Origin of the sequence: Streptomyces sp. NPDC002054 (assembly GCF_040296685.1) — a bacterium.
Taxonomy (GTDB): domain Bacteria; phylum Actinomycetota; class Actinomycetes; order Streptomycetales; family Streptomycetaceae; genus Streptomyces.
The window spans coordinates 170,106-227,609 of sequence record NZ_JBEOXT010000007.1 but is presented as its reverse complement, the minus strand read 5'-3'; the positions used below and the strand labels follow the sequence as shown (position 1 = coordinate 227,609).

47 protein-coding genes, 10 tRNA genes and 1 other RNA gene (2 of these 58 running past the window's edge) are annotated in these 57,504 nt (G+C 71.8%); 27 read left to right on the top strand and 31 right to left on the bottom strand.

The window, feature by feature from the left end:
* Together trmB and ABT123_RS09190 are read left to right on the top strand one after the other, a co-directional pair.
* On the top strand, positions 1-743 hold the 3' portion of the coding sequence (gene trmB, locus ABT123_RS09195; RefSeq protein ID WP_351311356.1) for a tRNA (guanosine(46)-N7)-methyltransferase TrmB. Its footprint begins 88 nt before the window's first position; only the last 743 of its 831 coding nucleotides appear in the window; its start codon lies off the left edge, out of view; the stop codon is at positions 741-743.
* Positions 744-821: 78 nt separating this feature from the next.
* Complete coding sequence (locus ABT123_RS09190; RefSeq protein ID WP_502970908.1) at positions 822-2,195, top strand: PrsW family intramembrane metalloprotease; 1,374 nt, start codon at positions 822-824, stop codon at positions 2,193-2,195.
* On the opposite strand, the gene ABT123_RS09185 is transcribed toward ABT123_RS09190, so the two are convergent.
* The 4 genes from ABT123_RS09185 to ABT123_RS09170 all read right to left on the bottom strand — a co-directional run bounded on the left by ABT123_RS09185 (position 2,101) and on the right by ABT123_RS09170 (position 5,391).
* Complete coding sequence (locus tag ABT123_RS09185) at positions 2,101-3,186, bottom strand: M23 family metallopeptidase (protein WP_502970907.1); 1,086 nt, start codon at positions 3,184-3,186, stop codon at positions 2,101-2,103. The genes ABT123_RS09190 and ABT123_RS09185 overlap by 95 nt on opposite strands.
* A 280-nt stretch (positions 3,187-3,466) precedes the next feature.
* The gene (locus ABT123_RS09180) at positions 3,467-4,639 is read right to left on the bottom strand and encodes a PP2C family protein-serine/threonine phosphatase (protein ID WP_351311350.1); all 1,173 of its coding nucleotides are present in this window, start codon (positions 4,637-4,639) and stop codon (positions 3,467-3,469) included.
* A gap of 131 nt (positions 4,640-4,770) precedes the next feature.
* A tRNA-Met gene (locus ABT123_RS09175) sits at positions 4,771-4,844 on the bottom strand.
* 58 nt (positions 4,845-4,902) lie between these two features.
* Complete coding sequence (locus tag ABT123_RS09170) at positions 4,903-5,391, bottom strand: FBP domain-containing protein (RefSeq protein ID WP_351311317.1); 489 nt, start codon at positions 5,389-5,391, stop codon at positions 4,903-4,905.
* A gap of 77 nt (positions 5,392-5,468) precedes the next feature.
* On the opposite strand from ABT123_RS09170, the gene ABT123_RS09165 reads away from it, so the two are divergent.
* Positions 5,469-6,044: a TetR/AcrR family transcriptional regulator gene (locus ABT123_RS09165; protein ID WP_351311315.1), complete on the top strand. Its 576-nt coding sequence runs from the start codon at positions 5,469-5,471 to the stop codon at positions 6,042-6,044.
* 61 nt (positions 6,045-6,105) lie between these two features.
* On the opposite strand, the gene ABT123_RS09160 is transcribed toward ABT123_RS09165, so the two are convergent.
* The 7 genes from ABT123_RS09160 to ABT123_RS09130 all read right to left on the bottom strand — a co-directional run bounded on the left by ABT123_RS09160 (position 6,106) and on the right by ABT123_RS09130 (position 13,849).
* A tRNA-Lys gene (locus tag ABT123_RS09160) sits at positions 6,106-6,178 on the bottom strand.
* Between the two features lie 99 nt (positions 6,179-6,277).
* On the bottom strand, positions 6,278-9,265 hold the full coding sequence (locus tag ABT123_RS09155) for an FG-GAP-like repeat-containing protein (protein WP_351311313.1): 2,988 nt from the start codon (positions 9,263-9,265) through the stop codon (positions 6,278-6,280).
* Positions 9,266-9,500: 235 nt separating this feature from the next.
* On the bottom strand, positions 9,501-11,852 hold the full coding sequence (locus tag ABT123_RS09150) for a DEAD/DEAH box helicase (protein ID WP_351311311.1): 2,352 nt from the start codon (positions 11,850-11,852) through the stop codon (positions 9,501-9,503).
* Positions 11,853-12,064: 212 nt separating this feature from the next.
* Positions 12,065-12,634, bottom strand: coding sequence for a hypothetical protein (locus ABT123_RS09145; RefSeq protein ID WP_351311309.1), 570 nt, complete (start codon positions 12,632-12,634; stop codon positions 12,065-12,067).
* A 137-nt stretch (positions 12,635-12,771) separates the two neighbouring features.
* Positions 12,772-13,128, bottom strand: coding sequence for a fluoride efflux transporter FluC (locus ABT123_RS09140; protein ID WP_351311307.1), 357 nt, complete (start codon positions 13,126-13,128; stop codon positions 12,772-12,774).
* Complete coding sequence (locus tag ABT123_RS09135; protein ID WP_351311305.1) at positions 13,125-13,502, bottom strand: fluoride efflux transporter FluC; 378 nt, start codon at positions 13,500-13,502, stop codon at positions 13,125-13,127. The genes ABT123_RS09140 and ABT123_RS09135 overlap by 4 nt, the downstream gene beginning before the upstream one ends.
* A complete protein-coding gene (locus ABT123_RS09130) occupies positions 13,499-13,849 on the bottom strand; it encodes a metallopeptidase family protein (protein ID WP_190344511.1) in 351 nt (116 codons plus the stop codon). The genes ABT123_RS09135 and ABT123_RS09130 overlap by 4 nt, the downstream gene beginning before the upstream one ends.
* Before the next feature lie 104 nt (positions 13,850-13,953).
* Here ABT123_RS09130 and ABT123_RS09125 point away from each other — a divergent pair.
* From ABT123_RS09125 to ABT123_RS09115, 3 genes are all read left to right on the top strand, one after another.
* A tRNA-Glu gene (locus ABT123_RS09125) sits at positions 13,954-14,026 on the top strand.
* A 40-nt stretch (positions 14,027-14,066) separates the two neighbouring features.
* Positions 14,067-14,140, top strand: a tRNA-Asp gene (locus tag ABT123_RS09120).
* Positions 14,141-14,163: 23 nt separating this feature from the next.
* A tRNA-Phe gene (locus ABT123_RS09115) sits at positions 14,164-14,237 on the top strand.
* A 46-nt stretch (positions 14,238-14,283) separates the two neighbouring features.
* On the opposite strand, the gene ABT123_RS09110 is transcribed toward ABT123_RS09115, so the two are convergent.
* Both ABT123_RS09110 and ABT123_RS09105 read right to left on the bottom strand, forming a co-directional pair.
* Complete coding sequence (locus tag ABT123_RS09110; RefSeq protein ID WP_351311349.1) at positions 14,284-15,183, bottom strand: cytochrome c biogenesis CcdA family protein; 900 nt, start codon at positions 15,181-15,183, stop codon at positions 14,284-14,286.
* A gap of 5 nt (positions 15,184-15,188) precedes the next feature.
* The gene (locus ABT123_RS09105; RefSeq protein WP_351311303.1) at positions 15,189-15,938 is read right to left on the bottom strand and encodes a DsbA family protein; all 750 of its coding nucleotides are present in this window, start codon (positions 15,936-15,938) and stop codon (positions 15,189-15,191) included.
* Positions 15,939-16,056: 118 nt separating this feature from the next.
* On the opposite strand from ABT123_RS09105, the gene hrpA reads away from it, so the two are divergent.
* Both hrpA and ABT123_RS09095 read left to right on the top strand, forming a co-directional pair.
* A complete protein-coding gene (gene hrpA, locus ABT123_RS09100; RefSeq protein ID WP_351311301.1) occupies positions 16,057-19,980 on the top strand; it encodes an ATP-dependent RNA helicase HrpA in 3,924 nt (1,307 codons plus the stop codon).
* Between the two features lie 61 nt (positions 19,981-20,041).
* Positions 20,042-20,115: transfer RNA gene (locus ABT123_RS09095), tRNA-Asp, on the top strand.
* Between the two features lie 441 nt (positions 20,116-20,556).
* Here the strand turns inward: ABT123_RS09095 and bldC are convergent.
* The gene (gene bldC, locus ABT123_RS09090; RefSeq protein WP_003949541.1) at positions 20,557-20,763 is read right to left on the bottom strand and encodes a developmental transcriptional regulator BldC; all 207 of its coding nucleotides are present in this window, start codon (positions 20,761-20,763) and stop codon (positions 20,557-20,559) included.
* Between the two features lie 573 nt (positions 20,764-21,336).
* Positions 21,337-22,167: a DUF8083 family protein gene (locus tag ABT123_RS09085; RefSeq protein ID WP_351311347.1), complete on the bottom strand. Its 831-nt coding sequence runs from the start codon at positions 22,165-22,167 to the stop codon at positions 21,337-21,339.
* 202 nt (positions 22,168-22,369) lie between these two features.
* Between ABT123_RS09085 and ABT123_RS09080 the strand changes: the two genes are divergently transcribed.
* Positions 22,370-23,464 (top strand): Leu/Phe/Val dehydrogenase, encoded by a 1,095-nt coding sequence (locus ABT123_RS09080; protein ID WP_351311299.1) that lies wholly within the window; start codon positions 22,370-22,372, stop codon positions 23,462-23,464.
* Between the two features lie 277 nt (positions 23,465-23,741).
* Entirely contained in the window at positions 23,742-24,008 is a 267-nt protein-coding gene (locus tag ABT123_RS09075; RefSeq protein WP_351311297.1) for a DUF3073 domain-containing protein, read from the top strand.
* Positions 24,009-24,106: 98 nt separating this feature from the next.
* On the opposite strand, the gene purM is transcribed toward ABT123_RS09075, so the two are convergent.
* The 7 genes from purM to purS form a co-directional block, all read right to left on the bottom strand.
* Positions 24,107-25,174 carry a phosphoribosylformylglycinamidine cyclo-ligase gene (purM, locus tag ABT123_RS09070; RefSeq protein WP_351311295.1) on the bottom strand — a complete coding sequence of 356 codons (1,068 nt, stop codon included), beginning with the start codon at positions 25,172-25,174 and terminating at the stop codon, positions 24,107-24,109.
* Between the two features lie 51 nt (positions 25,175-25,225).
* The gene (gene purF, locus ABT123_RS09065) at positions 25,226-26,743 is read right to left on the bottom strand and encodes an amidophosphoribosyltransferase (protein ID WP_351311293.1); all 1,518 of its coding nucleotides are present in this window, start codon (positions 26,741-26,743) and stop codon (positions 25,226-25,228) included.
* A 171-nt stretch (positions 26,744-26,914) separates the two neighbouring features.
* Positions 26,915-27,697 carry an META domain-containing protein gene (locus ABT123_RS09060; protein WP_351311291.1) on the bottom strand — a complete coding sequence of 261 codons (783 nt, stop codon included), beginning with the start codon at positions 27,695-27,697 and terminating at the stop codon, positions 26,915-26,917.
* Positions 27,698-27,786: 89 nt separating this feature from the next.
* A complete protein-coding gene (locus ABT123_RS09055; protein ID WP_351311289.1) occupies positions 27,787-28,578 on the bottom strand; it encodes a maleylpyruvate isomerase family mycothiol-dependent enzyme in 792 nt (263 codons plus the stop codon).
* A gap of 82 nt (positions 28,579-28,660) precedes the next feature.
* Entirely contained in the window at positions 28,661-30,910 is a 2,250-nt protein-coding gene (gene purL, locus ABT123_RS09050; RefSeq protein WP_351311287.1) for a phosphoribosylformylglycinamidine synthase subunit PurL, read from the bottom strand.
* The gene (purQ, locus tag ABT123_RS09045; RefSeq protein ID WP_351311285.1) at positions 30,907-31,587 is read right to left on the bottom strand and encodes a phosphoribosylformylglycinamidine synthase subunit PurQ; all 681 of its coding nucleotides are present in this window, start codon (positions 31,585-31,587) and stop codon (positions 30,907-30,909) included. The genes purL and purQ overlap by 4 nt, the downstream gene beginning before the upstream one ends.
* A complete protein-coding gene (gene purS, locus ABT123_RS09040) occupies positions 31,584-31,835 on the bottom strand; it encodes a phosphoribosylformylglycinamidine synthase subunit PurS (RefSeq protein WP_150208614.1) in 252 nt (83 codons plus the stop codon). Before purS ends, purQ begins: the two co-directional genes overlap by 4 nt.
* A gap of 302 nt (positions 31,836-32,137) precedes the next feature.
* Between purS and ABT123_RS09035 the strand changes: the two genes are divergently transcribed.
* From ABT123_RS09035 to ABT123_RS09000, 8 genes are all read left to right on the top strand, one after another.
* The gene (locus tag ABT123_RS09035) at positions 32,138-32,455 is read left to right on the top strand and encodes a histone-like nucleoid-structuring protein Lsr2 (RefSeq protein WP_351311283.1); all 318 of its coding nucleotides are present in this window, start codon (positions 32,138-32,140) and stop codon (positions 32,453-32,455) included.
* A gap of 87 nt (positions 32,456-32,542) precedes the next feature.
* A tRNA-Gly gene (locus ABT123_RS09030) sits at positions 32,543-32,614 on the top strand.
* Between the two features lie 95 nt (positions 32,615-32,709).
* Positions 32,710-32,782 (top strand) — tRNA-Gly (locus tag ABT123_RS09025).
* A gap of 148 nt (positions 32,783-32,930) precedes the next feature.
* Positions 32,931-33,926 (top strand): ABC transporter ATP-binding protein, encoded by a 996-nt coding sequence (locus ABT123_RS09020; RefSeq protein ID WP_351311281.1) that lies wholly within the window; start codon positions 32,931-32,933, stop codon positions 33,924-33,926.
* Positions 33,923-34,714 carry an ABC transporter permease gene (locus ABT123_RS09015; RefSeq protein WP_351311279.1) on the top strand — a complete coding sequence of 264 codons (792 nt, stop codon included), beginning with the start codon at positions 33,923-33,925 and terminating at the stop codon, positions 34,712-34,714. Before ABT123_RS09020 ends, ABT123_RS09015 begins: the two co-directional genes overlap by 4 nt.
* 19 nt (positions 34,715-34,733) lie before the next feature.
* On the top strand, positions 34,734-35,993 hold the full coding sequence (locus ABT123_RS09010; RefSeq protein WP_351311277.1) for a sensor histidine kinase: 1,260 nt from the start codon (positions 34,734-34,736) through the stop codon (positions 35,991-35,993).
* Positions 35,994-35,995: 2 nt separating this feature from the next.
* Positions 35,996-36,607 carry a response regulator gene (locus ABT123_RS09005; RefSeq protein WP_351311275.1) on the top strand — a complete coding sequence of 204 codons (612 nt, stop codon included), beginning with the start codon at positions 35,996-35,998 and terminating at the stop codon, positions 36,605-36,607.
* A 22-nt stretch (positions 36,608-36,629) separates the two neighbouring features.
* Positions 36,630-36,702: transfer RNA gene (locus tag ABT123_RS09000), tRNA-Gly, on the top strand.
* Between the two features lie 46 nt (positions 36,703-36,748).
* Here ABT123_RS09000 and ABT123_RS08995 read toward each other — a convergent pair.
* From ABT123_RS08995 to ffs, 6 genes are all read right to left on the bottom strand, one after another.
* Positions 36,749-37,675 (bottom strand): phosphoribosylaminoimidazolesuccinocarboxamide synthase, encoded by a 927-nt coding sequence (locus tag ABT123_RS08995; RefSeq protein WP_351311273.1) that lies wholly within the window; start codon positions 37,673-37,675, stop codon positions 36,749-36,751.
* Between the two features lie 80 nt (positions 37,676-37,755).
* A complete protein-coding gene (locus ABT123_RS08990; RefSeq protein WP_351311271.1) occupies positions 37,756-39,264 on the bottom strand; it encodes a N,N-dimethylformamidase beta subunit family domain-containing protein in 1,509 nt (502 codons plus the stop codon).
* 302 nt (positions 39,265-39,566) lie between these two features.
* Entirely contained in the window at positions 39,567-41,258 is a 1,692-nt protein-coding gene (locus ABT123_RS08985) for a M48 family metalloprotease (protein ID WP_351311269.1), read from the bottom strand.
* 317 nt (positions 41,259-41,575) lie between these two features.
* Positions 41,576-42,871 carry a phosphoribosylamine--glycine ligase gene (gene purD, locus ABT123_RS08980; RefSeq protein ID WP_351311267.1) on the bottom strand — a complete coding sequence of 432 codons (1,296 nt, stop codon included), beginning with the start codon at positions 42,869-42,871 and terminating at the stop codon, positions 41,576-41,578.
* Between the two features lie 61 nt (positions 42,872-42,932).
* Complete coding sequence (locus ABT123_RS08975) at positions 42,933-45,182, bottom strand: DNA polymerase III subunit gamma and tau (protein ID WP_351311265.1); 2,250 nt, start codon at positions 45,180-45,182, stop codon at positions 42,933-42,935.
* Between the two features lie 52 nt (positions 45,183-45,234).
* An RNA gene (ffs, locus tag ABT123_RS08970) (signal recognition particle sRNA small type) lies at positions 45,235-45,333 on the bottom strand.
* A 118-nt stretch (positions 45,334-45,451) separates the two neighbouring features.
* Between ffs and ABT123_RS08965 the strand changes: the two genes are divergently transcribed.
* The 7 genes from ABT123_RS08965 to ABT123_RS08935 all read left to right on the top strand — a co-directional run bounded on the left by ABT123_RS08965 (position 45,452) and on the right by ABT123_RS08935 (position 51,327).
* Positions 45,452-45,539, top strand: a tRNA-Ser gene (locus ABT123_RS08965).
* Between the two features lie 620 nt (positions 45,540-46,159).
* Positions 46,160-46,375 (top strand): type II toxin-antitoxin system VapB family antitoxin, encoded by a 216-nt coding sequence (locus ABT123_RS08960; RefSeq protein WP_023548893.1) that lies wholly within the window; start codon positions 46,160-46,162, stop codon positions 46,373-46,375.
* Positions 46,372-46,794 carry a PIN domain nuclease gene (locus ABT123_RS08955; protein ID WP_351311263.1) on the top strand — a complete coding sequence of 141 codons (423 nt, stop codon included), beginning with the start codon at positions 46,372-46,374 and terminating at the stop codon, positions 46,792-46,794. The genes ABT123_RS08960 and ABT123_RS08955 overlap by 4 nt, the downstream gene beginning before the upstream one ends.
* 100 nt (positions 46,795-46,894) lie before the next feature.
* Positions 46,895-47,242, top strand: coding sequence for a GntR family transcriptional regulator (locus ABT123_RS08950; protein WP_351311261.1), 348 nt, complete (start codon positions 46,895-46,897; stop codon positions 47,240-47,242).
* Positions 47,239-48,237, top strand: a complete 999-nt coding sequence (locus tag ABT123_RS08945; protein ID WP_351311259.1) for a DUF1648 domain-containing protein — start codon at positions 47,239-47,241, stop codon at positions 48,235-48,237. The genes ABT123_RS08950 and ABT123_RS08945 overlap by 4 nt, the downstream gene beginning before the upstream one ends.
* 134 nt (positions 48,238-48,371) lie before the next feature.
* Entirely contained in the window at positions 48,372-50,807 is a 2,436-nt protein-coding gene (locus ABT123_RS08940; protein WP_351311257.1) for a helicase-associated domain-containing protein, read from the top strand.
* Between the two features lie 172 nt (positions 50,808-50,979).
* Positions 50,980-51,327: a DoxX family protein gene (locus ABT123_RS08935; RefSeq protein ID WP_351311255.1), complete on the top strand. Its 348-nt coding sequence runs from the start codon at positions 50,980-50,982 to the stop codon at positions 51,325-51,327.
* Between the two features lie 97 nt (positions 51,328-51,424).
* Here the strand turns inward: ABT123_RS08935 and ABT123_RS08930 are convergent, their stop codons facing one another.
* Positions 51,425-51,820: an SHOCT domain-containing protein gene (locus tag ABT123_RS08930; protein ID WP_351311253.1), complete on the bottom strand. Its 396-nt coding sequence runs from the start codon at positions 51,818-51,820 to the stop codon at positions 51,425-51,427.
* 122 nt (positions 51,821-51,942) lie between these two features.
* Positions 51,943-52,629 carry an MBL fold metallo-hydrolase gene (locus ABT123_RS08925; RefSeq protein ID WP_351311252.1) on the bottom strand — a complete coding sequence of 229 codons (687 nt, stop codon included), beginning with the start codon at positions 52,627-52,629 and terminating at the stop codon, positions 51,943-51,945.
* 103 nt (positions 52,630-52,732) lie between these two features.
* Here ABT123_RS08925 and ABT123_RS08920 point away from each other — a divergent pair, with 103 nt between their 5' ends.
* The gene (locus tag ABT123_RS08920; RefSeq protein WP_351311250.1) at positions 52,733-53,674 is read left to right on the top strand and encodes a GlxA family transcriptional regulator; all 942 of its coding nucleotides are present in this window, start codon (positions 52,733-52,735) and stop codon (positions 53,672-53,674) included.
* Between the two features lie 45 nt (positions 53,675-53,719).
* Here ABT123_RS08920 and ABT123_RS08915 read toward each other — a convergent pair whose 3' ends face one another.
* The gene (locus ABT123_RS08915) at positions 53,720-54,739 is read right to left on the bottom strand and encodes an NADP-dependent oxidoreductase (RefSeq protein ID WP_351311248.1); all 1,020 of its coding nucleotides are present in this window, start codon (positions 54,737-54,739) and stop codon (positions 53,720-53,722) included.
* A gap of 180 nt (positions 54,740-54,919) precedes the next feature.
* Between ABT123_RS08915 and ABT123_RS08910 the strand changes: the two genes are divergently transcribed.
* Positions 54,920-57,504: the 5' portion of an AfsR/SARP family transcriptional regulator gene (locus ABT123_RS08910; protein WP_351311247.1), read on the top strand. It continues 673 nt past the right edge of the window; the window shows 2,585 of its 3,258 coding nt (coding positions 1-2,585); it begins with the start codon at positions 54,920-54,922; its stop codon lies beyond the right edge, outside the window.

Here is a 57,504-nt window from a genome sequence, read left to right as displayed (position 1 = left end):
CGCCCCGCTGGCGCACCGAGTCGCGGTTCGGCCCCGAGGGCCCCGCGCCCGACCCGGCCGGATCCCACCACGAGCGGCGGATCCGCAGCTTCCAGCCGCGCCGCAGCCGGGTGACCACCGGGCAGGAGGACGCCCTCCGGCGACTCTGGGGCACCTGGGGCCTGGACATCGACGGGCACCGGGTCATCGACCTCGACGAGCTCTTCGACGGGCTGCCGGTGGTCCTGGAGATCGGTTTCGGCATGGGCGAGGCCACCGCCCAGATGGCCGCCGACAACCCGGCCACCGGGATCCTCGCGGCCGACGTGCACACCCCGGGCCAGGGAAACCTGCTCGCCCTCGCCGAGCGCAACGGACTGACCAACATCCGGGTCGCCAACGGTGACGCGATCATCCTGCTCCGCGAGATGCTGCCGCCCGCCTCGCTCGCCGGGATGCGCGTGTTCTTCCCGGACCCGTGGCCCAAGAAGCGCCACCACAAGCGCCGGCTGATCCAGCCCGAGTTCCTCACCCTGGCCGCGACCCGCCTCGCACCCGGTGCGGTCCTGCACTGCGCCACCGACTGGGAGCCGTACGCCGAGCAGATGCTCGAAGTGCTCAGCGCGCACCCCGACTTCGAGAACACGCAGGAAGACGGCGGATTCGCGGCACGCCCGGCATTCCGGCCACTGACCCGGTTCGAGGGACAGGGCCTGGACAAGGGCCACCTTGTACACGACCTGCTGTTCCGCCGCACCGGTTAGTTAAGGGAAGCCACCGGGAACGGGCGAAAACCGGGAAACGTCACCGTCTGTGTCGGACCCGCTCGCTACTGTGATGGAGTGTTCGGAGCGCTCCGCGATGCCGCTGTCCGTGCTGTGCTCTCGCGCCCGTCGGGCACGGTCCGCACGTGCGTGCTCCTCGGCGTGCTCGCGACCTCCGGGGTGGCCATCCTGGAGCTGGTGCGCGAACAGACCGGCACCCCCGGCTTCTTCGTCGGTCTCGGCCTGGCCCTGTTCCCGGTCCCGGCGCTCATGGCGGCCTTCCGGTGGCTCGGCCGGGTCTCGCCCGGCCCGTGGCCGTGCCTGCTGTACTGCTTCGGCTGGGGTGCCTGCGCGGCGGCGCTGATCGCCATACTGGCCAACAGTTTCGCCACCGAGTGGATAGCCGCGGCCACCGCCGACCCCTCCGATGCCGACCAGCTCGGCTCGGTCGCGATCGCGCCGGTGGTGGAGGAGTCCGCCAAGGCAGCCGCCCTGCTGCTGGTGTTCCTGTTCCGGAGACGGCTGTTGACCGGTTTCACCGACGGGTTCGTCCTCGCCGGGTTCACCGCCACCGGGTTCGCGTTCACCGAGAACATCCTCTACCTGGGCAATGCCTTCGGCGAGGACCTGGGCAGCGGTACCGCCGCGCTGGACTCGCTGACCGCCGCCACCTTCTTCGTCCGGATCATGCTGTCGCCGTTCGCCCACCCGCTGTTCACGGTGCTCACCGGCCTGGGCTTCGGCGCGGCAGCGCTGTGCGGACGCCGGTCGGCCCGGATCGGGCTGCCGCTGCTCGGGCTGGCCCTGGCCATGGGTGCCCACGCGCTCTGGAACAGCTCCTCCGAGCTGGGCGAGTACGGCTTCTACCTGGTCTACGGCTGCGTGATGGTCCCGGTGTTCGTGCTGCTGGCGGTGCTGGCCGTACGGCTGCGGCAGCGCCAGCTCCGGGCGGTCGGCAGCGAGCTGGCGGTGTACGCGGCGGCGGGCTGGCTGAGTCCGGTGGAGGCCCGGGCGCTCGCTTCGATGCCGGCCCGCGCGCTGGCCCGGTCGCTGGCCCGCCATGCGGGCGGGCGCCCGGCCCGGCGGGTAGTCCTCCGGTACGAGGCGGATGCGGCGGAGCTGGCGTTGCTGCGGTACCGGGCCCGGCGCGGCGGACCGGCGCGGGTGCCGGAATTCGCCGAGCGGGAGCGGGAGTTGCTGCGCCGCATCTGGCTGCGGCGGCCACAGGCCGGTCCGGCGCTGATCCGCGCGGCCATGATGGAAGAGCTGGTTCCGCCCGTGCTGCCGCCCGCCGTTGTTCCGCCCGTGGTGCCAGCCGCTGTGGTACCGCCCGTGGTGCCGCCCGCCAGGACGGGTGTCAGACGTTCAGTCCCTTGGATTCCAGCCAGGCCAGCGGATCCATCGTCGAGCCACCGGCCGTACGCACTTCCAGGTGCAGATGGGCCCCGGTGACATTGCCCGTGGCGCCGACCCGGCCGATGGTGTCGCCGGTGCCCACCGAGCCGGAGGTCACCGCCATCGAGGAGAGGTGGCAGTACCAGACCTCGGTGCCGTCCGGGAGTTCCAGCACGATCCGGTAGCCATAGGCCCCCGACCAGCCGGCCGAAGTGATCTTTCCGCCGTGCACGGCCTTGACCGGGGTGCCGGTCGGGGCGGCGAAGTCGAGGCCGGTGTGGTGCCCGGAGGACCACATCGAGCCGGAGTCGCCGTAGTGCGAGGTCAGGGTGTAGGAGGAGGTGGGCAGGGCGTAGCTGCCGGCCAGCTTGGCCCGCCGTTCGGCCTCCGCAGCGGCCTTCGCCTTGGCCTCGGCCTCGGCCCGGGCGGCTTCCTCGGCGGCCTTGGCAGCCGCCTCGGCAGCCTTGCGCGCGGCTTCCTGCTTCCCCTTCGCCTCCTGGGCGGCGGCTTCCTCCGCGGCGCGCTCGGCGGCGAGCCGTTCGGCAGCCGCGGCGGCGTCCTTCTGGGACTCGGCCTGCTGGAGGATCCGGTGGCGCAGGGCCTCGCCGGCGTCGGATCCGGTCTCCCCGGTCGACTGCCGGGGGATAAAGGCGGTGGGCGCCGACCGCTCGCCCGATCCGCGGTCCGCCCGGGCGGAGCCGGCGCGGTCCTCGGCACCGGCCGCGGCTGCGGCGGTGGCGGCGTCCCGCTGCTCGTCGCTCCCGCCCTTACCCCCGTCCTCGTCACCGACGAGGGAGCCCAGGTCGGGCATGGACGGCAGGGAAGGCATGGATATGGAGACCTGCGGGCGGTCCTGGGCGGTGGCGATGCCGCCCGCGCCGACCGCCGCGATCACACCGACACCCAGGACGGTGGAGCTGCGGGCGAGTCCGCCGCGCTGCCGGGCGACCCGGTGCCGGCCACGGACCGGACGGACGGAGTCCTCGGTGGGGTTCCACTCGCCCCAGGCGCCGGCGGAGGCCTCTTCCTGGTTCTCGATACCTTCCACCGGGATGACTCCTTCTGGCGCGCACGCGCACGGTGCCGCCTCTTGCGACGGTTGGGACGACCGCGCTGCGTTATCGAACGGTAATAGACGGAGGTGTGTGATTCCAAGCTGTTGCCGTTGATCGTTCCCATCAATCAGCCACGCCCTGACTTGCTTTGGCCTCCACATACAGCCCATACATGGCATCAAACGGGGCATTACCCCTCCCGTTTGGGTACATCGTCGGCCACCACCGCTTCCTGACGCCTCATCAGACACAGTGCGGAGTGCGCCCCTTCGGTCACTCACTGTGGCGACGGATCACGGGGACGGTCCGCCGCCGGGCCGGCTGCCGCTCACCGGGACGGCCGACCGCCAGCAGCGCCATGTCGTCGGTCGCCCCGCCGCCCGTGTGCCGGCGCACGTCCGTGGTGAGCGCGCTCAGCACCGCGTCGGGCCCCGGGAAGATCCGCCCGCGCAGCCGCACGGAAGGGTCGTAGAAGCTCCCCGCCGCATCCCGCGCCTCGGTCAGCCCGTCGGTGTAGAGGAGCAGGGTGGCCCCCGCCGGGAACGGCCACTCCTCGACCCGGTCCGGCCAGGCCGCCAGCTCCCCCATGCCCAGCGGCAGCGCCGCCTCGGCCGGCACCAGCGCCTTCAGCGCCCCGTCCGGGTACAGCAGCAGCGGTTCCGGATGGCCGCGGTTCACCACGCGCAGCACCTCCGCCCCGCTCGGGATCTCGGCCAGCACGCAGGTGGTGAACCCCTCCACCGCATCCAGGCTGTCCCGCCGGGTGCCCTCCCGGGCCAGCGCCCGCTCCAGCCGCTGGGCCACCCCCTCCAGGCTGGGCTCCCACTCGGCGGCCTCCCGGAACGCCCCGAGCACCACCGCCACCGCCTCCACCGCCCCCATGCCCTTGCCCCGTACGTCACCCACCGCCAGCCGCACCCCGTACGGGGTGTCCTGGACGGCGTACAGATCCCCGCCGATGAACGCGTCGGCCTCGGCGGCCTCGTACCGGGCCGAGATCTGCAGCCCGCCGATCCGCTCCGCCGGGACCGGCAGCACGGCCCGCTGGGCCACCTCGGCGATCCCGCGCGCGGAGGCCAGCTGCTCCCCGCTGCGCCGCACCACCCGGTTGATGAGGATGGCCAGCCCGGAGACGGTGAGCACGGTCACCAACTCGGTCAGCGCCTCCACCTTCCAGGTGGTGCCGTTGTTGATGTGCAGCCCGAGGACGGCGATCGAGGCCAGCAGGCCGGTCAGGACGGTGGGGCCGAGGGCGAACAGCGGGGCGGCGACGAGCGGGGCCGCGGAGAAGAACGGCGACCCGGTGAAGCTGGGCGGGGTCAGCACGTCGAAGATCAGCCCGAGGACGATCAGCACGGCCGGAAGCACCCGGACGAACCGCCGGGAAAGGCGGTTCCGCCCGAGACCGCCTCGCCAGCCGCCTCCGCCTCGCTGCCCCAGCCCCACCACGCTGTTCTCCTATGCCGGTCCTCGGACAAGGCTGGGGGTACGGGCTGCCCGGCGTCGAGCGGGCGGGGGCCGATCGGGTGAGCAACGACGAAGGCCCGGATCCTGAGGATCCGGGCCTTCGTACTGAGTAGCGGGGACAGGATTTGAACCTGCGACCTCTGGGTTATGAGCCCAGCGAGCTACCGAGCTGCTCCACCCCGCGTCGGTAAACACAACCTTACGCCATCCGGGAGCCGCTCATGACCAATTAGCCTCCGGACCTAGAGCCGGCCGAGAAAAGCGGCCAGGTTCCCGGTCATCCGGTCGATCTGCTGATGCACCGTCAGCGACTCCTCGAACCGCCCTCCGGGCTCCGGCTGCTTCTTCCCCCGCACATAGAGCGAGCAGTCCATGTCCGTGCACAGGTAGATCCCGACCGAGTTCCCGTCCCGCCCTTCCTTGCCCTTCTTGCGGGCGGTCATCAGCGAGACCCCGCTGCCGGGGTGGGTGGTCAGGCAGAGGGTGCACATGCTGCGGTGCAGGAACCCGCGCTTGGCCGCGGGGAAGCGGAGCGCGACGCCGACGAGCCGACCCTCGTGCTCGGTGACGAGATAGCTGCGGTCGGGCGCAGACAGGTCCCGCCAGCCCAGGAAGTCCAGATCGGCCCAGGGCCGGTCGGCCAGATCGCGGGGCACGGGCAGCCGCGCCGCCTCGCCCTTGGAGCAGTTGACGAACGCGTTGCGGATCTCGGTCTCGGTCAGTGCCTTCATGGTGAGTGACGCTAAGGTTGCCTAGACCCCCTAGGCAAATGATTAATACCCCAAGCAAACAAGGAAACGAGGGAACGTTGGCGGTACGCGCGGGACTCACCCCCGACCGGATCGTCGAGGCAGCCGCCGAACTGGCGGACTCCGCCGGCTTCGACAGGATCACCGTCTCGGCGCTCGCCCGGCACTTCGGCGTCCGGGACGCCAGCCTCTACTCGCACCTCCGCAACCTCCAGGACCTGCGGGAGCGGCTGGCGGTGCGCTGCGCCGCCGAGTTCGCCGACCTCCTGGGCGCGGCCCTGGCCGGCCGCTCCGGCCGGGACGCCCTCGCCGGCTTCGCCACCGCCTACCGCGACTACGCCGTCGCCCACCCCGGCCGGTACGCCGCCACGCAGCTGCCGCTCCCCGCCGACCGGGTCGCCGCCTCCGCCGGCCACCGCCGCATGACCGAGTACACGTACGCGCTCTTCCACGGCTACGGCCTGGAAGAGCCGGACCTGACCGACGCGGTCCGCCTGGTCCGCAGCACCCTCCACGGCTTCGCCGCACTGGAGGCCTCGGCCGCCTTCCGGGCCCCGCGCCGCCCGGACGCGTCCTGGCCGCGGATGCTGGAGGCCCTGCACACGCTCCTGACGGCCTGGCCGCGACAGCCCTGAGCGGCCCCGGACAGCACAGCGCCCCCGACCGGAATCCCGGTCGGGGGCGCTGCCCGAGCTGTAGGCCATGTCGGACTCGAACCGACAACCAATGGATTAAAAGTCCACTGCTCTGCCAATTGAGCTAATGGCCCTTGGAGTGCTCTCCCCAGAGCATAGCCGGACACCGCCCGTCAGCCGATTGGGTATCGGCTGACGGGCGGTCGGAGTGTCAGTTCGCGGCGCCGGCCCGCTTAGAGGATCGCCTTGTAGCCGGCGTAGCCGTCGGCGAAGCGGGTGCCTGCGTCCAGCAGGGCCGTGCCGGTGGGCGGCGGGCTGTGGAGGAGCTCGCCGGCCGCGTTGCGGGTGACGATGGCGGCCGGTTTGCCGCCTGCTCCGTCGATGTCCATCACCGTGAAGGCCGTACGGTTCTTCGCCCAGCCGTCGGCCGAGGCCCGGACCCGCGGCCTGACCGTGCCGGTCCGGTCCCCGTCGTAGCGGAACACCGTGCCGTTGCCGTCCACCGCGAAGATCTCGCCGATGCCGTCACCGTTGACATCGCCCGCGCCGACGACCGTCTTGTACAGCTTCCAGTTCTTCTGGATCAGGACCCGGGCCTTGAACGCGCCCTTGCCGTCCTGCGCGTAGAAGTAGATGTCCCCGGTGGCGGTCTGCCGGGCGATGAGGTCCGCCAGGCCGTCGCCGTTCAGGTCACCGGGGGAGGTCAGCACGTCGTACTGGCCCCAGCCCGGGCCGATCACCTTGGAGCGGGTGGCGACCGCCCGGCCCGGCTGTGCGAACTGAGCGTGCAGCACACCCTTGGCGTCCCGCACCAGCCGGTCGTTGACCCGGTCGTTGTCCAGGTCGCCGAACGGCACGAAGGTGGCAGCCGGGTCCCAGCCGGTGACCATCTGGGGCGTGGTGTTCGGGTACCAGCCGACGCCCTTGCTCAGTACGAATCCGAGCTTGCCGTCCTTGTCCAGGAACGGGATGTCGGACCGGGTGTCCTTGCCGATGTAGTCCCGCCAGTGGGCCTTGCCCGTCACCGCCAGGTTTCCGGAACGGGTCAGCGGCGCTCCCTGGCCGTCGGCGGGCTTCACCGTCAGCGTCCAGGTGTAGTCGCCGTTCGGGACGGCCCAGCCCGAGCCGTCCAGGCCGTCCCACACCGGCTTCACCGCGCCCGGGGCCTCGGTACCGGTCAGCGTGCGCACGACCGTACCGGTGGCCTTCCGCTTGACCTCCAGCGTCCAGGCACCGCCCGACTTCGACAGCCAGAAGCGCGGCGCCCAGGTCTTCTTCCCGCTGAGATCGGCGCTCGTCGCAGCGTCCCCGTCGATCGCGGACATTGCGGGGGCCGTCACCCCGAGCGGCACGATGTGCACGGCCTGGCCGGCATCCGCGTAGGCGACCCGGCCCGACTGCCGGTCCAGAGTCCAGCCCTGGTCCGCGACCGGGTGCGCCGGCCGGCCCAGTTCCCGGGTGACCGTGGAGCCCGTGGTGCCTGTGGAGCCCTTCAGGTCGACGGACTTCAGGATTCCGCCGGCCTCCAGCACGACCACGCCGTTGCCCAGCCGGGCCTGGCCGTGCGCGGGCAGCTTCACGTTCGTCTTCGTCCCCAGGTCGTGGACCCCGGACTCCTTCTCGCACTTCCAGTACAGCGAGCTGCCGTATGCGTCCAGCTGCCGGATGTCGCAGCCCGCCACCTTGTCGGTACGCAGCAGCGCGCCCGTCCGGACGTTCACCGCCTCGACCGTGCCCGCCGTGCCCGTCTCCCGCCACAGCGCCGACCCCGACAGGGCGAAGGTGCCGCCGCGCACGGCATGGGTGCGGATCTCCTTGCCCTGCTCCAGGTCCAGGACCGTCGCCTGGTCCACCGGGTCGGTCTTCCCGTACGCGAGGTAGCGGCCGGACGCCTGCAGGCTGCCCGCGGCGTACGGCGGGCCGGGAACGTGGGCGGACCGGTCGCTGCCGGCCCGGTACAGGCGCCGGAACTCGTGGTTGAAGGCGGCGACGGCGCCGTCCCCGGTGCCCCGGAGGTCCTCGCATCCGGGTGCCGCCGCGCCCCGGCCGCAGTTCTCCAGGTAGTCGCCGCTGTCGGGGTCGTCGCCCTCGCCGCCGTCGAGGAGCTGCCAGCTCCCGGCCTTCAACGGACCGGCGGCGGGCACCGAGTACCGGCTCACGGTGGCCTGTTGCTGCGGCCCGCCGTCGATCACGGTGAGCTGTCCGTTCTGCATGGCCATGCGCGGCATGAGGCGCGGCAGGGTCGCGGTGGGCAGGGTGGACAGCCTGGTTGCCGCAGCGGCCTTGCCGGCGGCGTCCACCCCGACGGAGTACGTGTGGGTGGTGCCGGCCGGGGACTCGGTCTGGACGACGGCCGTGTCCTTCTCGGTCTCGACCGTTGCCTTGACCCCGGTGAGGAGCTTGCGGGGCGTGGCGTTGCCCGGCCGGAACGCGTGCAGGTCCCCGGACTCGTAGTCCTGGCCGACCAGTTCCTCTCCGAAGAGGAACACGGGGGTGTTCTCGTGCACGCCGGGCGTCAGGTAGGTCCGGGTCGGGGGCTCGGTGGTCGGAGTCCCGGCGGCCCAGAGATCGAGCCGGGCGCCCCGCTCGGACCTCTTGGCGGTCCAGTCGCCGAGCTGCCGGATACCGGGGTCCGGGAGCGTGTCCACGGCTCGGGCGGCCAGGGTGGTGGCGTCCACCCAGAAATGGGTGTCCTTCCAGGTCGTCAGCGACCGGTGGGTCACGTAGAAGCCGTCGCGACGGAACCCGGCGGCCCAGACACTGGCGTCGCCCGGCGGCAGGCCGGTCACGGGGCGCTCGCGCCGGCCCTGGCCGTCGGGGGAGAGGAGGAGCAGGCGGTCGTCGTCCGGGTTGAAGACGAGCAGCTCGGTGCCGACCAGCCCGAGCACGTTGGCGGAGTCGTCGACGGTGACGCTCGCCCGGGAGCCGTCGCGGACGTTCCAGTACCGGTAGACCGACCCGCCGAAGGGCCGGTGGATGAGCGTGTCGCCCCTCAGGCCGGTGATGGTGGTGCCGCGCTCACCGAACGGCACGGGTGTACCGGTGGTTTCGCCGTACGTGAACCAGGCGTAGGAGGGGTGGCTGCCCGCTTCGCGCAGGTACCCGGTCTCGTTGGCGGCCTGAAGGCCGAAGGCGTGGTGGTCGGCCACCTGCCGGGCCGGGACAACGAGTTCGCCCGGTGGCGGAGCGGCGGCGGCGGCTGCTTCTGCAGCCAGGGGCATAGCGGTGGCGATGGCCGAAACGACGGCCAGGGCCACGGTTGTTCTGCGCAACAAGTGAGGTCCCCCCGTGGGATGTTGTGAGCGAGGCCGGTACGGGAACACCGCACGGGCCTCACGGGGTGGGACTCACGAGCGCGGCCGAAGGATGCCCTTGCAGGGGGCGGAAACCGAAGGGCCCGTACGACACCAGGTGTCGTACGGGCCCTTTCAGCAGGTCGGTTCAGCGGCCGAAGCCTCAGCCGTTGCGCTTCCAGCGCGGCTTGTCGTCGCGGCGGCCGGCACCGAAGGAACCGGAGGAGCCGGAGCCCGACGGACGGTGGTCGTCGCGGCGGCCGTACGGACGGTCGCTGGCACCGGAGCGGAAGCCACCGGCCGGGCGGTCGTCACGGCGGTCGCGGTTGAACGGACGGTCGCCGCCACCGGAGCGGAAGCCACCGGAGGGACGGTCGTCGCGGCGGAAGCCACCACGGTCGCCACCACGGTCATCGCGGTTGAAACCACCGGACGGACGGTCATCGCGGCGGAAGCCACCCGACGGACGGTCGTTGTCGCGACGGAAACCACCACGGTCGCCACCACGGTCATCACGGTTGAAACCACCGGACGGACGGTCATCGCGGCGGAAGCCACCCGACGGACGGTCGTTGTCGCGACGGAAACCACCACGGTCGCCACCACGGTCGTCACGGTTGAAACCACCGGACGGACGGTCATCGCGGCGGAAGCCACCCGACGGACGGTCGTTGTCGCGACGGAAACCACCACGGTCACCGCCACGGTCGTCACGGTTGAAACCACCGCGGTCGCCGCGGTCGTCACGGCGGAAGCCGCCACGGTCGCCACCGCGGTCACCGCGGTCGTCGCGACGGAAGCCGCCACGGTCGCCACCGCGGTTGTCACGGCGCTCGTAGTTGCCGCGGTCGTCGCGCTGGGCGCGCTCCTCGCGGCGCTCCTGCGCAGCCAGCTCGGCAGCGGCAGCGGCGGCAGCAGCCGCCACCTCGGCCTCGGCGACCTCGGCGGCCTCGGCCACCGCGGCCTCCGGGTCCTCGCCGCGCTCGCGGGCGGCGCGGGCGACGAGGCGCTCGGCCTCCTCGCGGAGCTCGCCGGCCCGGCGCTGCAGGCGCTCCAGCTGCTTGGTCAGCTCGGCGACCTCACGCTCGGCCTGCTTGGCGGCGTTGTTCGCGGAGTCGGCCTGGACCTCGGTCAGCGACCGGGCACCGGTGATCTCGGCGACCTCGGGGTCGAAGGCGCCGGCCCCGCCGACGATGTGGCGCGAGGCGTCCACGCCCGCGTCCTCCATCAGGCGGAAGATCTGGCGGCGCTGGTGCGGCAGAGCGAGAGAGACCACGACACCGGAGCGGCCGGCACGGGCGGTACGGCCCGAGCGGTGCAGGTAGTCCTTGTGGTCGCCGGCCGGGTCCACGTTGAGGACCAGGTCGATGCCGTCCACGTGGATGCCGCGAGCGGCGACGTCGGTCGCGACGAGCGCGTTGACGTAGCCGTCCTTGAAGTCGGCGAGGGTGCGGGTACGCGCGCCCTGGGTCATGCCGCCGTGCAGTGCGTCCGCCTTCACGCCCGAGTCGCGCAGCTGCTCGGCGATGCGGTCGGCGCCCAGCTGGGTGCGGACGAAGATGATGGTGCGGCCCTTGCGGGCGGCGATGGCGGCGGTGACCGGCGCCTTGTCCTTCGGCTTCACGACCAGGACGTGGTGGGTCATGGTGGTGACGGCGCCGGCGGACGGGTCGACCTCGTGCGTGACCGGGTTGACGAGGTAACGCTTCACCAGGCTGTCGATCTCGTTCTCCAGGGTGGCGGAGAACAGCAGGCGCTGGCCACCGGCCGGAACCTGGTCGAGCAGCTCGGTGACCTCGGGCAGGAAGCCCAGGTCGGCCATCTGGTCGGCCTCGTCGAGGACCGCGATCTTGACCTGCTCCAGGGAGCAGGCGCCGCGGTTGATGATGTCGCGGAGGCGGCCCGGGGTGGCGACGAGGATGTCGACACCGCGCTCCAGGGCGTAGATCTGGTTGCCCATGGAGGTACCGCCGCAGACGACCTTCATCTTCAGGCCGAGCACGTCGCCGTAGGGCTGGAGGGCGTCCGCGACCTGCATCGCGAGCTCACGGGTCGGCGTGAGGATGATGCCGCGGGGCTTCTTCTTGTCGGTGTAGCCGCCGGCCAGGGTGGCCAGGAGGGGCAGACCGAAGGAGAGGGTCTTGCCGGAGCCGGTGCGGCCACGGCCGAGGATGTCCTTGCCGGCCAGGGCGTCCGGGATGGTCGCGGCCTGGATCGGGAAGGGGGTGGTGACGCCGTTCTGCGCGAGCTTGCGGACCACGCCGTCCGGCAGACCGAGGTCGCCGAAGGTGATGGTGGGCTCGGCGTCGGCGGTGTCGTCACCGTCGGCGTCGTCGTAGTCGGCGTCGTCGGCCTCGTCGGTGAGGAGGTCGTCGGCCTGGTCGGCCGTCACGTCGGCGACATCAGCGACATCGGCCTCGAGCGCCTCGATGGTCTCGTCGACCACAAGGGTCTCGACGGCCTCGATCGAGTCGTTCTCGGGCATGACGGCACGGTCAGAACTGGAAATGGACATGCGAATGCGAAAACCTTCCGGAGTCTCGGCACGCGCCCAAACTCCGTGAATCGCAAATTCGACCGCCTCAATGCGGTCAGCCACGGCAAGGGAGAGTACGCGCCACACGGCGCTCTTCGGGTCGGCGCCGGGCAATGGGATCAAACGATCTATAACCATACGCACCCCTCCCCCACCCTGGCAAGTCCGCAGGTGAGAGCCCGGTCGAGGGCTCAGCCGCCCGGCTGGGGCTGCGGGCTCGCATCCGGGCTGGGCCCGGGGTCCACCGGCGGCTCCGGTGTGGGTTCGGTCACAGGCGGCTCCGGGTCCGGCGGGTCCACCGGCGGGTTCGACCCGGAGCCTCCGGAGCCCCCGGAATCGCCGCCTCCGGGGGCGGGCTCCTGCGGCCCCTGGCCGCCGGTCCCGCCCGGCCCCTGCCCCCCGGACCCGCCGGATCCGGATCCGCCCGCGGCGGCGCCCGTACCGGCGGAGGGGGAGGGAGCGCCGGGCGCACCCGGCGAGGCGCCCGGGCTGGGGGAGGCGCCGGGGCCCGCCTTGCCGTCCGCGCCCGGCTTGCCGTCCTTGCCCGGCGTACCGTTCTTGCCGCCATGGCCGGAGCCGTGGCCGGAGCCGCCCCGGACGGACCCGCCACCTCCGCCCGATTCGGCGTCCGCGCCCCGGTGGTCCCCGGAGGAGGACGGCGCGGGCTTGGCGGAATCGTCGCTCACGCTCATGCAGCCCGCCGCCGCCGCGACCGCGATCGCGGTGACGGCCAGTCGGACGGAAGCGGAGAACTGGCGCACGGGTAGCACCTCCGTGGAAGATCGGCGCGGCCCGCAGGGACGGGTCAAGAAGCCCAACTCCCTTTGCCCCGTTCGGGACACGCCCCTGCGGACACCTCCTGTCCGCAAATCCGCCGCGGCCCGGCTAAACAGCCCGGCTACAGCAGCTCCGCCAGCCGCAGTCCCAGCCATACGGCGCACACCCCGGCCGTCACCGACGAGCCGGCATACGCCGCGGCGAGCCCCCCGCGCCCGGTCTCCGCCAGCCGCAGGGTCTCGTACGAGAAGGTCGAGTACGTGGTGAGCGCCCCGCACAGGCCGGGGCCGAGCAGCGCCAGGGCCCCGCCCGAGAGCGCCGCCCCGGCCACCACGCCCAGCAGCAGGCTCCCCGCCACATTCACGGCGAACGTCCCCCAGGGGAACGCCGGAGCCCACCGCTCCCGCACCGCACGGTCCGTCAGATGGCGCAACGACGCCCCCACCGCCGCGCCCAGGACCACGTACAGCCAGTTCACTGCGGGATCGGCCGGGTCAGCGGGATCAGCCGGGTCAGCCGGACCGCCAGCCAGACCGCACCCAGCGCCCCGGCCAGGGTGCCGAGCGCATAGCCCAGCGCCGTGCCGAGCGCGCCGCGCTCCAACAGCCCGACCACGTCCAGCGAGTACGCCGAGAAGGTGGTGAACCCGCCGAGCACACCGGTGCCCAGCAGCGGACGCACCCAGTCCGGCCCGCGCCCCCGCTCACCCGCAAGCACCATCAGCACCCCGATGAGCGAACAGCCGGCCACATTGACCGCGAAGGTCCCCCAGACGGACGGCCACACCAGCCAGATCCCGTACCGCGCGCAGGCTCCGGCGGCTCCCCCGGCGGCGACCAGCAGCACCGTCACCCGTACCCCAGCGCGTGCAGCCGCTCGTCGTCGATCCCGAAGTGGTGGGCGATCTCGTGCACCACGGTGATCTCGGTTTCCTCGACCACGTCCTCCCGGGTCTCGCAGATCCGGAGCGTGGGGTTGCGGTAGATGGTGATCCGGTCCGGCAGCACCCCCGCGTACCACTCGCCGCGATCCGTCAGCGGAGTCCCCTCGTACAGCCCGAGGAGCTCCGGATCGTCCGCGGGCGGCTCGTCCTCCACGAACACCGCCACGTTGTCCATCAGCCGCGTCAGCTCCGGCGGAATCCGGTCCAGGGCCTCTGCGACGAGCTCTTCGAACTCCTCGCGCGTCATCTCCAGCACCGGGCCATTGTCGCTCCGGTGGAAACCGTTTTGGCGATACCTCCCCCCATCCCATATGCTTCTCACGTCCCCGACGCGCTGCAAAGCGCCCAGGTGGGCCCTTAGCCCTCATCGTCTAGTGGCCCAGGACGTCGCCCTTTCAAGGCGGTAGCACGGGTTCGAATCCCGTTGGGGGCACGCATTACCCTGTGCGAGACTTGTCTGGCACAGACACCATGGTCCTGTGGAGCAGTTGGTTAGCTCGCCACCCTGTCAAGGTGGAGGTCGCGGGTTCAAGTCCCGTCAGGATCGCTGAGGCTCGAAAGAGTCCTCGTGGCTGGGTAGCTCAGTTGGTACGAGCGATCGCCTGAAAAGCGATAGGTCGCCGGTTCGACCCCGGCCCCAGCCACAACAGTGAAGGCCCCGTCCCCCGGACGGGGCCTTTTGCGTGCCCGCTACGACCGCCCGGCCTCGGCCGGCTCCCCGGCGTCGGCTTCGGCTTCCGCCCCGGCCCCAGCGTCGGCCCCGCCCTCGGCCCGGGCCCGGCGCCGCCACTGCACCAGCCCGGCCACCGCCGCCCCCACCGCGACCAGCCCGAGCAGCGCCCAATCCGGCACCCCGTCCGCGACGGACCGCACCCACTGCTCCACCGCGAACGAGTCGTCCACGTCCAGCAGCCCGGGCAGGCCGCTCGCCCCGTCGTACGCCAGGAACAGCCCGCCCAGCGCGATGAAGAACAGGCCGGACAGCAGCGAGGTGGTGTGCAGCTCCAGGCGCCCCCACGAGAAGGCCCGGCCGCGCAGCCAGCGCCGTCGGCCCAGCTCGAACCGCTCCCACAGCAGGGCGAGCAGGAACAGCGGTACGGCCATCCCGAGCGCGTACACGGCCAGCAGCGCCCCGCCGTAGACCGGGGACCCGGACACGGCCGCCACCGTCAGGACGCTGCCCAGGATCGGGCCCGCGCAGAACCCGGCCAGGCCGTAGACGGCACCCAGCGCGTACACCGAGAGCGCGGTGGTCGGGCGGATCCGGCCGGAGAGCTCCGCCAGCCGCCGGGAGGCGAAGCCCAGCCCCAGCAGCTGCGCCAGGCCCAGCGCGATGATCAGCCAGCCGCCGGCCAGCACCAGCTGGTCCCGGTGGCCGTGGAAGAACCGCCCGGCGGTCGAGGAGGCCGCACCCAGCGGCACCAGGGTGCTCGCCAGCCCGGCGTAGAAGATCCCGGTCCGGGCGAGCAGCCGCGAGGCGGAGTCGATCGAGTACGCGAAGAAGGCCGGCAGCAGCAGGGCGCTGCAGGGGCTGAGCAGTGCGAGCAGGCCGCCCAGCAGCGCGGCCAGGTATCCGATCTCCATCCCCATCTCCATCAACCGAGCGCCTTGGCCTTCTCGATGGCGTCCACGAACGCGTCGGCCGGCTGGGCTCCGGCGATCGGCCGGCCGTTGACCAGGAACGACGGGGTGGAGCTGACCCCGATCCGGTAGCCCTCCTCCTGGTCCCTGGCCACCGCGTCCTTCGCGGCCTGGCCGTCCATGTCCTCCTCGAACCGGTCCAGGTCCGGGACCCTGGCCTCCTTCGCCAGGGCCCGCAGCCGGTCCGGGCCGAAGCCCTTCGCCTTCGCGCCCTCGGCGTAGGCGGCGCCGTGGAACTGCCGGAACCGGTCCTGCTGCCCGGCGGCCCAGGCGGCCCGCGCGGCGGCCTCGGACTCCGAGCCGAAGATCGGGAAGTTCCGCCACTCGATGCGGAGGGTGCCGTTCGCTACGTACTTTTCGACCAGGTCCGGCTCGGTGTCGCGGGCGAACTTCCCGCAGTAGCCGCATTTGTAGTCGGCGTACTCGATCAGCACCACGGGCGCGTCGGGCCTGCCGACCGCCTGCTTGTCCGCGGCCTGCCGCCGGGCGAGCCCGCGCAGCTGGGCCAGCGCGGCATCCGCCTCGGACTCGGCCGCCCCGCCGGCGCCGGACGCCCGGGGGGCGGGCACGTACGCGCCGTGCACCTCGTCCTCCGACGGCGCGGAGGCCTGCCAGGACAGCAGGCCCAGGGTGACGGCGGCGAGCGCGACCCCGGCGGAGATCAGCAGCGGCTTCTTGGACGCGGACGTCCGGGGGCGGGACATGACGGGCCTCTCACTCGTACGGCGGGTCGTTTCGGGGGGTCTCGTCCGGGAATCGTACGGGGACGACCGACTAATGCGTTCGCCACCCGCAGCCTGCGGGTGAGATCCTCGACCAGGTATGTCTACTTCCTTCGCCGCCCTGCAGACGCTGCTCGGTGAGATCTCGCTCCGCGACGCTCACCGGCTCGGACGTCGCCTCGAAGGCGCTCGCCGCATCCGCAAGCCCGAGGCCAAACAGGCCGTGCTCGACGAGATCGCCGCGGAGGCCACGAAGGCCGCCGAGCGGCTGACCCGGCGTGCCGCGCGCATGCCTGGGGTCACCTATCCGGAAGCCCTGCCGGTCAGCCAGAAGAAGGACGAGATCGCCGAGGCGATACGCGACCACCAGGTCGTGATCGTCGCGGGCGAGACCGGCTCCGGCAAGACCACCCAGATCCCGAAGATCTGCATGGAGCTGGGCCGCGGCGTCCGGGGCATGATCGGACACACCCAGCCCCGCCGGATCGCCGCCCGCACGGTGGCCGAGCGGATCGCCGAGGAGCTGAAGTCCGAGATCGGGCAGACGGTCGGCTGGAAGGTCCGGTTCACCGACCAGGTGGACCCGGACGGCACCTTCGTGAAGCTGATGACGGACGGCATCCTGCTCGCCGAGATCCAGACGGACCGCGAGCTGCGCGCCTACGACACGATCATCATCGACGAGGCCCACGAGCGCAGCCTCAACATCGACTTCCTGCTCGGCTACCTGGCCCAGCTGCTGCCCAAGCGCCCCGACCTCAAGGTCGTCATCACCTCGGCGACCATCGACCCGGAGCGCTTCTCCCGGCATTTCGGCGACGCGCCGATCGTCGAGGTCAGCGGCCGGACGTATCCGGTGGAGGTGCGGTACCGCCCGCTACTCGAAGAGGACAGTGAAGAGTCCGACCGGGACCAGATCACCGCGATCTGCGAGGCCGTGGACGAGCTCCAGTCCGAGGGCGCCGGCGACATCCTGGTCTTCCTCTCCGGAGAGCGCGAGATCCGCGACACGGCGGACGCCCTGAACAAGCGGAAGCTGCGCTTCACTGAGGTTCTCCCTCTGTACGCGCGCCTCTCGCACGCCGAGCAGCACCGGGTCTTCCAGCAGCACACCGGCCGCCGGATCGTGCTCGCCACGAACGTCGCCGAGACCTCCCTCACCGTCCCGGGCATCAAGTACGTGATCGACCCGGGAACCGCCCGGATCTCCCGCTACAGCCACCGCACCAAGGTGCAGCGCCTGCCCATCGAGCGGATCTCGCAGGCCAGCGCCAACCAGCGCAAGGGCCGCTGCGGCCGTACCTCGGACGGCATCTGCATCCGCCTCTACTCCGAGGACGATTTCAACGCCCGTCCGGAGTTCACGGACGCGGAGATCCTGCGCACCAACCTGGCCTCCGTCATCCTCCAGATGACCGCCGCCGGGCTGGGCGAGATCGAGAAGTTCCCCTTCATCGACCCGCCGGACCACCGCAACATCCGCGACGGCGTGCAGCTGCTCCAGGAGCTCGGGGCGCTCGACCCGACGGAGAAGGACCCGAAGAACCGGCTGACCCCGATGGGCCGCCAGCTCTCCCAGCTGCCCGTGGACCCGCGTCTGGCCCGCATGGTCGTGGAGGCGGACAAGAACAACTGCGTCCGCGAGGTCATGGTCATCGCGGCGGCCCTGTCCATCCAGGACCCGCGCGAGCGGCCCTCGGACAAGCAGACCCAGGCCGACCAGAACCACGCCCGCTTCAAGGACGAGACCAGCGACTTCCTCTCGTTCCTGAACATGTGGCGCTATGTGCGCGAGCAGCAGAAGGAGCGCGGCTCCTCCTCGTTCCGCCGGATGTGCAAGCAGGAGTACCTGAACTTCCTGCGGATCCGCGAGTGGCAGGACATCTACTCGCAGCTGCGTACGGTCGCCAAGACCATGGGGATCCACGTCAACGAGGCCGATGCGCCCGAGACGAGCGTCCACATCTCGCTGCTGGCCGGCCTGCTCTCGCACATCGGCCTCAAGGACACCGACAAGAACGAGTACCTCGGCGCCCGGTCCGCCAAGTTCGCGGTCTTCCCGGGCTCGGCGCTGTTCAAGAAGCAGCCCAAGTTCGTGATGTCGGCGGAGCTGGTGGAGACCTCGCGGCTGTGGGCCCGGGTCAACGCCAAGGTCGAGCCGGAGTGGGTGGAGCCGCTCGCCCAGCACCTGATCAAGCGCACCTACAGCGAGCCGCACTGGGAGAAGGACCAGGCGGCCGTCATGGCGTACGAGAAGGTCACGCTGTACGGCGTACCGATCGTGGCCCAGCGGAAGATCAACTACGGCCGGATCGACCCCGAGGTCTCCCGCGAGCTGTTCATCCGCAACGCTCTGGTCGAGGGCGACTGGCGGACCCACCACAAGTTCTACGCGGACAACCGCAAGCTGCTCACCGAGGTCGAGGAGCTGGAGCACCGGGCCCGGCGCCGGGACATCCTGGTCGACGACGAGACCCTGTTCGACTTCTACGACCAGCGGATCCCGGAGCACGTGGTCTCCGGCGCGCACTTCGACTCCTGGTGGAAGCACAAGCGCCGGGAGGAGCCCGAACTCCTCGATTTCGAACGGGAGATGCTGCTCACCGAGAAGGCGGCCGGGGTCACCAAGGACGACTATCCGGACTCCTGGCGGCAGGGCAACCTGAAGTTCCGGGTCACCTATCAGTTCGAACCGGGGGCGGACGCTGACGGGGTCACCGTCCACATTCCGCTCCAGGTGCTGAACCAGGTCACCGACGAGGGCTTCGACTGGCAGATCCCGGGACTGCGGGAAGAGGTCGTCACCGAGCTGATCCGGTCCCTGCCGAAGCCGATCCGCCGGCACTACGTGCCCGCCCCCAATTTCGCCGGGCGCTTCCTGGACACCGCGGTGCCCCTGCAGGAGCCGCTGACGGTCACCCTGGCGCGCGAGCTCCAGCGGATGGTCGGGGTACCGGTCGCGGCCGAGGACTTTGATCTCGGCCGGATCCCGGACCACCTGAAGATCACGTTCCGGATCGTCGACGAGCGGCGCAAGAAGATCGCCGAGGACAAGGACCTGGAAGCGCTGCGCCTGCGGCTCAAGCCCAAGGCCCGGCAGGCCCTTTCCAAGGCGGCTGCGGCCACCGCCGAGCGCTCGGGCGGCGAGTCCGTGGAGCGCACCGGGCTGACCGACTGGACCATCGGCACCCTCAGCAAGGTCTTCGAGACCCGCCGGGCGGGCCAGCCGGTGAAGGCGTACCCGGCGCTGGTGGACGAGGGGACGAGCGTCTCCGTACGGCTCTTCGACACGGAGGCCGAGCAGGCGCAGGCCATGTGGCCGGCCACCCGGCGGCTGATCCTGCTGAACATCCCGGTGAACCCGGCGAAGTTCGCCTCCGAGAAGCTCACCAACCAGCAGAAGCTGGCCCTGTCCCGCAACCCGCACGGCTCCATCCAGGCGCTGTTCGAGGACTGCGCCACCGCCGCGGCCGACCGGCTGATCGCCGAGCACGGTGGCCCGGCCTGGGACGAGGCGGGCTTCCGGAAGCTCTACGAGGCCGTCCGGGCCGACCTGGTGGACACCACGGTGCGCGCCGTGGACCAGGTGCAGCAGATCCTGGCCGCCTGGCAGGCCTGTGAGCGCCGCCTGAAGGCCACCCAGAGCCTGGCGCTCATCAACAACCTCCAGGACGTCAGGACGCAGCTGGCGGCCCTCGTGCCGGCCGGCTTCGTGACCCTGACCGGCATGAAGCGGCTGCCGGACCTGATGCGCTACCTGGTGGCGGTGGACCGGCGGTTGCAGCAGATGCCGACGGCGGTCCAGCGCGACACCACGCGCATGGAGAAGGTCCACGAGATGCAGGACGAGTACGCCTGGCTGCTGGAACAGCTGCCGAAGGGGCGGCCGGTGCCGCGCGAGGTCACCGAGATCCGCTGGATGATCGAGGAACTGCGGGTCAGCTACTTCGCGCACGCGCTCGGCACGGCCTATCCGATCTCGGACAAGCGGATCGTGAAGGCCGTGGACGCGGCGGCTCCCTGACGGGGTGCGGTCGAGTTCGACCGCACCCCCTGACCTGCTGTACAGTCTGACTCGCAACCAAGGTCCTGTGGAGCAGTTGGTTAGCTCGCCACCCTGTCAAGGTGGAGGTCGCGGGTTCAAGTCCCGTCAGGATCGCAACAACATCAGGGCCCGCATCCCTCAGGGGATGCGGGCCCTGATGCGTTTCCCCGATGCGTTTCCCCTGACGCGTTGCCGGAGCGCGGGGAAAATCCCCCGTCCGCATGAGGCACCCCGCCTGCCACGTCCCCTTACGGGTGCATTGCCGTGCATACAAGCGTGATTGCATGTGACAGGGGTCACCACACGAGTTTTCGAGACTCCCACTTTTATCGCGCCCCTACGCGACCTCGATTTAATATGTGCAATGGCACCGTGTCCCGCCGGGCATAAAAAGATCGCGCTGGACCCGGCGGAGTCCAGCGCGATCGAACGACTTGGGTGAACCTGTTGGGGCAGGCTCAGTCGTGTGAAGCCAGGTGGGTTTCATCGGATTGGGGGATCCGATTCGTGCCCGATAAAGCGGGGTACTGCGGGTGCTGCTGTTGCTGCGGGACCTCAGGCCTCGCTGCGCTGCTGCGGAATTCCCGCGAGCAGAGCGCGAACCTCGGCCTCGCGGTAGCGGCGGTGCCCACCCAGGGTGCGGATGGACGTGAGCTTGCCTGCCTTGGCCCAGCGGGTCACCGTCTTCGGGTCCACGCGGAACATCGTGGCAACCTCAGCCGGGGTCAGCAGCGGCTCGGCATCAGGGGTGCGAGCGGTCATGAGCGGCCTCCTCGGGAGAACCGAACCATCTCGGTTCTTTCCTCTAAATTCTGCACCTTGGCCCGCGTTGCCCGAAATGGACAGACGCGGGCCGAGTCGGTTATAGGACGAACGGCTTGTCCTCGGCACTACAACTACACCATCTGTCCAGCCTCGTCGGCCAAACCGATGGAATTGCCCTCCGAGGTGTTCATCAGCGGCGGAAGCCGATGGACTGGCCCATAACGGACAGTCACCCCACTGTGACGATCAGTCACAGAGCGATCAGGAGTCACGAGACCCCCCATAGAGTGCAATGCCGAGCATTCCGCCCTTACTTGGACGGAAGGAACCCTCCCCGGACTCCTTGTCCTATTTTGGCACGAGGGTAGGGGAACGGCGCAAGGGTGTAGATAGTGCGGTCCGTCACGCTTGGGTCAATGGCCCGTATCGGGACGTAGGTCCTGGCCCTAAGACCCGAATGCCTGGGTTCAGGTACATGATCCCTGATTGTGGCCGTTCGGCCGATACCGGCACCACCGCCGGTGTGTGTCCGGTCGGACCGGACCTCGACCGGACCCCGACCGGACCGGACTAGTTGGCGAAGAGTCTCTCCCGGACCGCCCCCCAGCGCTCCGCCAGCCCCCCGTAGACCTCCTGGGCGCCGGCTTCGTCCCCGGCCCGCAGCGCGGCCAGGCCGGCCGCCAGGTCGCCCGCCGAGCGGTCCGCCGCCAGCCGGTCCGCCGGCAGGGCGTGCACCAGCCCGCCGTAGTCCAGCTCCACCATCGACCGCGGGTGGAACTCCTCCAGCCAGCTGCCCACCTCCACCAGGCCCTCGGCCAGCGGCCCGTAGCCCTCCGCCTCCCGCAGCGTGCGCAGCGCCCGGGCCAGCCGCCGCCGGGCCTGCACCATCGGGGTCCGGTAGCGCAGCCGCTCCCCCGGCAGGTAGTCCCGCTCCTCGTCGGCCACCAGCACGAACCAGCGCAGCGGCACCTGCCACACCGCCGTACGGATCCACGGCCGGGCCTGCGGATTCCGCTCCCGCCAGCGCCCGTACTCCTCGGCCGCCCGCCGCCGCACCCCCGGCGGCAGCGCCGCGTCCAGCACCGGCCGCGGGAACTCGGCCACCAGCTCCTCGAGCGCCAGCCAGCCGCGCAGCCGGGTCCGCCACGGGCAGACCAGCACCGTGCCGTCCAGCTCCGCCGTGAAGGCGTCCGCGCTCTCCTGCGCCGGCACCCCCACCGGGACCACCGCCGCCAAGTCCGCCAGCGACCGCCGCAGTTCGTCCTGGGCGGTCGGCCGCACCCCGCGCCGGACATAGTCGGCCCAATGGGTGCGCTCCGGCTCCGCAAAGGCCACCAGAGGCTCGTAAACCCGCAGGTAGGACGCGTACGGGACGATCGGGGCCGCGCGCGCCGAGGGCATCGGCCGATCGGGGGATTCGCTCACTCCCAGGTCCTCCCCCGCACCACCCGGAGGTAGTCCGAACCTCCAGCGCCTACTCTGCGGGAGGGTGATCTGGGGCACTCCGGGCCGCGGCCGAGCGAGCAGGTCTTACGCTGCTCCTACACGCCCTCCCCACCCTCAGGAGGGTCCCCGCCGCATCTCTTCCATGGGAGTCACCACCGTGACCGAAATGACCGACGGCGTCCTGCACACCCTGTTCCGTACGGAGCAGGGCGGCCATGAGCAAGTCGTGCTGTGCCAGGACCGAGCCAGTGGCCTCAAGGCCGTCATCGCCATTCACTCCACCGCCCTGGGCCCCGCCCTCGGCGGCACGCGCTTCCACGCGTACGCCTCCGACGAGGAGGCCGTCCTGGACGCGCTGAACCTCGCCCGCGGCATGTCGTACAAGAACGCCCTCGCCGGGCTGGACCACGGCGGCGGCAAGGCCGTGATCATCGGCGACCCGGACATCCTGAAGAGCGAGGAACTGCTGCTGGCCTACGGCCGGTTCGTGGAGTCCCTCGGCGGCCGGTACGTGACCGCCTGCGACGTCGGCACCTACGTGGCCGACATGGACGTGGTGGCCCGCGAGACCCGCTGGGCGACCGGCCGCTCCCCCGAGAACGGCGGCGCCGGCGACTCCTCGGTGCTGACCGCGTACGGGGTCTTCCAGGGCATGCGGGCCAGCGCCCAGCACCTGTGGGGCGACCCGACCCTGCGGGGCCGCAAGGTCGGCGTGGTGGGCGTCGGCAAGGTCGGCCACTACCTGGTCGAGCACCTGCTGGAGGACGGCGCGGAGGTCGTGATCACGGACGTCCGCCAGGAGTCCGTGCAGCGCATCCTCGACAAGCACCCGGGCAAGGTCACGGCGGTGGCCGACACCGAGGCCCTGATCCGCGTCGAGGGCCTGGACATCTACGCTCCGTGCGCCCTGGGCGGCGCCCTGAACGACGACTCCGTGCCGGTGCTGACCGCCAAGGTGGTCTGCGGGGCCGCGAACAACCAGCTGGCCCACCCGGGCGTGGAGAAGGACCTCGCGGACCGCGGGATCCTCTACGCCCCGGACTACGTGGTCAACGCGGGCGGGGTCATCCAGGTCGCCGACGAGCTGCACGGCTTCGACTTCGACCGGTGCAAGGCCAAGGCCTCGAAGATCTTCGACACCACCCTGGCCATATTTGCACGCGCGAAGGCAGACGGCATTCCGCCGGCCGCGGCGGCCGACCGGATCGCCGAACAGCGGATGGCGGACGCCCGCGCCACCCGTACCGCGTAAGCGGAATGGCACCCGCCGGGGCACGGCGAGACAGAACTCACTGTGCTTCGGCGGGTCGGGCGCCAATAAAGGGTTAAAATCGCAGCTGACCAGCGAGTACAGGGCGTCTCGCGGTCACTGCGACGGGGCACGTCATGCGGGCGGCGTACCGTATGGCCGCGGAAGCAGGTACCGTTAAAGCCCTACGGACGGTCTCTCCAAGGAGAGCCCGCTCCGAACCATGAACGCGTGTCAAGACTCTGGGGCCGTCGAGCCCCGTCACCGAGGGGGTCGAGCCATGGGGCGCGGCCGGGCAAAGGCCAAGCAGACGAAGGTCGCCCGCCAGCTGAAGTACAGCAGCGGCGGAACCGATCTGACACGTCTGGCCAGCGAGCTGGGCGCATCGAACTCGCAACCGATCCAGAACCAGCCGCCTAATGGTGAGCCGTTCGAGGACGACGAGGACGAGGACGACCCGTACGCCCGCTACGCGGATTTGTACAACGACGACGACGAGGACGAGGACGAAGAGTCCGGTCCCGCGTCCCACCGTCGCGGCGCTTGACGCGTTCATCGCTTCGTACAAACGCGCAGATCACACAACCCGGTCCAGGGCCAGCGGCCCCGGACCGGGTTTCGTGCTGCTCAGCCTGCTCCGCCTGCTCAGCTCGCGTAGGAGCCGGTGAGGGCCGCGCCCTCGGCGTGCTCGCCCCGCTCGGTCATCTCGCCGGCGACCCAGGCGTCGACCCCGCGGTCGGCCAGGGTGGCCAGCGCCACCTCCACGGACTCCTGCGGGACCACGGCGATCATGCCGACGCCCATGTTCAGGGTCTTCTCCAGCTCCGGCTGCGCCACCCGGCCGGCCTTGCCGACCAGATCGAACACCGCGCCCGGCGCCCAGGTCGAACGGTCGACCGAGGCGTGCAGGTGGTCCGGGATCACCCGGGCCAGGTTGGCCGCCAGGCCACCGCCGGTGATGTGCGAGAAGGCGTGGACCTCGGTGGTGCGGGTGAGGGCCATGCAGTCGAGCGAGTAGATCTTGGTGGGCTCCAGCAGCTCCTCGCCGAGGGTCCGGCCGAACTCCGGAACCTCCCGGTCCAGGGACAGCCCGGCCCGGTCGAAAAGCACGTGCCGGACCAGCGAGTACCCGTTCGAGTGAAGGCCGGAGGACGCCATGGCGATGACGGCGTCACCCGTACGGATGCGATCGGCGCCGAGCAGCCGGTCGTACTCGACGACACCGGTGCCGGCCCCGGCCACATCGAACTCGTCCGGGCCGAGCAGGCCCGGGTGCTCGGCGGTCTCGCCGCCCACCAGGGCGGTACCGGCCAGGACACAGCCCTCGGCGATGCCCTTGACGATCTGCGCGACCCGGTCCGGGTGGACCTTGCCGACGCAGATGTAGTCGGTCATGAAGAGCGGCTCGGCGCCACAGACGACGATGTCGTCCATGACCATCGCCACCAGGTCGTGGCCGATGGTGTCGTACACGCCCATCTGGCGGGCGATGTCGACCTTGGTCCCGACGCCGTCGGTGGCCGAGGCGAGCAGCGGACGCTCGTACCGCTTCAGAGCAGAGGCGTCGAAGAGTCCGGCGAAACCGCCGAGGCCGCCGAGGACCTCGGGGCGCTGGGTCTTCTTCACCCACTGCTTCATCAGCTCGACGGCGCGGTCACCCGCTTCGATGTCGACGCCTGCAGCTGCGTAGCTGGCACCAGTGGTCTCTGACATGGGAGGCGAGAACTTTCGTGTCGTGTACTGCAGGGGTGTTACCCGGGGAGGTTACGGACGACGGAGCGCATCGGCGGCGTCCGTGCCGCCGGCCAGCTCGGACTCCAGCAGCTGCTTGCCGAGGAGCTCCGGGTCGGGCAGCTCCATCGGGTACTCGCCGTCGAAGCAGGCACGGCAGAGGTTCGGCTTCTGGATGGTCGTCGCCTCGATCATGGAATCGAGGGAGATGTACGCCAGGGAATCCGCGCCCAGCGACTTGCCGATCTCCTCGACCGACATGCCGTTGGCGATGAGCTCGGCCCGGGTGGCGAAGTCGATGCCGAAGAAGCACGGCCACTTGACCGGCGGGGAGGAGATCCGGATGTGGACCTCGGCCGCTCCGGCCTCGCGGAGCATCCGGACCAGCGCGCGCTGGGTGTTGCCGCGGACGATCGAGTCGTCGACGACCACCAGGCGCTTGCCCCGGATGACCTCCTTCAGGGGGTTGAGCTTCAGCCGGATGCCGAGCTGCCGGATCGTCTGGGACGGCTGGATGAAGGTCCGCCCGACATAGGCGTTCTTCACCAGGCCGGAACCGTACGGAATCCCGCTGGCCTCGGCGTATCCGACGGCCGCCGGGGTACCCGACTCCGGAGTCGGTATCACCAGATCGGCCTCGACCGGGGCTTCCTTGGCCAGCCGCCGGCCCATCTCGACACGCGAGAGGTAGACGTTCCGGCCGGCGATGTCGGTGTCCGGGCGCGCCAGGTAGACGTACTCGAAGACACAGCCCTTGGGCTTCGCTTCCGCGAAGCGGGAGGTGCGCAGACCGTTCTCGTCGATCGCGATGAGCTCGCCCGGCTCGACCTCGCGGACGAAGCTGGCGCCGCAGATGTCGAGGGCGGCGGACTCACTGGCCACCACCCAGCCGCGCTCCAGCCGGCCGAGGACCAGCGGGCGGATGCCCTGCGGGTCACGGGCGGTGTAGAGGGTCCCCTCGTCCATGAAGACGAGCGAGAAGGCTCCCTTGACCTTCGGGAGCACCACGTGGGCGGACTCCTCGATGGTCAGCGGCTTCCCGTCGGCATCGACCTGCCCGGCCAGCAGGGCCGTGACCAGATCGGTGTCGTTGGTGGCCGCCACCTGAGTGGCGCGGCCGTCCTGCCGGGGGAGGTCGGCGACCATCTCGGCAAGCTCGGCGGTGTTCACCAGGTTGCCGTTGTGGCCCAGGGCGATCGAGCCGTGGGCGGTCGCGCGGAAAGTGGGCTGAGCGTTCTCCCAGACGGAGGCTCCGGTGGTCGAGTAGCGGGCGTGACCGACCGCGATATGACCTTGGAGGGATCCGAGGGAGGTTTCGTCGAAGACTTGGGAAACGAGGCCCATGTCCTTGAAGACGAGGATCTGGGAACCGTTGCTCACAGCGATTCCCGCGGACTCTTGTCCGCGGTGCTGCAGTGCATACAGTCCGAAGTAGGTGAGCTTGGCGACCTCTTCACCCGGAGCCCAGACACCGAAGACGCCGCAAGCGTCCTGGGGGCCCTTCTCGCCGGGGAGCAGGTCGTGGTTGAGTCGTCCATCACCACGAGGCACACCTTGAGTCTAGGCGACGTCGACCACTGGTCCGAATTGGGGATGCCCGGGAAATCTCACAGCACGGAGGGTGACCATTCCCCACCCACCGTCTCGGTATCCGGATGCCAATTGCTGACAGCGGCTGTCGCATTCGTATTCGGACCGAACCGGCCCGGCCGGACGAGCCGGTCACTTCTTCCAGATGCTCGCCCGCAGGCCCGTGCCGTCCGCTCCGGTGAGGGTCAGGGTGCGGTCCTTGACCGTGTGGTGCAGGGGGCCGGAGGCGAACAGCGCCGACAGGGCCTTCTCGACCTCGCCGGCCGGGCCGGTGCAGGCCATCCGGGTGGCGGCGAGCGGCCCGAAGGTGAGCCGCGGACCGTCGATCACGGCCTTCCCGGTGAACCGGTTGCAGCCGAGGCTGCCACTGGCGCTGCCGTCGGCGGCGATGGTGAACTCGGCCCGGCCTTCTGCGCCTGCCGGGACGGAGGACACTGTCTCGCCCCGGACCAGCGAGTCCACCACCCACCGGCTGCCGGTGAGTGCGGTCGGCGCCGTCGGAGGCACATCGGTGAGCTCGATCCGGTCGCCGCCCGACGCGGTCAGGGTGAGCCGGCCGTCCTGCCGGCCGATCTCCAGCCTGCCCTTGAACAGCCGGGCGAACGCGTTCTCGAACTCCAGGGCGTCACAGGCCATCTCGGTGGTGGGGCCCGGGGTCACGGTCATGGCCGTACCGTCGATCACCAGGTCGGCGCCGAGGCCGTTGCAGCCGTAGTTACCGGTGGCCTTGGTGCCGTTCTCATCGAAGGCCACCGCGGCCTGCGGCGGCCCGGTCAGGGTCCGGCCCCCGACCGTCAGGCTCTGCACCGACCAGCTGGTGCCGGTCAGTTTCACATCGGAGACCGATCCGCCCGCCTGGGTACCGCCGCAGGCGGTGAGGGCGAGTACGGCGGCCAGGGAAAGGGCGAGCGGCACACGGCGGGGAATCCTCATGCCGCTCTGACGCGCCCACCCCGCAACCGGTTCCGCCCGTTCCGCCACCCTCCGCAATCGGCCCTCCGCGATCAGCTCATCACCGGCAGCAGGGCCGACAGGTCCGCCCGCTCCCCACTGGCGCTGACCCGGGCGTCCTCGAGGGCCTCGGCCCACCCGGTACGCCCGGTGGCGAGCCGGATCCAGGTCAGCGGGTCGGTCTCCACCACGTTGGGCGGGGTGCCCCGGGTGTGCCGGGGCCCGGCCACGCACTGGACCACGGCGAACGGCGGAATCCGGACCTCCACCGAGCCGCCGGGAGCCTTGACCGCCAGCGCATCGGCGAGCAGCCGGGTACAGGCGGCCAGCGCCTGCCGGTCGACGGGGATGTCCAGGCCGGCGGCGCGGTTCAGGTCGTCGGTGTGCACCACCAGTTCCACGGTCCGGGTGACCAGGAAGTCGGCGAGGGTCATGTCCCCGATCCACAGGTCCAGCACCCGGCTGCCGGGGCTGGCCTCCAGCGCCTCGGCCAGCCGGGCGCCCGCCCGCTCGTACAGCTCGGGCAGCGGGGCGCCGGTCAGGGTCTCCCGGGCGGCCTCGGAGATCTTCCCGGCGAGCGAGGCGGTGGCGGAGGGCCACTCGACGGCGGCCAGCTCGGCGACGGCGGCGGGAGGCCGGGCCAGGCCCCGGGCGAGCGAGTCGGCGATCCAGGCGACGTGTGCGGCGAGTTCGGCCACGCTCCACTCACCGAGCCCGCTGGGCCGTGCGAGCTGCTCGGGGGTCAACTCCCCGACGGCCCGGGCCACATGTCCGAACTGCGCGGTGACCGCGGCGCGGATCTTCGCCTGGTCGTACGTACGCGGCTTCTTCCTGGCGGGCGGCATGCCCCGACCCTACTCGGGCCCGGCGGGCGCGCGCCGAGGCCCCGCCCACACCGTGGACGGGGCCTCGTACAGCCGGGAACGATCAGGCCAGCAGGGCCGGGATCGTCGCCTCGTGGGCCTCGCGGAGCTCGGCGAGCGGGATGGTGAACTCGCCCTGGATCTCGATCTCCTCACCGTCCACCACACCGATGCGGGCGGCCGGCAGCCCCCTGGCCCCGCACATGTCGGTGAAGCGGAGCTCCTCGCTGCGCGGGACGGCCACGATGGCCCGGCCCGCCGACTCGGAGAAGAGGAAGGTGAACGCGTCCAAGCCCTCCGGGACCACGATCCGCGCACCGTTGCCGCCGCGCAGGCAGGACTCGGTGAGCGCCTGGATCACGCCGCCGTCGGACAGGTCGTGCGCGGCGTCGATCATGCCGTCGCGCGAGGCGGAGATCAGGATCTCCCCCAGCAGCTTCTCGCGGCCCAGGTCCACCTTCGGCGGCAGGCCGCCGAGGTGCTGGTGGACGACCTCGGACCAGGCCGAGCCGCCGAACTCCTCGGCCGTGTCGCCCAGCAGGTACAGCAGCTGGCCGGCCTCCGCGAACGCCATCGGCGTACGGCGGTTGACGTCGTCGATCACACCGAGGACCGCCACGACCGGGGTCGGGTGGATGGCGGTCTCGCCCGTCTGGTTGTAGAGGGAGACGTTGCCGCCGGTCACCGGGGTGCCCAGCTCCAGGCAGCCGTCCGCGAGACCGCGGCAGGCCTCGGCGAACTGCCACATGACGCCCGGGTCCTCCGGCGAGCCGAAGTTCAGGCAGTCGGAGATCGCGAGCGGCTTGGCGCCGGTCGCGGCGACGTTCCGGTAGGCCTCGGCCAACGCCAGCTGCGCGCCCGCGTACGGGTCGAGCTTGGCGAAGCGGCCGTTGCCGTCGGTGGCCATGGCCACGCCGAGGTTGGTCTCCGCGTCGATCCGGACCATGCCGGCGTCCTCGGGCTGGGCCAGCACCGTGTTGCCCTGCACGAAGCGGTCGTACTGGTCGGTGACCCAGGACTTCGACGCCTGGTTCGGGGAGGAGACCAGCGCCAGCACCTGCGCGCGGAGCTCCTCGGAGGTCTGCGGGCGCGCCAGCTTGCCCGCGTCGTCCGCCTGGAGGGCATCCTGCCACTCGGGACGGGCGTACGGGCGGTGGTAGACCGGGCCCTCGTGGGCGACGGTGCCCGGGGGCACGTCCACGATCTGCTCGCCGTGCCAGAAGATCTCCAGGCGCTCGCCCTCGGTCACCTCACCGATGACGGTGGCGATGACATCCCACTTCTCGCAGATCTCCATGAACCGCTCGACGTACTGCGGCTCCACGATCGCGCACATGCGCTCCTGCGACTCGCTCATGAGGATCTCCTCGGGCGAGAGCGTCGCATCGCGCAGCGGGACGGTGTCCAGCTCGACCCGCATGCCGCCGGAACCCGCGGAGGCCAGCTCGCTGGTGGCGCAGGAGAGCCCGGCGCCGCCGAGGTCCTGGATGCCGGCGACCAGCTTCTCCTTGAAGATCTCCAGGGTGCACTCGATGAGGAGCTTCTCCTGGAACGGGTCGCCGACCTGCACGGCGGGGCGCTTGGTGGGCTTCGTGTCATCGAAGGTCTCGGAGGCGAGGACCGAGACGCCGCCGATGCCGTCGCCGCCCGTGCGGGCGCCGTAGAGGATGACCTTGTTGCCGGGGCCGGAGGCCTTGGCGAGGTGGATGTCCTCGTGCTTCATCACGCCGATGCAGCCGGCGTTGACCAGCGGGTTGCCCTGGTAGCAGGAGTCGAAGACGACCTCGCCGCCGATGTTGGGCAGGCCCAGGCAGTTGCCGTAGCCGCCGATGCCCGCGACCACGCCCGGCAGGACGCGCTTGGTGTCGGGGTGGTCGGCCGCGCCGAAGCGGAGCGGGTCCACAACGGCGACCGGGCGGGCGCCCATGGCGAGGATGTCGCGGACGATGCCGCCGACGCCGGTGGCCGCGCCCTGGTAGGGCTCGATGTACGAGGGGTGGTTGTGCGACTCGACCTTGAAGGTGACCGCGTAACCCTGACCGACGTCGACGACACCGGCGTTCTCGCCGATGCCGACGAGGAGGGCGGTGTTCTCCGGGGCCTTCTCGCCGAACTGCTTCAGATGGACCTTGCTGCTCTTGTACGAGCAGTGCTCGGACCACATGACCGAGTACATGGCGAGCTCGGCGCCGGTGGGGCGGCGGCCGAGGATCTCGCGGATCCGGTCGTACTCGTCCTCCTTGAGGCCGAGTTCCTTCCACGGCTGGGCCGCGTCCGGGGTCTCCGTGGCGTGCTTGACGGTGTCGAGGGTCATGCGCTTACCAGCTTCTTCAGGACCGACGTGAAGAACGGCAGGCCGTCGGTGCGGCCCGTTCCGATCAGCGGCTCCACCGCGTGCTCGGGGTGCGGCATGAGGCCGACGACGTTGCCCGCGGCGTTGGTGATGCCGGCGATGTCGCGCAGCGAACCGTTCGGATTGACGTCCAGGTACCGGAAGGCCACGCGGCCTTCGGCCTCCAGCTCGTCGAGCGTGCGCTCGTCGGCGACGTAACGGCCGTCCATGTTCTTGAGCGGGACGGAGATCTCCTGGCCCTGCTCGTAGTCCCCGGTCCAGGCGGTGTCCGCGTTCTCGACGCGGAGCTTCTGGTCGCGGCAGATGAAGTGCAGGTGGTTGTTGCGGAGCATCGCGCCGGGCAGCAGGTGGGCCTCGGTGAGGACCTGGAAGCCGTTGCAGATACCGAGGACGGGCATGCCCGCCTTCGCCTGCTCGATGATCGTCTCCATCACCGGGGAGAAGCGGGAGATGGCGCCCGCCCGCAGGTAGTCGCCGTAGGAGAAACCGCCCGCGAGGACCACCGCGTCGACCTGGTGCAGGTCCTTGTCGCGGTGCCAGAGCGAGACGGGCTCGGCGCCCGCGAGGCGGACGGCGCGCAGCGAGTCGCGGTCGTCGAGGGTTCCGGGGAACGTGACGACACCGATGCGAGTGGTCACGACCCGGACTCCACCTTGACGACGAAGTCTTCGATGACGGTGTTGGCGAGGAACGTTTCGGCCATCTTGTGGATGCGGTCGAGGGCGGCCTGGTCGACCGGCCCCTCCACCTCGAGTTCGAAGCGCTTCCCCTGGCGGACGTCGGCGATCCCCTCGAAGCCCAGGCGCGGCAGTGCACGCTGCACCGCCTGGCCCTGAGGGTCGAGGATCTCCGGCTTGAGCATGACGTCGACTACGACGCGTGCCACTGGCACTCCCGAGTGGTGGTTGGTGCGAAGGCGGTTCCCTCAGCGTACCCGTCCCAAATTTCTACGCGGGTAGATATCATGCGCTTCACCAACGCTTCGCAAAATCCACCGGAAAACCACCGGCCCGGGATTGCGGCGGGACACGCGGAGAGAATTAACTGAGCTTCGCAATACGCGAGAAATCGCGGTACAAAGGAATCCCCGGGGATTGCCCCGGAAAGCAGCATTGTTACGAAACATCCACACAGTCGACATCGCCGCACGTCAGCGCGCGGGGAAGTCGCGCGAAGGGACCGATATCCGTGGCGCAGCGCGTAGTAGTCACGATCTCCGACGACCTCGATGGCGGAGAAGCGGCGGAAACGGTCGCGTTCGGTCTGGACGGTAAGTCGTACGAGATCGACCTCAATCTCGCCAACGCAAAGAAACTGCGTAAGAGCCTCGCCCCTTACGTGGCAGCCGGACGCCGGCGGGCGCGCTCCGGGAAGGCGTACAAGCACACCTCGCTCGCGCCGGACCCGGCGGTGGTGCGCGCCTGGGCGCGCTCCAACCAGCTCGACGTGCCCCCGCGCGGACGCATCCCCAAGAAGATCTACGAGGCGTACAACGAGGCCCACTGACCCCCGATTTGCCAACCACCCCATCCGATCCGCTAGTGTGTGGATCACGCCGAGGGGCAAGGCCGCAGGTCACAACCCCGAAGTCGTGCGGGTGTAGTTCAGTAGCAGAACATCCCCCTTCCAGGGGGAAGGCGCAGTGTGCGATTCCTGTCACCCGCTCTGCATCGCTTTGCCAACCACTCCGGTGGATCAGGTAGAGTGGTGGTCGCACCGCCGGTGCACCTCTTCATCGAGAGTGTGGCGAGTGTCTGCATGCGGACGTGGCTCAGTTGGTAGAGCATCACCTTGCCAAGGTGAGGGTCGCGAGTTCGAATCTCGTCGTCCGCTCAGAGAGAAGACCCCGGTCATTGCGACCGGGGTCTTCTGCGTTTCCCGGACGTTTCCGGACGTCTCCCGGATCTTGCATGACATTTGTCATCGGCGCTCATGACAGCGCGCACTGCTGCGGCTCCGGATCCGGCTCGATTCTGGATCCATGACCAACACCGACCAGTCCGTGATCGAAGTCGAGGAGCTGCGCCGCGGCTACTCGGGGGGCTTCGAGGCCGTCCGCGGCATCTCCTTCTCCGTCGCCCGGGGCGAGATCTTCGCCCTGCTCGGCACCAACGGCGCGGGCAAGACCTCCACCGTGGAACTGCTGGAGGGACTGGCGGCGCCGAGCGGGGGCCGGGTCCGGGTCTTCGGCATGGATCCGTACCGGGAGCGGGCCGCGGTCCGGCCGCGGACCGGGGTGATGCTCCAGGAGGGCGGGTTCCCCTCCGACCTTTCGGTGGCCGAGACGGTACGGATGTGGGCCGGCGTGACCAGCAAGGCCCGGCCCGGCGCCGAGGTGCTGGAGCTGGTCGGTCTCGCCGGCCGGGCCGCCGTCCGGGTGAAGCAGCTGTCCGGCGGCGAGCGGCGGCGGCTGGACCTGGCGCTGGCCCTGCTGGGGCGGCCGGAGGTGCTGTTCCTCGACGAGCCGACCACCGGCATGGACCCGGAAGGCCGCCGGGACACCTGGGAGTTGGTCCGACAGCTGCGGGACCAGGGCACCACGGTGCTGCTGACCACGCACTACCTGGAGGAGGCGGAGGAGCTGGCAGACCGGCTGGCGATCCTGCACGAGGGGGAGCTGGTGCTGTCCGGCAGCCCGGCCGAGGTGGCCGCCACCCGCCCGGCCCGGATCAGGTTCACCCTGCCGGAGGGGATCGGCCCCGCCCTGCTGCCGCTGTCGCTGCACGCGGGCGCCGAAGGCCGGCGGGTGGAGATCCGGACCGACCGGCTGCAGGCCTCGCTGACCGAGCTGCTGCGCTGGGCCGAGCAGGAAGGGGTGGAGCTGGCCGGGCTGGACGCCAGGTCCGCCTCGCTGGAGGAGGCCTTCCTGGAGCTGGCGCGGAGCCGCCGGGCCGTTGAGGGCCCCGCCGCTGCCGGGGCCCATCACACCGACCGCAGCCACACCGACCGCAACGACACCCTGGCGGGGATCCGATGAACACGCTGACCCTGAACCCCGGCCGGCTCTTCGCACTCGGCCGGTCCGAGCTCACCCTGCTGATCCGCAACCGGGCCGCACTGTCCGTGGCCCTGATGATGCCGCTGGTGATGGTGTTCGTCCTGCGGTCCTCGCTCGGCGAGTTCGAGCTCGACGGCGGCGCGGCGGCGATCGGTGAGGCAACGCTGACCGGCGGCATCGGCATGGTGCTGGTCCTCGTCGTCTATATGAACCTGGTCTCGGCGTACGTGGCCCGGCGCGAGGAGCTGGTGCTGAAGCGGCTGCGCACCGGCGAGGCGAACGACCTGGAGATCCTGGCCGGCAGTGCCCTGCCCGCGGCGGCGCTGGCCCTGCTGCAGGTGGTGGTGCTCACGGTGGCCGGGGCCGCCGCCCTGGACGTACGGACCCCGCAGAACCCGCTGCTGCTGGTGGCGGCCGTGCTCGCGGGCATCGTGCTGCTGGCCGGCCTGTCCGCGGTGACCAGTGCCTTCACCCGCAATGTGGAGAGCGCGGGGCTGACCACGCTGCCGCTGTTCCTGATCACCTCGGTGGGTTCCGGGCTGTTCGTGCCGCTGGAGACCCTCCCCGACAAGCTCGCCTCGGTGTGCGAACTGCTGCCGCTGACCGGGGTGATGACCATGGTGCGGGCCGGTTGGCTGGGCACCGCGGACGCCGGGGGTGCCGGTGGCGCCGGGGATCTCACGACCGCGGCCGTGGTCACGCTGGCCTGGATCGTGATCGCCGTGTTTGCTGTGCAGCGTTGGTTCCGGTGGGAACCGCGCCGCTAGATCGATCGGGGGACGGGCCGTGTCGAAGCTGACCGGGTGGTGGAGCGGCCGTGGCAGTGCGGCCAAGGTGGAGCTGTACACACGGTGGTCCTTCCACAGCTTCGCGCTGGTGGAGGTCACGGCGATCGGGCTGGGCGCCCTGGCCGGCGCCGGGCAGCCCGTCGCGGCGGACCTGGTCGCCGGGGTGCTCGTCCTGGCGCACGCCGTGCTGTGCGCGGTGGTCTCCTCCCGGGCGCTGGACTGGCTGCTGGACCGGGCGGAGCGGCCGGTCCGCCCGGCCCTGGCCCTGGCCCTGCTGAGCGGTGCGTCCACGCTGTACTTCCTCCTCGTGCACACGCAGCAGCGAGGGGACGGCGACGCCAATCCGGCACCCACCCTGGTGTCGGGCGTGGTCGTCTTCGGGCTGGGCGCACTGACCCTGTGCCTGCGCCGGATGCGGCGGATGCTCTACCTCGTACCGGCCACGGCGGTGGTCACCGGGCTGGCCGCATTCGCCGTGGGGCTGCCCCTCCCCGACTCGCTCGGGTACATGGTGGGCCTGCTGCTCGGCTGTGCCCTGATCACGTTCACCTGCGGGTTCTCCGCGTGGCTGGTGAAGACCGTGTGGGAGCTGGACCGTTCGCGGGAGCTGGGGGCGCGGCTGGCGGTGGCCGAGGAGCGGCTGCGGTTCGGCCGGGACCTGCACGACGTGATGGGCCGGAACCTGGCGGTGATCGCGCTGAAGAGCGAGCTGGCGGTGCAGCTGGCGCGGCGCGGCCGGCCGGAGGCGGTGGACCAGATGGTGGAGGTGCAGCGGATCGCGCAGGAGTCGCAGCGCGAGGTGCGGGACGTGGTGCGCGGCTACCGCGAGGCGGACCTCGCGGTGGAGCTGGACGGGGCGCGCGGGGTGCTGCGGGCGGCCGGCATCGACTGCCGGGTGGAGCTGCGGGACCGGCGCGAGCTGCCGGCTCCGGTGCAGTCGGCGCTGGGCTGGGTGGTCCGGGAGGGCACCACCAATGTGCTGCGGCACGGGGACGCGCGGAGCTGTGTGATCCGGCTGGCGCCGGAGGGGGACGGCGGCGGCCTGGCCCTGGTCATCGAGAACGACGGGGTGCCGGCCGAGCCGGCGGGCCGGCCCGGGTCGGGTCTGGCCGGGCTGCGGGAACGGCTGGCCGCACTGGGTGGCACGCTGGAGGCCGGGACGGTCGCGGGGGGCCGGTTCCGGTTGCGGGCGGGCATTCCGGAAGAGCGGTTGCGGGTGGAGATGGCGGAGATTCCTGAACAGGGGGTGCGGGCGTGAGCGTGAGCTGCGTACGTGTGCTGCTGGCCGACGACGAGCATCTGATCAGGGGTGCGGTCGCCGCGCTGCTGGCACTGGAGGACGACCTGCTGGTCGTCGCGGAGGCCGCCTCCGGGCCGGAGGCACTGGCGATGGCCCGGGCACACCGGCCGGACGTGGCGGTGCTGGATCTCCAGATGCCGGGGGCGGACGGTGTGAGTGTCGCCACAGCCCTGCGGGCCGAACTCCCGGACTGCAAGACCATGATCGTGACCAGTCACGGCCGCCCGGGGCATCTGAAGCGGGCCCTGTCCGCGGGGGTGCGGGCCTTCGCCCCGAAGACCGTCTCGGCCCAGAAACTGGCCGAGATCATCCGGACCGTGCACGGCGGAGGGCGTTATGTGGACCCGGAGTTGGCGGCCGACGCGATCAGCGCCGGGGACTCCCCGCTGACCGCACGGGAGGCCGAGGTGCTGGAACTCGCGGCGGACGGGGCGCCTATCGCGGAGATCGCCGAGCGGGCGGCGCTGTCCCAGGGGACGGTCCGGAACTACCTGTCGGCGGCGGCTGCGAAGCTGGGTGCGGAGAACCGCCATGCGGCAGTGCGTCTCGCACGCGAGCGAGGTTGGGTATAGTGGTTCTCGCGCTACGGCGCATGCGGACGTGGCTCAGTTGGTAGAGCATCACCTTGCCAAGGTGAGGGTCGCGAGTTCGAATCTCGTCGTCCGCTCAGATCAAGAAGGCCCCGGTCATTCGACCGGGGCCTTCTTCGTGCCTCAGGAGCCGTTCGCCGGGCCGCTGTGGGTCCAGTGCTGGCCGGTGAGCCGCTCGTACGCCTCGATGTACTTGGCCCGGGTCTGCTCGACGATCTCGGCGGGCAGGGCGGGCGGGGGCAGTTCGGCGGTGCGGTCCCAGCCGGAGGCGGGCGAGCTGAGCCAGTCCCGTACGAACTGCTTGTCGTACGAGGGCTGGGCGCGGCCGGGCTGCCACTGGTCGGCCGGCCAGAAGCGGGAGGAGTCGGGGGTCAGCACCTCGTCCGCGGCGACCAGGGTGCCGGCCCCGTCGAAGCCGAACTCGAACTTGGTGTCCGCGAGGATGATCCCGCGCTCGCGGGCGATGTCCCGGGCCCGGCCGTAGACGGCGAGGGTGGTCTGGCGCAGCAGGGCGGCCGTCTCGGCGCCGACCTGGTGGGCGACCTCCTCGTAGGAGACGTTCTCGTCGTGCTCGCCGACCTCGGCCTTGGTGGCCGGGGTGAAGATCGGTGCGGGCAGCTCGGAGCCGTCCACCAGGCCCTCGGGGAGGGCGAGTCCGCAGACCGTGCGGGTCTGCCGGTACTCGGCGAGGCCGGAGCCGGTCAGGTAGCCGCGGGCCACGCACTCGACCGGGACCATGTCCAGGCTCTTGCAGATGAGGGTGCGGCCGGCCCAGTCGGCGGGGGCGCCGGCCGGCAGGTCGGTGCCGATGACGTGGTTCGGGACGAGGTCCGCGAGCTGGTCGAACCACCAGAGGGAGAGCTGGGTGAGGACCCGGCCCTTGTCCGGGATCTCGGTGGGCAGCACCCAGTCGTAGGCGGACATCCGGTCGCTGGCGACCATGACGAGCCGGCCCGCCTCGTCACGGTAGAGGTCACGGACCTTGCCGGTGTGGAGGTGGACGAGGCCCGGAACCTGAACCGGCTCGGGCTTTTCGACGAATCCGGACACGGGGCCTCCCTGTGGTTCTGTATGAAGCACACCGATTCTCCCGCACCGGGGGGACCGATCGGCCTCGGGGGTCCGTGGCGTCAGTCGCGTTTGCAGATCCGGTCGAGGAGATTGGCCGTGGCCCGCTGGACCCGCTCGTCGACATGGCCGGGCCGGTCGAGCGCCGGGGACCAGGCGAAGGTGCCGGAGGCGAAGACCAGGGCGCCGCTGGGCGCGCGGTAGAGGGAGGTCTCCTGGTGGCGGCGGTGGCCGTCGCCGTCCTCGTACGGGGAGTGGGCGAGCAGGATCCGGTCCTGGTGCTCGGGGAGCTGGGTGCGGGGGAAGTAGCGGTCGGCCTCGCCCGCGACCAGGCCGTCGAGCTCGTCGTTCTCGACGGCTCCGGTGGATTCCCACAGCCAGTGGCCGGCGTTGCGGACGATCAGCGGGGCGGGTTCGGGGACGCGGCCGGCGTACTGGATGCCGAGCAGCTGCTGCTCGGGGCGGTCCACCTCGCGCCACAGGGCGGTGCGGCCGGGGCCGCGACGTTTTCGGCAGGTGAGCAGCCGGTCGGGCACCCCCGAGGGGGAGGGGCTGAGTTCGACCTGCCAGTACATGGTGTTGGCGGAGAGAAAGACCAGCGAGGTGCCGCGGTCGCGGGCGCGCTCGGCGGTGCGGCGCATGGGCACCGACCAGTACTCGTCGTGGCCGGGGAAGACCAGGCCGCGGTACCGGGTCGGGTCGATGCGGCCCGCGTGCAGGTCGCGGGTGTCGGCGTAGGCGAGGTCGTAGCCGTAGCGCTCGGCCCAGCGGATGAAGTCGTAGGCGTGGCCCACGTGGAGGGGCAGGCCGGCTCCGGCGTAGGGGCGGTCGAAGGAGACGGTGATCGCCGCGTCCGCCTCGCCGAGCAGCCGGCCGTCCTCGTCCCAGGCGTGGTAGAGGCTGGCGCCGGTGTGGCCGTCCTCGGGATAGAGGTTGTAGGCCTGCCAGGTGATGTCCGGGAGCAGGAGCAGCAGATCGGCGGGGTGGTCGTCCCTGACCGTGAAGGGGATGTGGGAGCGGTAGCCGTCGGCGGTGGTGAGGACGGCCACATAGGCGCCGACGTTCCAGTAGCCGGGGACCTGGAGCCGCCAGGACAGCCACCAGTGGTGACAGGAGACCGTGCGGTCGGCGGTGAGCGGGGCGGGCTGGACGATCCCGGAGAGGCGGGGGCTCGAGTGGATCTTGGAGGCGCCGTCGCCGCCGTAGTGCCCGATCCGGTAGATGTCGACCGAGAACTGCTGGGGCGGATCCACGGTGATGTGGAAGTCGATGGCGCCGCCGGGGGTGACGGCCCCGGTGGAGGCGAAGCCCTTGATCTGCCGGTGCACGTCGTCGGCGGTCCGGGGGCCGTTGGTGCGCTCGCGGGGTGCCGGGATCCGGCCCGCCGGGATCCGGCCCGATCCAGTCGATCCGGTCGCGGCCGGGTCTACGTACCAGGGGACCACCTGGCCGGTATCGCCGAAGTACAGCTCGCTGCCCCGGAACCACGGGAGGGGTCCCTGGCCGAAGGGGTCGCTCACCGCGTGCGCGAGCGCACCCGATTCCCACCGCCGGATCTGGTCCGCAGCCATTCCGCTCCCCTCCCTCGCTCCCCCGGACGTTTCTGACTCGATGTGGCGCGGAGTTCGTCCGCGACCGGTCCCAGCACATCACATAACGCACGCACTCCGTCACCGTTCGTCGTGAATTGACCTGAGCGGATCTAAACCCTCCGTTTAACGGTCCGCCCGGGGGTGGCGGGGGTGGCACGGGTGGCGGAGCAGGTCCCCTGGTGCGGGCCCGATGCGGACCGGAACCGAGGCCGGGGCCAGGGTCAAGCCGGGGCCAGGCCAAGGCCGGCCCGTGGCGCGGGCCGGGGTGCCGGGCCGGCGGGTCAGACCAGCCGGACCGGCTTCTCCGGGCGGACGCCGAGCTCCGCGAGCCAGTCCCGCAGCGGCTCCGGGTCCCCGTCCTCCACCAGCGACAGCACCCGCGGGGCCAGGTCGGAGCGGCGCTCACCGCCGACCAGCAGCACCGGCCCGTCGAGCCAGTCCAGGCCGGGGCCGGCCCCGGCGGAGTCCACCGCGGCACAGCAGACCATCGCCGTGACGTGGTCGGCCAGCAGGTCCCGGCCGGTCCGCGGCGGCTGCAGCGGGAACAGCGGTACGGCATCCGCGCCGCGCGCCTTCGCCGCCTCGGCGCCGGCCGAGCGCTCCTCCCGCGCCACGTCGTGGCCGAGCCGTCCGGCCAGGGCTTCCCCGGCCGAGCCGTCCCGGTCGGCGAGGTACCCGATCACCCGCTCCAGGGTGGGCCCGGCCAGTACGTCGGCCACCCCGGCCAGGGTGCCGGTGCCGGTCCCGGGTCCGGTGTCGCCGGTACGTCCGGTACGGGCCGGGAGACCGGGATCGCCGGTGCGGGCCGACCCCCCGGAAGGAACCGCCAGCGCATCCAGGGCGGCATGGAGCCGGGCCGCCTCGGTCCGCCATTTGCGGTCGACCACCTCCTCCGGGTACGCCGCCCAGTCCACCGGGGACCAGTCCGGGCCGGCCTCCGCAGGACCGCCGTGGAACAGGCGGGCCGCCAGCAGCGAGGCCGCCTCGTCGATCACACCGGGCCGTTCCAGCAGGTCACAGGCCGGGCGCTCGCCCAGCCGCGAGGTGAATCCGTCGGCGAGCCGGTCCCGGCGGGACAGCTCGGTCAGCGCCGAGACCACGCCCGCGTCCAGGTGGGCCGGCCAGCGGCCCATCCGCCAGGCCGGCAGCGCCACCCGGGTCAGCAGCCGGTCCCAGCCCGCATAGGCGAGGCCGACCTGCTCCTGGGCGACGATCCGCAGCCCGTAGTCCACGCTCTGGGCCCGCTCCGAGGCGGCTGCGGCCACCCCGCGCTCCATCTCCGTGGCATCCGCCCGGCACAGCCGCAGCAGCAGCCTGGCGGGGCGGGCGATCCAGCCGAGCCCGCGACGGTTGCCCACGTCCACGGCGGCATCCAGCCCGCGCACGAAGCGGCGGGCCTCCGCTATGTCCGGCTGCGCCGAAGGACCCGTACCGGCGACGACCGGGGCCAGCACGGCCCGCAGCTCGCCCACCCGCATCCACCACAGGAACGGGGAGCCGATGACGAGCACCGGGGCCGCCGCCGCGGGGTCGTTGACCGCGGGGGATATCCCGCGGCGCACGTGTGCCGCATGGGTGCGGTCCTCCAGCCAGCTGTCGCAGTCGGGGGTCAGCGCTATCGCGGACGGCACCGGCACCTCCAGCCGCTCGGCCAGATCACGCACCATCCGGTAGAGATCGGGGGCGGCCGACTCGGACACCGGCACCGTCGGCGTCACGGCCGGACTGGCCCGCAGCACCACGGCGGCGAAGATCCCGCCGGTCAGCAGCACCAACACGGCGACGGCGCACACGACGAGGGTCACGACGGGCCAGGGGTCCCCGGCCAGCCGCCCCGTCATCCGGGCGGCCACCAGCACCACCGCGAGGGCGGCGGGCAGCAGCGCGACGGCCAGAGCCCTGCTGCGCACCCGCAGCACGGCAAGGGCCCGGTGGCGCGCGGACAGCGCACCCACCTCCATGGTCGAATCCATGGTCGAACCGGTTCCGGACACGGCCGGACCTCACCCCCTCTGCCCTGTGGCGGCTTTGCTCACTCCCCCACTGTGACACTCGCCACTGACATCGCAATGCCGGTGGGCCAAGTGCCGGAACCAGCTCCGGAATGCTTGCGCCGCACCCTAGTTGGGGTGTGGGCGGCCGTCAGGCGAAGGGCACATCGATCACCCGATGGAATGGCTTTGGGTAAAGCTGGCTGCGTTCGAAGGCGGCCGGATGCCATCGCACGCGCGGGCCCGGGCGCAGCTGGTGCGCACCGGGCCCGCGTCGCAGGTCTCCGTTTCAGCCGGCTTCAGCCCTCGGGCTCCGTGCCGGTCGGGGCGGTCGGGGCGGGCCAGCGCCCTTCGGCCGCCTTGGCCGCGATGTCCGTGCGGTGCTGGGAACCGGCCAGCTTGATCCGCCCCACCGCCTTATACGCCCTCTCGCGGGCCTCCGCCAGATCGGAACCGGTCGCGGTGATGGAGAGGACCCGGCCGCCCGCACTGAGGATGCTGCCACCCTCCTGGCGGGTACCGGCGTGCAGGACGTACGCCTCCGGGCCGTCCTGGGCCTCGACCTCGTCCAGGCCCTCGATCGGGTCGCCGGTGCGCGGGGTGCCCGGGTAGTTGTGGGAGGCCACAACCACGGTGACGGCCGCGTCCTCGCGCCAGTTCAGCGGCGGTTCGGCGTGCAGGGTGCCGTTGGCGGCGTTCAGCAGGACGCTGCCCAGCGGCGTGCGCAGCCGGGCCAGCACCACCTGGGTCTCCGGGTCGCCGAAGCGCGCGTTGAACTCGATCACCCGGACTCCGCGGGAGGTGATCGCGAGGCCGGCGTAGAGCAGGCCCGAGAAGGGGGTGCCGCGGTGGCGCAGCTCGTCGACGGTGGGCTGCAGGACGGTGGCCATCACCTCCTCGACCAGCTTGGGGTCGGCCCAGGGCAGCGGGGAGTAGGCGCCCATGCCGCCGGTGTTGGGGCCTTCGTCGCCGTCGAGGGCGCGCTTGAAGTCCTGGGCGGGCTGCAGCGGGAGCACGGTGACGCCGTCGGTGATGGCGAACAGCGAGACCTCGGGGCCGTCCAGGTACTCCTCGATGACCACGCGGTCGCAGGCCAGCGCGTGCTCGCGGGCGGCGGTGAGGTCCTCGGTGACGACGACGCCCTTGCCGGCGGCCAGGCCGTCGTCCTTGACCACGTACGGGGGGCCGAAGGCGTCGAGGGCGGCGTCGATCTCCTCGGCGGTGGTGCAGACGTAGCTGCGGGCGGTCGGCACGCCGGCGGCGGCCATCACACCCTTGGCGAAGGCCTTGGAGCCCTCCAGCTGCGCGGCCTCGCCGGACGGGCCGAAGACGGGGATGCCGGCCGCGCGGACGGCGTCGGCGACCCCGGCGACCAGCGGCGCCTCCGGGCCGACGACGACCAGACCGGCGCCGAGCTCACCGGCCAGCCGGGCCACGGCGTCGCCGTCGAGGGCGTCGACCTCCCGCAGCTCGGCCACGTCCGCGATCCCCGCATTACCGGGGGCGCAGTAGAGCGCGGTGACGTCGGGGTCGAGGGACAGAGAGCGGCACAGGGCGTGTTCGCGGGCGCCGCCGCCGATGACGAGGACCTTCACGGGGTGCAGCCTAGCCCGCGCGGCGGTGTGCCCTTCGTGCGGCCACCCAATCCGGGGCCGCTTACTCGTTTGTATATTCCTCCACCACGGTGGCCCCGAGCTCGCGCACGATCAGGTCGTGACCGGTGAGCGCGCTCTCGACCAGATCCGGGTCATCCGCTTCCGGTACGTCGTCCTCGGGGGCCACCGGAGCGGGTGCCGCCGGGGCGGCCGACTCTGGTCGGGGCGGGGCCTGGGCGGGTGCCGGGGCCTGGGAATGGGCCTGGGCTTGGGCGGACGGTGGGGTGTACGTGGGGGAGGGCGGGTTCTGGGCCGGGGCCTGGGCGGGCGGCGGGGTGTAGGCGGGCGCGGCCGGGGCGGCGTACCCCCCGGCGGCCGGGGCCGGTGCGGCACCGCCCACCACGGCCTCGATCTTCCAGTGCACCTGGAACTGCTCGGCCAGCACCGCCTTGAGGACGTCTTCGCTGCCGCTGCTGGAGAAGTTGTCCCGGGCCCCCGGGTTGGGGAAGCCGAGCTGCAGGGTGGTCCCGTCGAAGCCGCTCACCTGGGCGTTCTGGCTGAGCAGGATCCAGGTGAACCGGCGGCGGTTCTTGACGGCCTCCAGGATGCTCGGCCACATCGCCTGGACCTGCCCGGCACCGGCGGCCATGCCGGGCGCCGCCGCTGCGGGGGCGGCAGCCGGGGCCGGGGCGGGAGCAGCGGCCTGCTGCGGGGCGGGCGCGGCGGGAGCGCCGGAACCGGGCTGGGCAGCACCGGGCCAGGCCCCGGGCTGCGCCGCTCCGGGCCATGCGCCGGGCGCGGGGGCGGCCGGGGCGGCGGCCGGGGCCGCGGGAGCCGCCGGCTCGGCGGGAACACCGGCCCCCGGAACCGCGGCTCCGGGCCAGGCCCCGGGGGCAGCCGGAGCAGCCTCGGGCTGCGGGGACGCGGGAGCGGCGGCGGGGACGGGAGCAGGACTCACGGCTTCCGGAGGTCCGGCGGGTCCGGCGGGTCCACCGGACCCGGCGGCCTGCGGCCGTACCGCGGCGCGGGCAGCCGCCGGACCGCCACCGGGAGCCATCTGCTGCGCCGGCGCGACCGGCGCCATCGCATGGGCCTCTGGCCCGGGCGCGTACCCCATGGCCGGTCCGCCCACCGGCGGCACGGCCATCGCCATACCGCCGCGCTCCAGCCGGTCGAGCCGGGCCTGGAAGGAACGCTCATCGTCGAAGGCCGCGGGCAGCAGCACCCGCGCACAGATCAGCTCCAGCTGCAGCCGGGGCGAGGTGGCCCCCCGCATCTCCGTCAGCCCGGTGTTGACCAGGTCGGCCGCCCGCGACAGCTCGGCCGCGCCGAACACCGAGGCCTGCGCCTGCATCCGCTCGACCACATCCGCGGGCGCGTCGATCAGGCCCTTCTCCCCCGCGTCCGGGACCGCGGCCAGGATCACCAGGTCCCGCAGCCGCTCCAGCAGGTCGGCGACGAACCGCCGGGGGTCGTTCCCGCCCTCCACGACCCGGTCGACCACCTCGAAGGCCGCGGCACCGTCCCCGGCCGCGAACGCGTCCACCACCGAATCCAGCAGCGAGCCGTCCGTATATCCGAGGAGCGAGGTCGCCATGGCATACGTCACACCGGCTTCGCCGGCACCGGCCAGCAGCTGGTCCATGACGGACATCGAGTCACGCACCGACCCGGCACCGGCCCGCACCACGAGCGGCAGCACCCCGTCCTCGACGGGAATGCCCTCGCGCCCGCAGACCTCGGCCAGGTACTCCCGGAGCGTCCCGGGCGGGACCAGCCGGAAGGGATAGTGGTGCGTCCGGGACCGGATGGTCCCGATGACCTTCTCCGGCTCGGTCGTGGCGAAGATGAACTTGAGGTGCTCCGGCGGCTCCTCGACCACCTTCAGCAGGGCGTTGAAGCCCGCCGAGGTGACCATGTGGGCCTCGTCGATGATGTAGATCTTGTACCGGCTGCTCGCCGGCCCGAAGAACGCCTTCTCCCGCAGGTCACGGGCGTCGTCCACACCACCGTGCGAGGCGGCGTCGATCTCGATGACATCGATCGAGCCCGGGCCGTTCCTGGCCAGGTCACGGCAGGACTGGCACTCCCCGCAGGGCGTCGGCGTGGGACCTTGCTCACAGTTCAGGCAGCGGGCGAGGATGCGCGCGCTGGTCGTCTTTCCACAGCCGCGCGGCCCGCTGAACAGGTACGCGTGATTGACCCGGTTGTTCCGCAGGGCCTGCATCAGCGGGGCAGTGACATGCTCCTGCCCGATGACCTCGGCGAACGACTCGGGGCGATAGCGGCGGTACAGCGCAAGGGACGACACGCTTACGAGGTTATCCGGGCCCACCGACAACAGGCGGCCACCAGCCACCAGAAACGCAAGCGCCCCCCACGCACCCGCCAGAGCCCACTTACCCTTGCTGCCTTCCGGCCCTGGGGGAGTTGGGTGAGATAGCGCCACGTGAGGGGCTGACCCCACCCTAGCGGATGAACGCCCCTGGAATCGAGCCGCACCCCCCGCACACCCCTCGCGCGCTCCCGCCCGACGATCACGTTCGCGAGCACCCCTCAACGTCTTGTATTGTTTGCGGCGGAGGATTCGCCTAGTGGCCTAGGGCGCACGCTTGGAAAGCGTGTTGGGGGCAACCCCTCACGAGTTCGAATCTCGTATCCTCCGCCAGTGCCTCACCGGGCACGATGTCGAAGAGCCCCACCGCTTGCGGTGGGGCTCTTCTTCGGTTCCGTTGGCCTCCACCCTGCCTTGCGCTCCTTCGCGCCGTTGGCAGCCGCATCATCACCGCTGAGCACGGCATCGGGCTTCTTGACGAGGCCTGGACCGCCTGGCCTCAGGTCAGCACATGAGCCAGGACCACGACACGGCACTCGACAGCATCAACAAGGCCCTGCCTCGCCTACCCTCGCTCGGCAACCGCGGAAGCGAACAGACAAGGCACACGCCGTGTTCACCGCAGCGCAGGCAGTAGCCAGACTTGCGCCTGTAGCGGTTGCCGCCGTGCGCGTAGCGGGCCGCAGCCGATTCCGGTGGACCGACCTCACTCTGCCGCCGCAGGGCCGAGCGCCAGCGACGTCCAAGCCGCCCACGCACGGACCTGCAACTCGACCCGCCCTACCTTGATGCCTCGTGTCACCTGTGCGATGCGAAACACGCCTTCACTCTCTCCCGCATCCACGGTGTGATGCCCGCGTAGGCCCCGGTGGCCAAGCCGAGGCGCCCGGTGGCACCCCACAAGGAACCTCACGAGATATACTGGACCCCACATTTGATATCAGGAGGCGTACATGAGTCGGACTGTTATCGACCTGGACGACGACCTGGTCGCGGACGTGGCCAAAGCCCTCGGGACGAGCACCAAGAAGGAGACCGTCAACACCGCTCTTCGCGAGGTGTTGGAGAGTCGGCGTCGCGCCCTGGCTCTCGCCCGGCTGCGGGCCGCGGCGGGCGACGGCGCCTTTGATCTGGAACTGTTCGAGAACAAGGAGAACTACCGCCGGTGAACTCGGCCCAGTTCCTGATCGACACCAGCGCGCTCGCGCGGTTCATGCACAGGGAAGCGGAGCAGTACGGCTGGGACCAGGCCGCCGCAGCCGGACTCATCGCGACCTGCCCGATCACCGAGCTCGAGTTCTTCTACAGCGCACGGTCAGCTGCCGACCGGGCACGCGGCATCGAGGACATGCGGCTGATCTTCGGCTGGGTTCCCGTCGACGACCGCGCCTACGACCGCGCCTGGCAGGTGCAGGAAACCCTCACCAAACAGGGGAAACACCGAAGTGCCGGAGCTGTCGACCTGGTCGTCGCCGCGACCGCTGAGCTGCAGGGGCTCACCCTGCTCCATCGCGATCACGACTTCGAGTGCATCGCCGCCGTGACCGGGCAAGCCCTCCAGTGGTACGGCCCGGAACACGGCAAGTAGGTCAGAGCCCCACCGCTTGCGGTGGGGCTCTTCGCGTTTCCTGGCTCCGGGCGGAGATGCAGAGCGGGAAGAAAGCGATGGTGCTACGTTCATTAGCACCATGTTGCTGAGACTGGACACCGCAGACAGTCGGCCCCTGCACGAGCAGGTGGCGGGCGCGATTCGGCGCGCCATCGCCGATGGCGAGTGCGGGCCGGGGGACCGGCTGCCGCCCGCCCGCGATCTCTCCCGGGCCCTCGGCGTCAACGCCAACACCGTGCTGCGGGGCCTTCGGGCCCTTCGGGACGAGGGAGTGCTGGACTTCCGGCGGGGCCGCGGGGTGACGGTCGCCGAAGGCGCGGATCAGCGGTCCGAACTGCTGGAGAGTGCACGCCGGCTGGTCGCCGACGCAGCGCGTCAGGGCTACAGCAAGAGCGATCTCATCGAACTGATCAGGGGGCTTTCGTGAACGGTCCTGCAAAGCGGGCGAACAGTGCGCGGTGGGGCGCGGCCATAGCGGCCATATGGGCGGCCGGCGTTCTGGCCGCACTGGCCGCTCTTCCGCCGGCCGCGAGCAGTCGCCTGCCGGAGCGTCTGGCCACGCACTGGAGCAGGGAGTCACCCGACGGTGCGATGCCGTTGTGGGCGGCATCACTGTTCCCGGCACTGATCTGGGCCGTCCTGGCCTTGTCCGTCGGCGTCGCGGGCCGGCGGGGTGGCCCGGCCGCGCGGCCGTGGGCCGCCGCGACGCTGTTGTCGGGAGGCGTGTTCCTGGCAGGCGTACAGGCGTCCGTCGTACGCGCCAACCTGGACCGGGCCGAATGGAGCGACGCCGGCTCGGTGGACACCGGGGTCACCATCACGGCCGTGGCCGCGATGGCCGCCGGCGTGCTCGGGTGGCTGGCAGGCCGCCGCGGCGCCGTCCGGCCGCCGGCGACGGAGACCGGCGGCGCCGGCGGCGCGATGAAGATGGAGATCCCCGAGGGGGAACGATTCGTCTGGCTCTCCCGTGCGGCAAACCCGTGGCTTCACCTCACCGCCGCCCTCACCGGCCTCGTGGCCGTGGCCGCCGCGCTCGCTGCCGCGGGCGGGCTGATCGGCCTGCAGTGGGCACTGATCGCACCGTTCGGGATCGCCTCGGCCCTCACGCTTTTCTGCTCGTCCGTGCAGGCGCGGGTGACGGAGACGGGCCTGGACGTGGCCTTCGGCCCGTTCGGCTGGCCCGTGCGCCACTGGGCCGCCCAGGACATCGAGTCGGCGCGGGCGGAGTCCCGGACACCGGCACAGGTCGGCGGCTGGGGCTACCGGCTCAGCGGCCTGGGCACGACCGTGATGCTCCGGGCCGGCGAGTGCCTGGTCATCCACCCCCGCAGCGGTCCGGAGTTCGCCGTGAGCGTCGACGACGCCGAGCGCGGCGCGGCACTGCTCAACACCGTTTCCGCCCGGAGGGCGGGCCTGGCGTAACCGCTGAACGAGCCGACGCCCAAGGGGGATCCTCCTGCGTACGCCACCCGCGGCCAGGGCGAATGCGCCATGCTCGGAACTGCGCCGGAACGGCTCCGGTGCTGCTGCGGCCCGGCCTGGCGAGGTGCACCCCCATGGAGTCCCGATCAACGCTGACAGCCTGGCTGGGCCGTCTCGACGCCGGCCGCCTGGCACGCGTACTCGCGACGCGGAACGACGCGACGTCACCTCCGGAGCCGCGCACGCTGGGAGAAGTGGCGGACCGCCTCCAGCGTCCGGGCTCAGTGGCGCTCGCCCTGCCACGGCTCACGCTGCCGTGCCTGCAGGTGGCCGAAGCGCTGGCGGCGCTGGGCGGACCGGCGACGCCCGGTGCCCTGGCGCAGCTGCTGGGAGCAACGGACGGCGAAGCCGCCCGCGGCCTGGACGCCGTACTGGAGACACTGGCCGATCATGCGCTGGTCTGGCCGGACGGTAACGGGACGCTCCACATGGCCGCATCCCTGCGGCAGGCGTGGGAGGCGCCCCTGGGGCTGGACGCTCCCCTGGAGGAGCTGCTGACGGGTGTGACCTCGGACGAGCTGCGCGGCATGCTGGTGGCGCTGGGCATCAAGCCGCCCGGTAGCAAGCAGCAGCGACTGGCCGCCCTGGTGGAACACCACAGCGACCCGGAAGCCATCGTCACCGTGGTGGCACGAGCACCCGCGATCGCCCGGGAGTTGCTGGCCCACCGGGCAGGGTCCGCGCCGACGCAGCCGCCGACGCAGCCGCAGGTCATCATGTTCGGGACAGTCGGCCCCGGCCTCGAATCGGGGGTGCGATGGGCACTCGACCGGGGACTCCTGATCGAGGACCGCCATCGGTACGGTGCTGCGCGCATGCCCGTCGAAGTCGCGCTGGCCTTGCGCGGGCCCGGCCGGCACGCCCCCTTCGACCCGCTTCCGCCCTCCGCTCGGCTGGTGTCCATCACCTCCGCCGAGGTGGAGCGGGAGGCGGCAGCCGCGGCCACGGCGTTCGCGGCCCAGGCCGCCTCGGTCCTCTCGGCCTGTTCCCCGACTCCGCCGGCCAGGCTCAAGTCCGGTGGGATCGGCGCACGTGAGCTGGCCCGGATCGGCAAGGCCGCCCAGGCCGACGAGGCCGTGGTCCGCATCACCCTGGAGACCGCGTACGCGGCCGGGCTGCTGGCCCGGGACGGCGACCGGGTGGCGCCGACCGGGGCGTACGACGTCTGGGCAGAACAGGAGCCCGCGGAGCGGCTCGCCGTGCTGCTCCGGGCATGGCGCAACCTGCCGCTCACCCCCACCCGGGCGCGCGACGAGGACAACAAGGCGCTCCCCGCCCTCGCGGGGGCCCCGCCCTGTAACGGTTGCCGCCAGGCACGCCACGGGCTGTTTTCCGCAGCCGCACAGCTCCCGGCCGGACAGGGGGTGAAGACCGCCGCTGATCTCGGACCGGCGGTGGCCTGGCACCGCCCGCTCGCCGACACCACATGCGTGGACGCCATGGACGCCATGGACGACTCCCCCTTCGCCGCGGTGATCCGGGAGGCCGAACTGTTCGGAGTGATCGCCCGAGGCGCCCTGTCGGCTCTCGGCGCCCAGCTGCTCGCCGACGACGCGGAAGGACTGACCGCCGCCTGCCGGCGGCTGCTGCCCCCGGCCACCGGAACGGCCCGGATCGGCACGGACCTCACCGCCGTCGTCGCCGGCACACCGACCGCGCGGCTCGCCGTACTCCTGGATGCCACCGCGGACCGGGAAACCAGCGGCACGGCCTCGGTGTGGCGGTTCAGCTCCGGCAGCATCCGCCGTGCCCTGGACTCCGGACGCAGCCCGGACGAGATCACAGCCGAGCTGTCCGCCATCGCCGTCGATCCCCTGCCACAGCCGCTGTCCTATCTCATCGTCGACACCGCGCGGGGCCACGGCCGGGTGCGCATCGCCCCGGCCGTCTGCGTCATCCACGGCCAGGAGCCGGCACTGCTCACCGAACTCGCCGCCCACCGCAAGCTCGCCACGCTCGGCCTGCGGCAGCTCGCGCCGACTGTTCTCGTCAGCCGCAGCCCACTCGACACGACCCTCGCAGCGCTCCGCGCCGAGGGCTACGCACCCGTCGCGGAGACGGCCGGCGGGACCGTACGCATCGAGAAGGCCTTGCCCCCGCGGGCGGACGCTCCCGTTCCGGCCCCTCGGAAGAGCGGCGGCAGGCGCGGCACGCGAAGCACAGCCCTCCGCACCACCTCGGAGGACCTGGCCGTCCGGCTGCTGACCGCACCACCGACCGTGCCGGAACCCGACCCGTTCGGCAGCGGGGTCCCCTTCGGAACGGACACCGAGGAGATCGTCGCCGGATACGCGAAGCACCTGTCGTACAGCGATGTCCGCCAGCTCGCCCACACCATCGACGCCGGCACCGCCATCACGGTCGAGTACGTCGCCACCTCGGGCAGCCGCACCGTACGCACCCTCAGCGGCCTGGAACTCGACCCGCCCTACCTGGAAGCCTGGTGCCACCTGCGCGAAGCCGAACGCGTCTTCACGCTCTCCCGCATCCACGGCGTCATGCCCCTGTAGGTACAGGCGGGTCGGGCACCGGAAAGGCCCCGGCCAGGGCAGAGAAATTGTTCGATCGGATTGGCCAGGGCTGTCACACCCCGGGTGTGGCGCGGGTCAGAGCAGTGACGAGCTCAAGAGAGCCGGCCGGGGCGAGGGTGCTCCCGGTGGCCCGCCCGATGGGAGTATTCCGATGTCCGTTGCCCACACCGTCGTCACCGTCCTCGCCGCCCTCATGGCCGGCTACTCGGGCTACGCCGTTCTGTTCCGTGCCGAGTGGGTCGTGCAGGCCCTGACCGAGTACCGGGTCCCGCAGTCGTGGTGGACCCGGCTGGGTGCGCTCAAGGCCGCCGGGGCCGTGGGGCTGCTGGTCGGGCTGTTCGTGCCGGTCGTCGGGGTGCTGGCCGGCATCGGCCTGGTGCTGTACTTCACCGGGGCCGTGATCACCGTGATCCGGGCCCGCTCGTACGGGCACATCCCCTTCCCCCTCGTCTACATGGCCCCGGTGGTCGGCGCCATGGTGCTGGGGGCCGCCGCCTGAGCACCGCCTGAGCACCGCCTGAGCACGCGGAGCGGGCCCCGGCCGGCGGAATCGGCCGGGGCTCGCCGCGTCCGTGGTCAGGTCAGGTCAGGTCACGTCAGGCCAGGATCTTTGCCTTGGCCCGGTCGAACTCCTCCTGGCTGATGTCCCCCTTGTCCTTCAGCGCGGAGAGTTTGTGCAGCTCGTCCGCCGAGCTGCCGCCGCCACCGGAGCCCGCGGCCTGCTGGACGTACTGCCGGAACGATGCTTCCTGTTCCTTCATGGCCTTCACATCGCGCTCGCCCATGCTCCGACCGCGCACGATGAGGTAGATGAGGACACCGAGGTAGGGGATCAGCACGACGAGGACCAGCCAGCCTGCCTTGCCCCAGCCGCCCAGGCTGTGGTCGCGGAAGATGTCGGTGATGACCTTGAAGAGCAGGAAGAACCACAGCACCCACAGGAACAGCCACAGCATGGTCCAGAAGAGGTTGAGCAGCGGGTAGTCATCCATACCGTTCGACTCCGTTCACCGGACCCCGTTCCGTCGATCGGAACCGGGCTACCGGATTCCAGTCATACCGGCGGCCCATCGGGGCGGCCCGCGGGGTACGGCCGACCGGGTGAACGGGGCCCTCAGCGCGGGGTCGTGGCGTCCGGGACGAAGGGCGCGCCATGGCCCGGGACGATGAGGTCCGCGACGGCCAGCACGCGCTCACGGCTGGAGCGGTGGAGGGCGCGGTCGATGGCGACCGGGTCCTCGGCGGGGCCGTCCGCCCGCCACCACAGGTCTCCGGCCAGGGCCACCACACCGTCCGGGGTGCCCACGAGGAGGGTGATGTCCTCCGCGCTGTGGCCCGGGGTGGCGATCAGCCGCAGGGAGGGGCTGAAGGCGTACCCCTCTGCCTCGCGGTCGGTCCAGCCGTGGCCCTCGTAAACGGCCTTGTGGTCGTGGACCCGGGCCCGGCCGAACAGGCCGGCGTTGAGGGTGTTGTCGGGGTGGTGGTGACTGAGCACCACGTCGGTCACCGCGTCCGGCGTCAGCCCGAGCTCGGCGAGCGCATCGGTGAGGACGGCGGGGTGGGCCACCATCCCCGGGTCGAAGACGATCCGCAGGTCGCCGTCGGTGACGAGGGTGACGGTGGCGGCCACTCCGGGGCCGGTGGACCCGGTGTATCCGGTGGCCAGGACGTGGACGGCGGCGGAGCGGCCGGTCGGTGCGTCGGTTCCGGGGGCGGTCGCTGCGTTGGTCGGTACGTCGGTCCCGGCGGCGGTCCCGGGTCCGGTCGGGGCGGTCGGTGCGGCGATCGGTGCGTTGGTCATGGGGAAAGCTTCGTGGCGCGGCCGTCGACCCGACAGTGGCAGAACTGCCCCTGATCGCAGGTTTTCCGACAAGGTTTTCCGGTCACCGCACTAGCGTGGGGCGGTGCGCCCCTTCCGCTCCGTCGCCGCCTATGCCCCGCCCGGTGCCACCGGCCTCGCCCTCGGCATCGTGAACGAGATCTTCGGCCGTCCCGCCTTCGACTTCGCCCTGTGTACCGACCGCCCCGGCCCGCTCCGGACCGATCTCGGTCTGCCGCTCCAGGTGGAACACGGCCTCGACCGGCTGGCCGGCGCCGATCTGGTGCTGGCGCTGCCCGGCACGGACTTCCGTACGGAGCCCCCGGCCGGGGCGATCGCCGCCCTGCGAGCCGCGTACGACCGGGGCGCCGTGGTGGCCGCGCACTGCGTCGGCGTGTACGCGCTCGCCGCCACCGGGCTGCTCGACGGCCTGGACGCCACCACCCACTGGCGGTTCGCCGCCGACCTGGCGGCCCGCCGCCCGCAGGTACGGGTGCGCCCCGAGGCCCTCTACGTCGACCAGGGCCGGGTGGTCACCGGGGCGGGTGCCGCCGCCGGCATCGACCTGTGCCTCTACCTGATCCGGCGCGGGCACGGCACCTCCGCGGCCAACGACATCGCCCGCGACCTGGTCAGCCCGCCGCACCGGGACGGCGGCCAGCTCCAGTACCTGGCCGCGCCCGTTCCCGCGGACACCGACGACGAACGGCTCGCCGACGTGCTCGCCTGGGCGCGGGCGCACCTGGACCACCGGATCACCGTGGCGGGATTGGCCGAGCGGGCCCTGCTGAGCCCGCGTACCTTCGCCCGCCGGTTCAAGGCCGCCACCGGGGCCACCCCGCACGCCTGGCTCACCGCCCAGCGGCTCGCTCTCGCCGAGGAGCTGCTGGAGACCACCGGACTGCCGATCGAGGAGATCGCCCGCCGGGTGGGCTACGGCAGCGCCGCCGTCTTCCGCGAACAGTTCGCGCTGCGCCGCGGGGTGGCACCGCGCACCTACCGACGGGCCTTCACCGGGCGGAGCTGAGAGCTGAGTACCCGCGGCTGAGAGCTGAGCACCCTGGGCGCGCCCTCAGCGGGTGTCGCCGCCCAGCCGGACCAGCATCTTGCCGGTGTTGGCGCCGCGCAGCAGGCCGAGGAAGGCCTCCGGGGCCCGTTCGATGCCCTCGACCACGGTCTCCTCGGTGTGCAGGCTGCCGTCCGCCAGCCAGCCCGCCGCCTTGCCGATCCACTCCGGGAAGAGGTCGAAGTGGCTGGTGACGAGCATGCCGCGGAGGGTGGCCTCCTGGGCGGCGGCCCGGAAGAGGTTGTCGGGGCCGGGCACCGGCGAGGTGGCGTTGTACCCGCTGATCGCCCCGACCATGGCGATCCGCCCGCCGGGCCGGATCGCACCGATGGCGGCCCGGAGGTGGTCGCCGCCCACCGCGTCCATGTAGACGTCGATGCCCTCGGGCGCGGCCTGCGCGAGCTGCTCGTCGAGCCCGCCGGCCCGGTGGTCGACGGCCGCGTCGTACCCGAAGGCGTCGAGGAGCTTCCTGGTCTTCTCCGGGCCGCCGGCCGAACCGATCACCCGGGAGGCGCCCAGCTTCCGGGCCAGCTGCCCGGCCACGCTGCCGACCGCCCCGGCGGCTGCGGAGACGAAGACGACATCGCCCTCCCGGACCGGCGCGGTGCGGGTGAGTGCGGCGTAGGCGGTGAGGCCGGTGGTGCCGAGTGCGCCCAGGTAGGCGGCGGGCGGGGCGAGCTCCGGGTCGACCACGGTGGCCGCTGCCGCGTCCAGGACGGCGTACTCGCGCCAGCCGAGGAAGTGCGACACGGTCGACCCGACCGGCACGGACTCGGCACGGGAGGCGACCACTTCGCCGAGGGCGCTGCCCTCGAGAGCGGCGCCGAGGGCGAACGGGGGGATGTAGGAGGGGGCGTCGTCCATCCGGCCGCGCATGTACGGGTCGACGGACATCCAGGTGTTCCGCACCAGGATCTGGCCTTCGGCGGGCTCCGGAAGCTCGGTGCCTACCAGGGCGAAGTGCTGCGGGCCGGGCTCGCCGACGGGACGCGCGGCCAGCCGGATCTCACGGGACGTGACGGTCATGGGGGTTCCTCCGGAGTGTGGGTGAGGCTCGTGGTCGTGGTTGCGGTTGCGGTTGCGGACCTCACGATGCGGGGCCCCGCGCATGGATCGCCGACGGTCCGCGCACGGGCGCGCACGGCCGCCGCTGTCGCGCCAGGGGACGCCAACAGCCGTCCGGCGGGGACGGGTTAGCGTGATCACATGCGTTACGAGGTGCTGGGCCCGGTCACCGTCCGGACGGACGACGGAGCCGCCGTGCCCGTACCCGAGGCCAAGGTGCGGGCCCTGCTGGCGGATCTGCTGGTGCACCGCGGCCGGCCGGTGCCCGTGGACCGGCTGATCGACGACCTGTGGGGCGACGCGGTCCCGGGCAATCCCGGCAACACCCTGCAGACGAAGGTCTCCCAGCTCCGGCGGGCCCTCGCGAAGGCGGATCCTGCCGCCCGGGCGCTGGTGGAGTACGGTCCGGCCGGCTACACCCTGCGGGTGGCCGAGGAGGTGGTGGACGCGGGCCGGTTCACCGCCCTCACCGCCCGGGCACGGCAGCAGGCCGATCCGCGGGCCCGGGTGGCGCTGCTGGCGGAGGCACTGGGGCTGTGGCAGGGGGAGGCGTACGCCGATGTCCGCGACGCGGGCTTCGCGCAGGCCGCCATCGCCGGGCTGGAGGAGCAGCGGCTGACCGCGTGGGAGGAGTGGGCGGAGCTGCGCCTGGAGCTCGGCGACCACGCGGTGCTGGCGGACGAGCTGGCGGCGGTGGTCGCGGAGCATCCGCTGCGGCAGCGCATGACGGCGGTGCTCATGCGGGCGCTCTACCGGTCGGGGCGGCAGAGCGAGGCGCTCGCGGTCTACCAGGGGCTGCGGCGGCGGTTCGCCGAGGAGCTGGGCATCGATCCGGGGCCGGAGCTGGCGGCTCTGCATGAGGCGATCCTCCGGCAGGACCCGGCCCTCGCGGCGCCGCCGCGCCCCGAAGCCCTTGCAGCCCCTGCAGCGCCTGCAGCGCCTGCAGCCGGCGAAGCCGCCGAACCCCTCGCGGTCCTCGCGGCTCCGGGTACGAACCTGCCCGCCCCGGTCAGTTCGCTGGTCGGCCGGCAGGACGCGACGGCCCGGGTGTGCGCCCTGGTCGCGGCGGGCCGGCTCGTCACCCTCACCGGTCCCGGCGGGGTCGGCAAGACCCGGCTCGCCCTGGCCGCGGCCACCGCCACGCTCGCCGACCGCCCGCAGGACGTCCCCGACGGCGTCTGGTTCGTCGAGCTCGCCGGCACCGGGACCGGCACCGACACCGGGACCGAGGTCGAGGTCGAGGTCGCCGAAGCGGTGGCGGTCGTCCTCGGGCTGCGCGACGACGGCGCGGAGCCCGGGCGGCGCCGTCCCGGCGGGGCCGAGGAACGGCTGGCGGAGGCGCTGGCCACCCGCCGGCTGCTGCTCGTCCTCGACAACTGCGAGCAGCTCGTCGGGCCGGTCGCCGCACTCGTCGGCCGGCTGCTCGGCCGGGCCCCCGGCCTACGGGTCCTCGCCACCAGCCGGGAACCCCTGGCCCTGTCCGGCGAAACGCTGGAGGCCGTGGCTCCGCTCCCCGCGGCCGAAGCCATGGAGCTGTTCGCCGCCCGGGCCGCCGCCGGCGCCCCCGGGTTCGCCCTGGATCCCGGGAACACCGAGGCCGTGGCCCTGATCTGCCGCCGCCTGGACGGCATCCCGCTCGCCCTCGAACTGGCCGCCACCCGGGTCCGGGCCCTCGGGGTGCATGCCCTGGCCGACCGGCTGCACGACCGCTTCCGGCTGCTCAACCAGGTACGCCGGGACGCCCCGGCCCGGCAGCGCACCCTGCGCGCGATGATCGACTGGAGCTGGGAGCTGCTCTCCCCGCCCGAGCGGACCCTGCTGGCCCGGCTCGCGGTGTTCGCGGGCGGCTTCACCCTGGAATCGGCGGAGGCGGTGGGCGCCGGGGACGGCGTACCCGCCGAGGATGTCCTCGACCTGCTCACCCGGCTGGTCGACCGCTCCCTGGTCGTCGCGGCGTACGAGACGAACACCGGCACGGGCAGCACCGATGCAACCGGAGGCCCCCGCTTCCGGATGCTCGAATCGGTGCTCGCGTACGGCCTGGAACGGCTCGACGAGGCCGGCGACACCTCGGCCGCCCGCCGCCGGCACGCCCTGTACCACGCCGGACTCGCCGAGCGGGCCGAGCCGTTGCTGCGCGGCCACGACCAACAGCAGTGGCTCCGCCGCCTCGACGCCGAGTCCGCGAACCTGCGGGCCGCCCTGGACCACGCCGGGCCGTGGGGGCTGCGCCTGGTCAACTCCCTGACCTGGTACTGGCATCTGCGCGGCCGGCTCGGCGAGGCGGTCCGTTCGCTGGACCTGGCCCTGACCCGCCGACCCACCGAACCCACGCCTCGTTACGCGAATGCCCGGGCCCGGCGCGCTGCCTGTGCGCTGCTGACCGGCGAGGAGGTGCCGCCCGGGGCACGCTTCGACGACGCGGACCCGCACGGCCGCTGGCTGCTCGCGTTCGCCCGGTGCGGCTTCGGCGGCCCGCCGGGCGAACCGGCGCAGACCGCGGAACTGGCGGCACTGGGCGCCGAGTTCCGGGCGCTCGGGGACCGCTGGGGCGAGGCCGCCGCCCTGGGCATCCACGCCACCCGCGCCCTCTACCAGGGGGACCTGCCCGCCCTGCGCCGGTACGCCGAACGCAGCGCCGCCCTGTTCGCCGGGCTCGGCGACCGCTGGGGCACCCTCCAGGCCGCCGAACAGCTCGGGGTCCTCGCCGAGATCTCCGGGGATTA

Bases quoted from the DNA above. Each gene is read 5' to 3' on its own strand.
- ABT123_RS09110 (WP_351311349.1), bottom strand. From the start codon at position 15,183: ATGGGGATGGAGATCGGATACCTGGCCGCGCTGCTGGGCGGCCTGCTC.
- ABT123_RS08940 (WP_351311257.1), top strand. From the start codon at position 48,372: ATGGAGTCCCGATCAACGCTGACAGCCTGGCTGGGCCGTCTCGACGCC.
- ABT123_RS08985 (WP_351311269.1), bottom strand. From the start codon at position 41,258: ATGGATTCGACCATGGAGGTGGGTGCGCTGTCCGCGCGCCACCGGGCC.
- ABT123_RS09155 (WP_351311313.1), bottom strand. From the start codon at position 9,265: ATGCCCCTGGCTGCAGAAGCAGCCGCCGCCGCCGCTCCGCCACCGGGC.
- ABT123_RS09150 (WP_351311311.1), bottom strand. From the start codon at position 11,852: ATGTCCATTTCCAGTTCTGACCGTGCCGTCATGCCCGAGAACGACTCG.
- ABT123_RS09075 (WP_351311297.1), top strand. From the start codon at position 23,742: ATGGGGCGCGGCCGGGCAAAGGCCAAGCAGACGAAGGTCGCCCGCCAG.
- ABT123_RS08950 (WP_351311261.1), top strand. From the start codon at position 46,895: ATGTTGCTGAGACTGGACACCGCAGACAGTCGGCCCCTGCACGAGCAG.
- ABT123_RS09170 (WP_351311317.1), bottom strand. From the start codon at position 5,391: ATGAAGGCACTGACCGAGACCGAGATCCGCAACGCGTTCGTCAACTGC.
- ABT123_RS09020 (WP_351311281.1), top strand. From the start codon at position 32,931: ATGACCAACACCGACCAGTCCGTGATCGAAGTCGAGGAGCTGCGCCGC.
- ABT123_RS08990 (WP_351311271.1), bottom strand. From the start codon at position 39,264: ATGGCTGCGGACCAGATCCGGCGGTGGGAATCGGGTGCGCTCGCGCAC.
- ABT123_RS09105 (WP_351311303.1), bottom strand. From the start codon at position 15,938: ATGTCCCGCCCCCGGACGTCCGCGTCCAAGAAGCCGCTGCTGATCTCC.
- ABT123_RS08935 (WP_351311255.1), top strand. From the start codon at position 50,980: ATGTCCGTTGCCCACACCGTCGTCACCGTCCTCGCCGCCCTCATGGCC.
- hrpA (WP_351311301.1), top strand. From the start codon at position 16,057: ATGTCTACTTCCTTCGCCGCCCTGCAGACGCTGCTCGGTGAGATCTCG.
- ABT123_RS08925 (WP_351311252.1), bottom strand. From the start codon at position 52,629: ATGACCAACGCACCGATCGCCGCACCGACCGCCCCGACCGGACCCGGG.
- ABT123_RS09055 (WP_351311289.1), bottom strand. From the start codon at position 28,578: ATGCCGCCCGCCAGGAAGAAGCCGCGTACGTACGACCAGGCGAAGATC.
- ABT123_RS08915 (WP_351311248.1), bottom strand. From the start codon at position 54,739: ATGACCGTCACGTCCCGTGAGATCCGGCTGGCCGCGCGTCCCGTCGGC.
- bldC (WP_003949541.1), bottom strand. From the start codon at position 20,763: ATGACCGCTCGCACCCCTGATGCCGAGCCGCTGCTGACCCCGGCTGAG.
- ABT123_RS09085 (WP_351311347.1), bottom strand. From the start codon at position 22,167: ATGCCCTCGGCGCGCGCGGCCCCGATCGTCCCGTACGCGTCCTACCTG.
- purM (WP_351311295.1), bottom strand. From the start codon at position 25,174: ATGTCAGAGACCACTGGTGCCAGCTACGCAGCTGCAGGCGTCGACATC.
- purL (WP_351311287.1), bottom strand. From the start codon at position 30,910: ATGACCCTCGACACCGTCAAGCACGCCACGGAGACCCCGGACGCGGCC.
- ABT123_RS09015 (WP_351311279.1), top strand. From the start codon at position 33,923: ATGAACACGCTGACCCTGAACCCCGGCCGGCTCTTCGCACTCGGCCGG.
- ABT123_RS08930 (WP_351311253.1), bottom strand. From the start codon at position 51,820: ATGGATGACTACCCGCTGCTCAACCTCTTCTGGACCATGCTGTGGCTG.
- ABT123_RS08960 (WP_023548893.1), top strand. From the start codon at position 46,160: ATGAGTCGGACTGTTATCGACCTGGACGACGACCTGGTCGCGGACGTG.